The organism is Clostridium nitrophenolicum, assembly GCF_055391695.1.
The window spans coordinates 4,036,843-4,094,513 of record NZ_AP042469.1; the positions used below are offsets into that span (position 1 = coordinate 4,036,843).

The window sequence follows — 57,671 nt, forward strand, 5'->3', positions numbered from 1 at the left end:
TTGGTTATCCTTTAACTTTTTTACCATATCATTTCCTACATTAATTTTAACGTTTCTAAATTCTGAACCTTGATCTAAGTTAACTACTGCTACTGAAAGATTTTTAGTATTTCCATAGGGATCCCATGAAGCTTTGATGTTAAACCATGCGTAAAGTGATGGCAAAATAGTTAGGGCTAATATTATTATCAGCGCTACATAGTTTGTATATATGTTTCTTATGTCTCTTTTATAAATTTTAAAAATATTTTTCATATCTTTTTTTAAATTCTGAAAGACATTTTTCATAAATCTCGCCCCCCGTTTCACTGAACGTTGTAAAATATTTACTAATGTTATTTACTATTTTATCATAATTATACTAAACCATCATAGCGACGCAAGTTTATTTTAAAATTACCTATTAAATAATTATGGAGTAAAAGAGCTTAGAATAGTAATATCCTACTATATCTAAGCTCTTTATATTCTATTCCATAGCTCTCCCTTATGACGTTCCATTATTATATAAAGCTATTCCTGAGTAATCATTAAAGTCATAAGTATTGTAGAAATATACTATTGAAGCTTTTTTCTCTCATAAATAACTTCTCCATTTATGATTGTCGTTACAACCTTTGTATTTATCATATCAAGTGGATCTCCATTTAATATAATTATATCTGCATCATATCCTGCTTCTAATTTTCCAATTCTATCATCACATCCTAATATTTGCGCTGCATTGATTGTTATTGATTTTAATGCATCTAAAGGTTTTAATCCTTCTGAAACCGCAAGCAAAGCCACTGATCTTAGCTGATCTATAGAATTATATGGATGATCTGTTATAAGCGCTATTTTAACACCTGCTTCTACTAAATGAAGTGCAGAACTGTAGTTACGTTTTCTAAGTTCCATCTTTATTCTCGGTGTTAATATTGGTCCAAATGCTATAGGCACATTTTTCTCTAATAAATAATCACTGATAAGATGAGCTTCAGTACCATGTTCAACAACAAGTTTTTTTATATTAAATTCCTCTGCTATTCTTATGACTGAAACTATATCATCAGCACGGTGTGCATGAGCCCTTAAAGTTAATTCTCCCTTTAGCAGTGGAACAACAGCCTCAAGCCTAATGTCCCTTTCTTTAAGCTTATCCTGTTCCTTTTGAAACATATAATCCTGTGCTCTCATAAACAACTCTCGTATTAAAGAGGTTACCCCCATTCTGGTTACAGGGCACTTTCCATTATTGCCATAGCATGACATAGGGTCTTCTCCCAATGCTATTTTAAGCCCATATGGATTTTTAACTACCATTTTATCAATTATTTTTCCATAAGTTTTTAATACTGTATTTAGACCTCCAACTGCATTATTACTCCCTGGTCCACTCATAACACAAGTAACACCAGCTCTCACTGCATCCTTAAATGAAATATCAAGAGGATTTATACCGTCTATTGCTCTTAGGTGCGGAGTTACTGGATTTGAGATTTCATTGTTGTCTATACCTAACTTTCCGGTAGCTTCTTCTATTATACCCATATGTGTGTGACAATCTATGAATCCAGGTAATGTATAATGTTCTTCAACATCAATAACTCTTAATGTATCTGATTCAAAATTTATATTGTCATCTATCTGTTCTATTTTCCCATTTCTCAACAAGATGTCTTTTTTCGATTTGCTGTAGTTATCAAAATTTATTAATACGCAATTTTTTAGCAATATAGGCTGCATGCTTTCACCTCATAATTTGCTGTAATGATTTCTTCGATCATATAGAATTCTAAAGTCTATTATTTACTTAAAATGTTTCATTATACATATAATATACTCGTAACTGAACTCTATTCTGAAAATAGCAAATGAGAGGCTACTTAAGAGATGAAGTCTATTTAAACTAAGATACTTTTACCTTCTTTTTCTCTAAATAATTTAAAAATAGTTTGTCTATACAAATACCCAAAGTTACCAAAACAACACCCAAAAACTTAACACATGAAAACTTCCCACTAATTATTATATCTACTACAAAGCCAGTAGCTAATTGACCGATTAAAATTAAAATTGTTGAGTACGTCACTGGAATCTTTGGTAGCGAAATAATTGTCAACACTAATGCTGCCAATCCAAAAACTCCACCTAAATATACCCATGCCGGAACTGACTTCATAATGCTTAAGCTAAAGATATTATTACTCCTTATTACAAGGACAACTAGTATTGAAATAACTGATGCCACAACATAATTTACTAAAGTTCCATTAAGTAATCCTATCCTTTCTGATAACTTAAAGTTAATCATCTTAGAAATTACTGCTATAAATCCACTTACAAGTGCTAGCACTAATCCAACTATCATGTATCCACCTCTATTCTTATTAAAAGTTCATGTAATCTAATATTTATTTTATTATTAAATATAAACCTATAAAGATAATTATAAAAACCGGCAATCTCTGTACTTTGAATTTAACTTTTTTTACTCCAAAGAATCCAAAGTGATCTACTAATGCTGAAATTACTATTTGTCCTAATAATGATAGTGCTATCGTTAACGTAGCTCCTACTAGTTTAAAACTAAGGCTATTTGCTGAAACTAAAATAACCCCTAATATACCAGCGGAATATAGTAGAAAAGATTCTTTTCCAAATTCTATAGACTGTTTTTTAACTAGTTTTATATATAAAACTAACAAAATTACTCCAATAATATGAACAATAAAGCTAATCTCAAATACATTCAAATAATTACTCAATAATCCATTCAATGTTATCATTATAGATAAAAAAATTCCTGCTGTTATTGCTAAAATCACATTCATTGTAGTAACCTCACCTCCTGATTTTTTAGTTTTTCCAAATTAATAATTATAATTTTCCCATCTTGATATTCTAAAATGTTTTTCCTCATCTTATCCCTCCTGTAATAGATACTACATTATAAGTTAAAACAGTTAAAGGACATTTGTCCTAAGATAGTATTTTTGTATTTCAACGAATTATGCTTTCATATTAATCACAATTCTATAAAATACTCATATTATAATTAATGAATTAACCTTATTTCAATAATTTTTACAAAGCAAATAGTAAAGATTTAAAACTTAACTTTGACATAGTTAAGTATAAAACCTTTACTTCTTTAATAGGAGGTATTTATGTTTTATTGTACCTTAATTTGTGACCTTAAATCTTCTAGAAAATTAAAAAATAGAGAAGAAGTGCAATATAAAATTATTGATATGTTAAAGAAAGCCAATACAGAATTTAAAAATATCATTGTATCTCCATTTTTAATAACTACAGGCGATGAATGGCAAGGACTTTTAAAATATCCTTGTGATTATAAAAAACTGATAGATTTTTTTAAAAGTTTTATCCCAGATATACAATTTTATGCTGGAATAGGCATTGGAGATATATGCATTCATAATTTTGAGTTAACTGTAAATCAATTGGATGGACCTTCTTTCTATAGAGCAAGAGAAGCCTTAAAATATGCTAAAAGAAATAATTTACCCTTAGTTATTTTATTTGATAACTGGAATAACCTGTAGTGTTTTTATTATTATACCTCCTGAAATTGCTAAAATAAAACTTATAAAAGTACCTATAATAAAATATTCAGCAAAGTTACTGTCATCCATTTTTTTAAATCTTGCAATTGACTTTGCAGTAAGTACGAAACCTACCATAGAGGGTTGTCCAATAGCCATTACTAAAATTATAAAAATTCGCTCTAATATTCCTATCGTAAATCCACCATTTGGACTTCCTATATCCGTTTCTTTAACACTTTTAACTATTATAAGTTTTTTATCTATAAGCTTTCTATATACTTTTAAATTTATAGCTTGGATATACTTACGTATGAATATCCCAGTTCCCCAAGTACATGATAAAAAAATGGTACCTACTATAAGCCATCTATCTAACATTCCAATATTGTAAGGATAATTGCTAATAATACTAATTAATAAATTCGAAATATTTTTGATATTTAAATTAGATATAAATATAACTATTATTGAAATATGTATTAACTGATCTGTTATGAATATAAAAATACTATTTTCAAAAGAAGGTTTTAATTTAATCATAAAAGTCTTTATTTCATCAATTATAGAGTGTAAAAAGGCTATACAAAACAAAATTTGAAAATAATATATATAATTAAGTTTTGAAGATTTATATAGACTACTATATATAATTAAAATAAGAAACATTGTACAAAAATGAGTAAGCCCATGTATTGCATTTCCGATTAAGTTATCCTTAAAATTTTTGCTAAATCTCATATTTAAGATATATTGACCTTGAAAAATGAAATCACAAATTAAATGACTTATAATAAGTAATAAAAGAATACTTAAATTCATTTTATATATCCTTTCTCATTTTGCAATAGGAATCTATTAGACATTCTATAATAAAATTATTATTATTAATTACAAAATAATTAGAAGCATTTAACTTTTGACTAATATCCGCTTTAGAAAGATCTGGTATTTGCTTAATTATATTATTATATGAGCCTAATTCTTCATATAATTCTATTATTTCTAATTGTTTATTCGTTATTTTATGTTTTAGAATCTCATTATTTTCAATTAGAGTATTGATAATTTTATTTATAGACAAATCATATCCTTTTTCTTCAATAGTAGTAAGTGCTATCTCACTAAATATAAGGGCTTTCTTTATAAATTCATTTATAAAAGAAACTCCTTCAGCATTAAAATATATATTATTATTTTTACTATTCAATTTTTTGTTATAATATCTATTTTTACTTTTTACTATATTTAATGCTTCTCTTGCCTTAATAAAGCATTCACCGTCCATTGATGCTGTATCTTCATATATATTAGTGCTAATCTCTCCTATACCGACTCCTGCATATATATTTATATTTTTCTTTTTTAAGAACTTTTGAAATATACTTATAACATAATAACTTTTATTGGGATTCTTTAAAACAATTTGCCATTCATCTCCTAAAGTAATTGATATGGGAGCTACCAATATGTCTTTGAATTCAATATTTAACTTTTGTATGTACGACTTTAACTCCTCTTGTATAACTTGCCTATTTTTTAATTTTCTTGACCCAGCTATATCTATGTTTATAACGCTAAGTAAATCCATTTTATCATCACCTTAAAATATTTTTATCTTAATTGATTTTTACAATTAAAATTATATCATAAACTAACTAATTTATATATTTACCATTTTTTATGCTTATTAAACCATTAAATTAAAACCTTATTATCAGCTATCATAACATATATTATGTATTTTAACATTTTAGCTTGACAATAAACCATGTTATAACTATTATGATTACATTAAGAGGTGAGAATAAATGAAAAAATTAAGCAGTCGTTTTTCAATTGCTGTACATATTTTAATTTTATCAGCAATTACAGATAAAAATTGTACATCGGAATTTATTGCTTCAAGTGTAAACACTAATCCTGTTTTAATTCGCAGAATTATAGGATTTTTAAAAAAATCAGAACTTGTCAATGTTCAAGCAGGTACTGGCGGTACATTTCTTCTGAAAGCTGCTTCTGAAATAACACTACTTGATGTATACAATGCCGTTGAAGTTACTGAAGATAACAAGCTTTTTAATTTCCACAAAGGTAACATAAAATGTAAGGTTGGCGCTAATATTGAATCTATATTAGGTTCTGCCTTTAGAAATGCTCAAAATGCAATGGAGAATGAGCTAAAAAAGGTAACTATACAAGATATAATAGATGGAATAAATGAAATCCCGTAAGTTTTGTCATGATAAAACTGTAAAATTAAATAAATAAAAAAGCATAATATAAGATAAGAATATCTAGTATATTTACCTTATATTATGCTTTTCTATTTATATGATAACTTGCTGCCGCTGACAACTTTTATATTAAAATTTACAAAATATTAGAATTTTATTGTTTCAAAAGGTTCAAATCCTTTACTAATCTTAATTTCTCCGCTTTCGATATAAAAAATTTCAAAAACCGGATTAGATGCACTTTTATACATGCCTTGAACTGCAGGTGAAAATTTAGCAAAAGCTTCTTCTTTTTGTTCATGGTCAGTCACAAAAATTGCCTTACCTGAAATTCTAACGTTATATTCATTGCTGGTACACGCAAATGCTACTTGTGGATTAGCTTGCATTTGCTTATAAACATCTTTTGTATTTGCTGTACCAAAATAGAACTTGTTTCCTTTTGCAAACTGAAACTGCCATCCTCTAACCTCAAGCTGTTCTCCATTCATTGTTGCAAAATACCCTGCTGTTCCATCAGCTAAAATTTCTTTAACTTGTTCAATAGTCATATTCTGTACCTCCAAAAGTTTATATTACCAAGAAAGTTTATTGTATATTATTTTCATAAAAAATTTTTTAATTCAATTTCTTTCTTGTTGTAACCATTATAGTTTCAACAAAAATATTTGTCAAGTATTAGTTTTTTATAGATATCTAAAGAGTATTACAAAAAAACTCTTGTACTATAACAAAGATTGACATTATTATTTGGCAGTAGTAATATCTATATGTTGTTTAATAAGTAAAGACAAATTGGAGGATATATATGATTCATACATTAGCTATTACGAAGGATATGCAATTAAAAGAAGATTTGCCTCTTAATGAACTTGACGGAACAAATATAAAATGGTACTGGGTAGATTTCGATTCTTCTGACGAAAGTGAGTCTGCTTTACTAGATACTCATTTTCACTTTCATCATTTAGCAATAGAAGATTGTCTCCATTTTCTCCAAAGACCAAAACTTGATTACTATGATAATTATAATTTTTTTGTTCTTCATGCATTAAATAATAATGGACTAACTCCTAGTGAAGTGGATTTATTCGTAGGAAGTAATTTTATAGTATCCTATCATAAAACTCATCTTGAAGAAATTGAAGAAGTACGATTAAAAATTAATACTACAGAAAACTCCTGGGGTGATGGCAGCATATATGTTTTTTATCAAATACTTGATAAACTAGTTGACCACTACTTCCCAGCTGTATATAGACTTGAAGACCAGATAGATGTAATTGATGATAACGTAAAGGGAGCATCCTTGAGAAAACTTTTAGATAGAACTTTTGAGGTTCGTTCAGACCTTCTAAGATTAAGAAGAATAATAACTCAAATGCGTGATCTAGCATACAGAATTTTAAGTTCTGATCATTTAAAAGATATCAAAGAAAAACATATATATTTTTCTGATGTATATGACCACCTTTTAAGACTTACAGAAATGATTGAATCAAGCTTAGCCTTAACCTCCGAACTTAGAGACAGTTATCTTTCAGTAAATTCTCATAAGATGAATAAAATAATGATGCTGCTGACTGTAGTTACTACAATATTTATTCCTCTTACATTTATAGTAGGTGTTTATGGAATGAACTTTAAATATATGCCTGAGTTAGAATTAAGATATGGCTATTTTATAGTACTAGGCATTATGTTGTTTATTGGGATTTTCATGTTTACATGGTTTAAAAGAAAAGGCTGGTTTGATATTGATTAAGAGGATAATCTAAATGATTTATCCTCTTAACAATAGTATATATCCATATTTAAAATTTTTAATAGAGTTTAAAAAAATTTACTGACAAACTCCTTTTCTACAATATTTTATCTTCTAGCTCATTTAAAATGTTTATACTAGCACTTTTATCATTTTTTAGTTTTTCAAAAAATTTATCGTCATTCATTTGTCTGTATAAGTTTCTTATTATGTTTTTCATTTTAGCTTTATCTTTTTCATTTATACAAAGCATAAATACAAATTTAATGTATTCTTTATGCCACTTTATTGGGTGTTCTAATACTGTTAAAGCAATACAAGATTCCTTAACATTTTCTGCTTCTCCATGAGGAATAGCTATTTCCATTCCAACTTCTGTGGCCATCAAGTTTTCTCTTAATATTACATCATTAACAAACTCTTCATTTATATATTGCTTTTCCGCTAATACTCTGCACATATCATAAATAATTTCTTCTCTATTGTTAAATCTCCTGCTTCTGTAGAAAATTTCCTTCTTTATATACTTTCTTTTTTCTCCTTCTATTTCATTAAAGTTATGCTCAATATATTGTTCTATCTTCTTTATATCCTCCTTTGTCATAAGGGGGCTTACAACTATAATAGGCCTGTTAATATCTAAAGGTACTGTAGATATTAACATATCCGATTTATTCAGTAATTCTTTCTTAATGTCCACAGAAGAAACGATGCCTATTGTTTCTATTTCTTTAAAGGCCCTTTCAAGTCTAGCAGAAACCAACTGTGAAGTACCTATTCCACTGTGACATATTACTAGTGTCTTTATAGTTTTCTTATTTCTTTCAACTGCTGCACCTATATGAAGTGCAATATATCCTATTTCAGACTCTGGAATTTTTAAATCTAAATATTTTTCAAATATAGTACTACACATCCAGGCTACTCCAAATATTTCTGGATAGTTAGCTTTTATATCATCAATCATGGGATTTTTTAAATTCAGACCATATTTTAATCTATTAATAGTTGGCCTTAAATGCAGTATCAATCCATTTAAAAAAGCTTTATCTTGAGTAAAGTCTATATCCAAAGATTTGCTTGCAACACCTATAATATTTTTTGCTATTTCTTCCTCTAATTTTAACTCTTCTACCTGATTTAAAGGAAAGTATGCTAAATCCTTCTCCTGCATCTTACTTCCTAATATGTGAAGAGTTATATATCCGACTTCAGATTCTGGAATTTTTATATTAAAGTGAGATTCTATTTCTTCACTAAGATCTTTTGCGGATCTAAACTCTTTTGTGTTATATATATTGTTTAAAACTTTTTCTGATAAACTAATATCACAACCTTCTTTAATTCTTTTTATGCATATAGCAATATGCATCAATAAGCTTATATATGCTTCCTGTGAAAAGGAAAAATTCATCTTTATCTCTACAATTTTTAATAATTCTTCTAATTTCCCATAGTCTATGTTAATCAACATTTTAAGTTGAGATATTGTTTTACAGTCTAATCGTCCTTTATAATCTGTAAAAAATGATTGCTGTGATTTTTCTATATTTTTAGTTTGAGAAAGCACTTCCGAAATAGCTCTCCTATAATCTTCTTCTTTTCCCTCAATTTCTATACCTTGATTTCTTTTCTTTATTAAAGTTAAACTAAAATTTTCAAGCCACTTTTGGACCTCTTCTAAATCCTTATGAATAGTAGTAATCGATACATATAACTCTTCTGCTATTTCGGTAGTGGTCACTCTTTTTTTACTGGTGAAAAGTCTTTTTAGTATATAAAGTTTCCTGTTAACTGAAGAACAGGGTTCCACATAGCTGCGCTTTTCCTTTATTTTTTGTAATAAATTAATTTTGTTTTCTGTAGAACCATCAACCCCTATTCCCACACCTGTTTTTCTAATTAGAGTTAGTCCATTTTTCTCTATTAGTTCCTGTACTTTTTTCAAATCATTTCTAATAGTTTTATTTGATACATTAATCTTTTCAGCTATTTTATCAATAGTTAAGTTTTCTTCACTTTTAAGTAGTATTTTAATAATTTCTACAATTCTATCCTCCATGAAGTTTTCTCCTTTGCATATATTGATAAAAATGAAATTGGCTTCCCAATATTTTAGATACAATATTGGGAAGCTAAAGTATTTTTACTTATTTTTCTTTAAATGTTCTTCAATCTTATCAAGTAGCGCTGAAGTTTTCTTTATGAGATCTCCTATGCCAACGTTTACTGTAGGTATATTCTTAAATCTCTCTTTATTTTTTATTGCTATATCTTTTGTCAATATAACTACATCTGCACCACTTATATCTTTTTCTGTTATTTCATTTTCTATTCCTATTGACCCTTGCGTTTCCACTTTTACTTCATATCCTCTTGATTTTGCTTCTTTTTCTAAAGCTTCTGCTGCCATATAAGTATGTGCAATTCCTGTTGGACAAGCCGTTACACCCAATATCTTCATCTATATTATCTCCTTTGCTTTTGATTATAACAATACTGTTGAATTATAATTATACATTATTTTTACATCTATATTATATTTTTATTAAAACTCTATATTAAATTCTACATTATCTTCATCTTCTTTTGTTTCTTCTACTACCTCTTTCTTCAACAAGTTTACTAATGTTGCTGCTACAACAACGCCTACTAAAATTGCTATTATAAACATTATCTTGTTATCTACTACTGGCAGTACAATAGGGCCACCATGTGGGGCATGGTCTGCTACTTTACCTATTGCTGCTATAGCTGCTCCAACTGCAGATCCTGCTACTATTGAAGGAATTACCTTTATTGGATCTGATGCTGCAAAGGGTATTGCACCTTCTGTTATACCAATGAGTCCCATAGCTAATGCACCTTTACCGGCTTCTTGTTCTTCTTTAGTATATTTCTTAGGTTTTAATAATGTAGCTACCCCCATAGCAAGAGGTGGTATACATATTGCTACTGCCACTGGGCCCATTACTGTAGATACACCTTCCGCAATCATTGATGATCCAAACATAAATGCAACTTTATTTACTGGTCCTCCCATGTCAAAGGCTATCATTGATCCCATTATTACTGCAAGAAGTACTGAATTTGCTGATCCCATATTCTTTAGTCCAGCTGTCATTGCCTTCATAAGGTTACTTATAGGAGCTCCTATTGTATACATAACTACACCAACCACCAATGCGCTTAAAAGTGGAATTACAAATATAGGCATTATTGCTCTTATCTGCGCTGGAACTTTCCATGACTTTATCCATTTTGCTGTATATCCTGCCACAAAACCAGCTACAATACCGCCTAAAAATCCTGCTCCAATTTCACTTGCTAATGCACCACCTACAAGGCCTGGTGCAAGTCCTGGTCTATCAGCTATACCAAAAGCAATATATCCTGCTAAAACAGGAACCATTAACCCGAAGGCCTTAGCTCCTATATTTAATACGTCCTTCAGAATGGGATTTGTAACATTTGCACCGGTGCCTGCCTTTACCCCACTAAGAGCTATAGATGCAGCTATTAACACCCCACCTATTACTATTATTGGTATCATGTGAGATACTCCTGTCATTAAATAACCCCTTAAATTTTTTAATTCATTTTTCATAATATCCCTCCTTAATATTTCATTACTTATTATCTATAATTCCTTCTAGCAACTCTAGCAATTCTTCCTTGTCCTCTATTTTGAAAATTTTATCTCTAAAATCTTCATTCATAAGCTTTCTTGATAAAGCTGCCAATATTTTTAGATGTTCATCCTGAGCTGCCTTTTCTGGTACTGCAATTAAAAATACCGCTTCAACAGGCTTTTCGTCTAATGATTCCCATTCTAGTTTTTCTAAACATCTGCCAAAACATAGACTTGGTACTTTTACAGCGTCAGTTTTACCATGTGGTATAGCTACTCCAAAACCTATACCAGTAGTAGATAACTCCTCCCTTCTCATAACACAGTTTACATATTCTTCTTTATCATTAAGCCTATCCGCTTTATATAGCTTTTCTGCTAAACTTAATATAGCTTCCTCTTTATTTTTTGCTTTAATATCTAGCTCTACTAAATCAATTTCAATTAGTTTTTTCATGATTTGAACTCCTTCTTCACCTATATTTTTGATATCTGCTTTCCTGTAATGCTATATTATCATATTTCAATTAGACTAATTTAAAATGTTAGTACCACAATGATGTGGTAAAAATTTTTATTCGATAGCTAACCACTTCTAATACTCCCCTTACACAAAATAAGCTTGTTATCTTTACAAAAAAAAACGATTCAAAACTATTTTAATAGCCTTGAATCATTTTTTATTGAATACTATATACTTGACACAATAAAAGATACTTCTCCATTGATTGCAAAATCATTATAACCAAATGGAATTATGAAGTTATCACCTTTTTTAATTTCTTCTCCATCTAAAGTTCCTTTTCCCTCTATCACAGTAACTAGTGAAAATAATGCTTTGTGATTAATGCGAGCTTTATCTTTCACATCGAATTTTACAGTGTTAAAATACTCAGAGTTAACATAACGAGTCCTTACGTACCCATTTTCCTTTTCAATTATTGGTTTTACATTATTCTCTTCTCCAAAAGGTACTTTGATTACATCTATAGCTTTTTCTACATGTAGTTCTCTTTTTTCACCAGTAGTTTCATCTACTCTATCATAATCATACACACGATATGTTAAATCTGAAGATTGTTGTATTTCATATATTAAGGTATTCTTGCATATGGCATGCACTGTTCCTGAAGGTATATAAAAGAAGTCTCCTCTTTTTATAGGCTTAAATGTTAATAATTCCTTCCACTTTCCTTCTTGAATGTAATTAACTAATTCTTCTTTTGTATTTGCATTATGGCCATATTCTAAAACTGTATCTTCATTGCAATCTATAATATACCAAGCCTCTGTTTTTCCCAATTGACCATTTTCCTTTGAATATGCATATTCATCATTTGGATGAACTTGTATTGATAAATCATTAGATGCGTCTATCAACTTAACTAATAAAGGAAACTCTTTATTTTCTATGTTTCCAAAATATTCTCTATGGTTTTCATATAACCATGACAATGTTTTTTCTTTGAAGTCTTCATTTTTTATTATACAATCTCCATTTTTATGTGCGGAAATAGCCCAACATTCCCCTGTTTTATCTGTCGGTATGTCATATCCAAAATATTCTTTTAGGTTTCTTCCTCCCCAGACTCTGTATTTAAAAACAGGTTCCAATCTAATAATTTTCTTCATGTATTACTCCTCCTATAATCTAAAATATATTTAATAATATTGCTATTCTATTTTTCTATTCTTTATTAAACCATGTTTTTAAAGTGTTAGCAAATTGTTAAACAAGTATATAATTAGATTTTTCCGTAGTATAATAGGAAGCTAAACTTTCCAGTCTGCTGACAGTGATATTTAAATTACTCCTAATAATTTAAATATCATTTTAAATATCAATTAAATAAGAATTAAATGAAATTCTTTTTTTGTGATATTTCTATTTAGAAATCCAAAAAAATTACGATAATAAATACATAAATGTAATATACTACTAGTTTATTCTACAATATATTTAATCATGTACAAAATTATTGTAGATATAAAAAACTTAACATCACTATACCAAAGCTTTTCTAAAAGAATTATTAGTTATATATGAGGTGAATTAATATGATATATGAAAAAAAAACATTGCCAATCAGCGAATTACAACCAGGTATGATATCATCTATGGATATATATTCTGAAGGCAAAATATTGCTAGCTAAAGATGTTGCTATATCTGAATCAATTATAAACAAGCTAAAGAATAACTATGTTATCGATAAGGTAGAGATTTACTTAAACAATAATTCTGATAAAGATTTAAAACTTAAAATAAAAACGGTGCAAGAACTTGAAAATACCTTTAATGAATTTTCTTCAAATTTAGAAAGTATATTTAATAACATATCTTCTCTAAAGGTACCTAAACTGGACGAGATAAAAACTTTTTCACAAAAAATTCAAGCGGAATTTAATGCACCCGGAATAGTTATAAAAAATATAATTTTTTATGGCAGTGAAAAGGACTCAATTTATAGACATAGTGTAAATGTGGCAGCTATTAGTTTTATACTAGGCAAATGGCTAGGCCTTGATGAGAATGAGTTATCTTTATTAACTTATGCAGCAATATTGCACGATTTTGGCAAAATGGAAATAAGTAAGGATATATTAGATAAAACAACTAGCCTTACTTCTGATGAATATGAGATTTTTAAAACTCATCCTGTCATAAGTTATCATTTTGTTAAACAGATTCCGAATATAGATCCTTCTATAAGTCGTGCAATACTTATGCACCATGAAAGAATGGACGGGTCTGGTTATCCTCTACATGTTAAAGAGAATAAAATTCCTAAGTTCTCCAAAATAATAGCTATTGCGGATTTATTTGATGAAGTTAGTTCCAACAGATACTCTGAAGAAATTAAGGGACCTTTGGAATCTCTGAAAATTATTCAGGAACAAAGTCTTACAAAACTTGATTGCCACTATTGCACTATGTTTTTAAACCATATAATAAATTACTACATGGGTGAAACCGTGCTACTAAACGATAACCGCTCCTGCAAGATTATTCAAATTCACATGAATGACTTAACAAAGCCACTTTTGCTTAGTGACAGTGAATTTCTTGACTTAAAAAAAGATAAAAATTTATATATTGAAAAATTAGTTATTTAATACTTAGTTAAAAATACAAAATAAACTCAAACATAATTCTTTGAAAACATGTTTGAGTTTATTTTCAATTATTTTTACTCTTCTTTCTTTTTCAACTCAATTTTCATACCTTCAACATGCCTTTTTTTCATAACATGTTTTTTCTTTCTATTCTCTTTGCTTTCAAATATAATATCAAAATCATAATCTTCAGGGTACAATTCCTTTTTATCAATATATAATGAAAGTCTTTTATGGTTTATCTTAAGTTTTTTCTTCATCACCATAACGACCACTTCACCCTTACTATTTTCTAGCTCACACACAATTCCTTTACAATTCATGGTACTTATATATACACAGTCTCCTATCTTAAATTTCGATTCTTTCTTATTTTTTTCTAGACTTGCTCTTTTAGCAGAAGCTGTTTCTCCTTCTCTTATCTTATTTTCATGAATTTCTTTTAACTTCTCTGCATTATCTTTAAATTCTAAGTTTATAGTATCCTTTGAGTTTATATAGTTAGAGTAATCCTTTTGCTCTTTGTAAGTAACCTTATGTGCTTCTTCTATAATTTCTTTTCTCATACCAAGCCTTAAAGCTATTAAAAAAGCATTACTCTCTCCTGCTTTACCTATTTTTAATTTATATAAAGGTTTTAAAGTATTTATATCAAACTCCATACATCCATTTTTAAAACCTTCCTGATTTTCTGCATAATACTTTATTTCGCTATAATGGGTTGTAGCTAATATAGTTGCTCCCTTATCGTATATATCTTGAAGCACTGCTACTGCTATCCCCATACCTTCTCCTGGATCTGTTCCTGCACCAACTTCATCTAATATAACAAGAGTATGAGGATCAGCACATTCTATTATAGATATAATGTTTTTTATATGGGATGAAAAAGTGCTAAGAGATTGTTCAATACTTTGACCATCACCTATATCCACTAAAATATCATAAAATGTAGCAAATTCGCTTCCTTCCTCTACAGGTACATGAAGCCCTGACTGAACCATCATAGTAAGAAGTCCTACTGTTTTTAGAGCTACTGTTTTCCCACCTGTATTGGGACCTGTAATTACAAGGCTTCTATAATCATTTCCAATAGTAAAGTTTAGAGGCACAGCGCTTCTTCCTATAAGAGGATGCTTTCCACCTTTTATATTTATATACTTGTTTTCATTTATCTTTACCGATCTCCCATCTATAGCTTTACTACACTTTGCTTTAGCCATAATAAAATCGTAATGAACCATAGTTTCAATATTTATTGATAGTTCTCTTTCATAGCCTTCTACCATGACAGTTAATGTTGAAAGTATTCTGTATACTTCATTTTCCTCTTGGATTCTTAATAAATTTAATTCGTCCTGTGCTCTCTTAACCTCAGCAGGTTCCAGAAACACTGTAGAGCCACTTCCAGAACTATCTAAAACATTTCCTTGGATTTCTTTTTTATATTCACTTTTTATAGGTATTACATATCTGCCATTCCTCATACTTATAAGGTTATCCTGAAGAAATTTACGGTAATTGGAGTTCTTTAGGATATTCTCAAGTTTAGTTTTAACTCTATCTTCGGCTATGGCTATCTTCTTTCTAATTCTTGATAACTCTGTACTTGCTTTATCAATAACATTATTTCTGTATATACATCTTTCTATTTCTTCTTCTAGCTCTTTAAGTTCATATATTGATTGTGCATAGCTGCTAACAATAGGTGCAACTACAACTTTATCTTCCATGAATCTTTTAAGTCTGACTCCCTCCTTTAAAAGTTCGTATATTGCCGTAAATTCTTCTGGCTGGAGCACTGCCCCTTTACCAAGTTTAGACATAATCTTTTCAATATTAGTCAAGCTGTGAATTGGTACGCTGGAACTTCTGTTTATAATAGCTCTGGATTCTGTTGTTTCTCTCATCCAGTTTTCTATTTCTCTAATATCTGCCGAAGGTTCTAATTTTCTTATAATTGCCTTAGCAGGCTCTGAAATAGCATATTCACAAATTATCTCCTTTATTTTGTTATATTCTAATATTTCAATGGTATTATTATTCAATTTTTATTCCTCCTACTTTTTTACTAGTTTGTTTTATAGCTAACTGCTACTAATATCTTGGGACGCATATAAAGTGAAACTTACTTCAGGTTGAGTTTTAGTTTACAATCCTGGGCGATTCCCCGCCCGTTAAATGCCATTTAGGCATTTAACCCCATCTGAAGTTTAGTTGAACGAATTTGACTTTATTAGAGTAAGATTCCTACACTTAACATAAACATCACTCCTTAATAAAACTGGACGCAAAAAGGCTGCAAATGAACATAGGTTCACCTGCAGCCTAAAAATGTATCAATAAAAAGGTAGGGATATTGTGTAAAAGGGGCATAAAAATACCGTGCTGAAAGCACGGTATACTACTCCCAAGTATATCCCTATTGATTTAACCGCTTCCCTGTTCTTAACTAATCATCTAAAAGAATTACATGGCAAATAAACCTGATTCAATCAGATTTTTTCACAACTTCTAGATGAAACTATTTAATTAGTTAGTTAAGAACAACCTCTATCATAAAACATACTCCTTTTTTGATACATTTAAATATTACAACACATTTCAGCGTCATGATTTGCGTCTTTAATGCTATTTGGATTTAATAACCATATAAGTTATGATTATATTATATTTTAAAGAAACATTTTTTGCAACAATAACTTCATATTCACTAGGTATACTATTTTTAGTTAGCTTTACTTCATTCCCATAATATTAATCCTTTTTACTCTATTGTGAAGATCAGAAGATTTTGCTTCCCTTTGCGGAACTTCCTCTTCTTTTATATTTAAAGCTTTTGCAATTAATGCTCTTACTCTTGGCCCACAGAAAGCTCCTTGGCACATTCCCATCCCAGCTCTTGTACGTCTTTTAATAGCGTCAATAGATTTTATTTTAATACCTCTTTCTAATGCATCTATAATCTCCGCTTCGGTAACTTTTTCGCATCTGCATATTATATGCTTATCTGGTTCTTTAGAATTAACATCCCCATCAAAATCTTCACTTTTTTTAATTATAATAGGTTTTCTGTAAGGTTCAAAATCCTTCCTTTCCTCCAAATTCAATCCTGAATTTTTAAGTATATCTAATACCTTTTTAGCAATAGCAGGTGAAGATGTTAATCCCGGAGAATCACCTGTTACATTTAGGAAACCTTTCACCTTTGTTTCTTCCACAATGAAATCTTTTCTTGTATTAGTAGGTCTGACCCCTGCAAAGGAAGTTAAGGCTTTTTTCATATCAAAACCACTTACAGATTTTTTAGCTGTTTCAACAATAGCTTTAATTGAATCTTCGTCTGTAGATACGTCTTCTCTATGCGCTACCTGCTGGGCGTCTGGACCTATCATAAGGTTACCGTGATAGGTGGTAGTTACTAATATTCCTTTACCTTTTTCTGTCGGCACCTGAAAGATCACTCTTTTCACCAAATAGGATTGATCTTTATTGAATATAACATATTCTCCTTTTCTTGGGATAACATTAAAATCATCTACTCCTATCATTCTTGAAATACTATCACTATGAACACCTGCTGCATTTATAACATACTTAGCTTCAAATATCTCTTTATTTGTTGTAACCTTAAAGCTACTTTCTAGCTTTTCCAAATCGCTAACTTCATAATTTAATTTTAATTTCACACCATTTTCCACAGCATTTTCAACTAAAGCTATAGTAAATTCATAAGGAGAACATATTCCTGAATCTTTGCAGTATAAAGCCCATTTTACTTCTTTGCTTAAGTATGGCTCCATTTTTCTTACTTCAGTACCATCTATTATTTCCAATCCGCCTACACCATTGGCAATGCCATCTCTATAAAGATTCTCTAAATGCTTCTTCTCATCATCAGAAAAAGCAATTACCAGCGAGCCAGTTTCTCTGTATCCAAAATTTAATTCTTTTTCAAGCTGTTCAAACATTCTGTTTCCTTTTACACAAAGTTCAGCTTTTAAAGTACCAGGCTCGTCTGAATATCCACCATGTACTATACCACTATTAGCTTTGGACGAACCGCAGCTCACATCCTCCTCTTTTTCAAGAATACAAATATCAAGATTGTACTTTGAAAGTTCTCTGGCAATGTTAGCACCTATTACTCCGGCACCAATTATTATTACATCATACATCGAAATCCCTCCATTCTTGTAATTAAGTTTTTACAAAATTATAGAGTCACACCTTTTAAATTTATATCACCATTAAATATTATGTATAAATAACGTAATATTGTTAGTTGATAATTTGTATTATTTAATAACATTATACTTATTATAACATATAATCTAAATATTTTGTAAATTATAATTACTAATATAGAGGTAAATAAAATATAGGTGAAATTAGAACTTTTATTTTAATATTTCTTCTCTTTCCTTTTTCTTAAGCCCTTTGAATACTAAATCGTAGGAAATATCAATAAGCATTTTTATAGTTTTATCATCTATTGAACCATTTATTTCAACAGTATTCCAATGTGTCTTATTCATATGATATCCAGGTTTTATTGCATTATATTCTCTTCTTAGGTCTTGAGACATAATAGGATCACATTTTAAATTTACCTTTAAATCTTTTTCATTAATATTGGTAAGTGCAAACATTTTACTGCCAACTTTAAGTACTAATGTTTCATCATCAAAAGGAAAGTCTTCATAAACTCCTTTCTTATTTAAACAATAATTTTTTAACTCCTGTAAATTCATTATCTATGTCACTCCTTTATTCTAATCCTTATTTAAAGAATATTTTACCACATATTTAACTGTTACTAATCCTCAAACTTCTACAATTATTAATAATAAACTAGAATCTTATAATTATTGCGAGCTATGCTAATCTCATGAATTAGTCTAACTAAAAGTAAAACTGACACCGTATAAAAAACGACGTCAGCTTTTACATCTTCAGCAATATTTATTACTTTTGGCTACCTTATTTGTAGATCTTTACTTCTTATTTTTTTAATGTTAACACAAGTGTTACTTAATTTAATTATAATCGTCTCTTCCTTTAAATCTGATAAATCCAGGAAATTCCTCAGAGGTTATTTCTTTAAGTTTATCCTCATCTTCTAGTAATTCACTTAAACCATCTATATCATCAATATATTCTATGTTATCATTCCAAACATCTTCGTCCTGTTTCTCTCCACTAAGCTCGTAATCATCTATGTACTCATCATACAACTCTTCCCTTTGCTCAAACTCCTCCTCAGCTTCTTTCATATCATGCTCAGATGTTGTTGGAGCAACAATTTCCTTATTATTTTCTAACTCAATCTTGGCTTCTTTTGAGTCTAAATCATCCTCAATAATTTCATCAATTTTTATAGCTTTCATATCGTACCCTTCCATCTCTAGGCACTTACCACAGTTATTACACTTTTTACTTGCATTCAAATCGCATTTTTCGCATTCTCCGCAATCAGTGCAGCTCTTTTTATTGCTAAATATACAAATTTCTCTTTTCATGGCTACTTCCTTTCTAAATGAACAATATGTAAAAATAGTCTACATACTATTATACATTATCTAATTAAAAATCCAAGCTTTAGATTTACAAATAATCTTGTATACATAAGTGTATAGGATTACAATTTCTAAGTTCAGTCTCTAAGTTAATTATTTCCAAAATTCACATTTATAATACAGAACATAAGTTTGATATTTAGTATTCTATATGATATAATTCAAGATAACTAAATTAAAGAGGTGCATTTTATGGCGGAACACAAAAGCAATAAACAACTTGAAATTTATGAATATATAAAAAATCAAATCAAAGAAAAAGGATATCCTCCATCAGTCAGAGAAATTGGTGCCGCTGTTGGATTAAAATCTACATCTACAGTTCACGGTCACCTTGAAAGACTTGAAAAGAAAGGTCTTATTAAAAGAGATGCTACTAAGCCAAGAACTATTGAAGTTATAGAAAACTCTGCGAATAGAAAAGAAATAATAAACATTCCCATAATAGGAACTATAACTGCTGGTTCTCCTATTTTAGCTATTGAAAATATAGAAGACATATTTCCACTTCCTATAGATTATGTAAAAAGCAACAAAGAGCTTTTTATGTTAAAGGTAAGTGGTGAAAGTATGATTGAAGCTGGTATACTGGATGGCGACTTGTCTATAATTGAAAAGGCAAACTCTGCGCAAAATGGCGACATAGTTGTTGCTCTAATAGAGAATGAAGCAACACTGAAAAGATTCTTTAAAGAAAAGGATCATATAAGGCTTCAGCCTGAGAACAAAAACATGGAACCTATTATTGTACCAGACTGTCAAGTTATTGGGAAGCTTGTTGGCATATATAGACAATATTAAACTATAAGAAAAATGCCAAGCACTTTTAAGATGACAATTGACATGGGACAGAGGACAATGTAGGTGAGTTTTCTTCCTTACGTCAGAAAACTAATATATTTTTAAGCCGATGTTTCACTAATGCGAAGCATCGGCTTATAATATAATTAAAGATTTTTCGCAGCGCAGCGAAGAGAAATACTCCTTCATTGTCCTCTATCCTCTAAAAAATCTTACTTAGTAAAATTCATATAGAACAAATTTCATACCTATAAGAAACTAATTAATAATTATCCTATAACCTTAGATAAAGCGATAAGTATTCCTATTTTAGCATGGTCGAAGGTAAGTCCACCTTGAAGATATGCTATATAAGGTTCTCTTATCGGAGCATCCGCCGAAAGCTCTATGGAAGAACCTTGTATAAATGCACCTGCAGCCATTATTACTTGGTCTGTATATCCTGGCATATCCCATGGTTCACATTGAACAAAGGAATCAATAGGAGAGCCAAGTTGTATACCCTTACAGAAATTTATAAGCTTTTCCTTATCATTAAATTTGATTGCTTGAATTATGTCACTTCTCTTATCCGTATATTTAGGAAGCACTTCAAAACCAGCAAGCTCCATTATTCTTGCACAGAAAAGAGCTCCTTTTACAGCTTCAATTGCAACCTGGGGTGCAAGAAATAAACCTTGATATAAAAGCCTCATAACTCCAAAAGTAGAACCACATTCTCCTCCAATACCAGGAACAGTCAATCTATATGAAGCTTGAGTAACATATTCCTCTTTTCCTGCTATGTATCCTCCTGTTGGCGCTATTCCTCCACCTATATTTTTGATTAGAGATCCAGCTACTAAGTCTGCTCCTACATCTGTAGGTTCTTGAGTATCTAAAAATTCTCCATAGCAGTTATCCACAAAGCATATTACCTCTGGTCTTATATTTTTAACAAAATCAATGATTTTTTTTATATCTGAGATTAATAAAGCCTTTCTCCAGCCATAACCGGTTGATCTCTGTATATGAACTAGCTTGATGCTTTTATCATTTTCAAGCTCAACCTTAATTTTATCGAAATTAAAACTGCCATCTGATGTTAAATCTACTTGCTTGTAATTTACACCGTACTCTCTTAATGAACCAATATTTTTTTTATCACTGATACCTATTACATTGTGTAGTGTATCATATGGAGTACCACAAATTGATATCATTGTGTCTCCAGGTCTTAGATTCCCAAATAGTGCTGCCCCCAATGCATGGGTTCCATTTACAAAATGAGGTCTTACTAAAGCGCTTTCACAATTAAAAACTCTTGCATAAACTTTATCTAAGGAGTCCCTTCCTATATCACCATACCCATAACCTGATGAATTAGTAAAATGTGAATCGCTTATTCTTTCAGCTTGAAGTGCGCTTAAAACCTTTAATTGGTTATATTCTCTTATTTCATCATAGATTGCAAACTGCTCTTTTATATCATCTATAGCTTGTTCATAAAGTTCAATTGTTCTATCACTTATACCATAAGTTTTGCTAAGTTGTTTTTTCGTTAGATCTATCATTTTAAATAAAAACCTCCTGAATTTTATCCTAACCTGTCATAGCACACGATGCCTTAAGCCTCATCATGTGCGAATAATACATTGTTTATATTAACATATAAAAAAAGAATAGGCAATTATAAGCCTATTCTTAAGTATCACTTTCTGAAACATTGTTATTAAATAAAACTGGCTTTGAAGGTGTAATAGTAGAAATTGCATGTTTATATACCATCATTTGTTTACCATCACAATCTAATATTACTGTAAAGCTATCAAAACCTTTTACATTGCCTTTAATTTGGAATCCATTTGTTAAATGTATTGTAACAAAGGTTCTATTCTTTCTTGCTCCATTTAAAAATATATCTTGTAGGTTGTTCGCTGTTTTACTCATATTCTTCACCCTCCACAACTTTTAATTATATTAATTCTATAAATATTATAAAATTCCTTTTATATTTTACGAATTCTTTGATGAAAGAAATTTCCCTGTTATATATTCCACTATTTCATTCTCATCATTAAATTCATCTTTATCTATCCATATAACTCTGTCATCTTTCCTGAACCATGTAAGCTGTCTTTTAGCATAGTTTCTACTTCCCTTTTTAATAAGATAAATTGCTTCATCAAGAGATATATTACCATCTAAGTAATGCAGTATTTCCTTATAGCCAATTCCCTTCATCGACTGCATATCTGCAGTACATCCCATGGCTTTTAGTTTCTTAACCTCATCTATAAGTCCATTTTCAATCATAATATCCACTCTTCTATTTATTCTGTCGTATAGTTTATCTCTATCCATATTTAGAACAAAGTAATAAACATTATATGGTATATCATAAATGTCATTTTCTAAATTAAACTGACTTATAGTTTTTCCTGTAAGTTTAAATACCTCCAAAGCTCTTATAACCCTCTTTAAGTCATTTGGAAATAATCTATTATAAGACTCTAAATCAACATCTTTTAGTAAATTGTGTACATATTCTTTTCCATTGATTTCAGCCATGCTTTGTAAGTACTCTCTATATTCTTCATCTACAGATGCCTCTGTAAAATCATAATTATAAATTAAAGAATTTATATAGAGGCCGGTTCCTCCAACTAGCATTGGAAGTCTTTCTCTTTCATCTATCTTATCAATTGCTTGCTTTGCCATTTTTTTAAATTCAGAGACGTTAAAACTTTCTTCAGGCTCTACGATATCTATAAGATAATGTGGTATCCCCTGCATTTCTTCTTTGGTAATTTTAGCTGAACCTATATCCATATGTTTATATATCTGCATAGAATCAGCTGATATTATTTCTCCATTAAGCTTCTTAGCTAATTTTATAGAGATATCTGTTTTTCCAACAGCTGTAGGGCCTGCAAGTATAAATAAGTCTTTCATAAAATCCCCCTTTATCACTGTATTCTCTTAAATCTCTTCTCTAATTCATTTAATGTAAATTTCATTATGGTCGGTCTTCCATGGGGGCAAGTAAAAGGATCTTCAATAAACCTTAAATCCTCAATAAGCGTTTTCATTTCTATATTTGACAAACTATCATTAGCTTTTACTGCAGATTTACATGCAAGTTTAGCTATGGAGTTATATTTAATTTCCCAGGTTTGCCCAGAACCCATATTTTTTAAATTATCTAGTATATCCATAAATAAATTTTTAATGTCTGGTTTACCTAATATAAGAGGTACTTCTCTTATACTTATGGTATTTTCTCCAAAGACTTCGATATTAAAACCAGATTTTTTAAATATATCACTATTTTCTAAATAATAATCGCAATCTTCTGGTGTAAGCTCAATAACCGCTGGAGTTATAAGAACCTGTGACATAACTTTATTTTCTTGTATGCTTCTTTTATATTTTTCAAACAGTATCTTTTCATGTGCTGCATGCTGATCTATTAAATATAAGTTGTCTAAAGCTTCTGCAAGAATGTATGTGCTTCGGAACTGCCCAATTATAGTAAGAGCTGGGAACTTTGCAACCTTTTCTTCCTTTGATTCTTCCCCTGTTCCTATATTCTCTTTCAGATTACTTTGCTCACTTAATCCTTCATTACTATTAATATCAAGTGACGTATTTTGCTTTGATACTTCACTTTCCTTTATACTATCAGCTGCATTATAACTTAATTCTTTTAAATCATTTTTTTGATTACTTAAAAAGTTATTTTCTAGATTGCACTCATAGTTTTTATTATTGCCATAATTTTCAACTTTATAATTACTTTCATTAAAAGTATTTAAGTCTATTGGCAATTGAATGGTGCTGATTTCTTTCTTTATATAATTTGATTCCTCATCCTTTTCTCTAATCTCATCGTCAAAAGGTATATCAAAAGAGCTTCTTAAGCTATTTCTTAAAGCTTCATGAACCGCATCAAAAGTTAACTTAAAAATCTCTCTATCATCCCTAAATTTTATTTCTGATTTTGTTGGATGAACATTTACGTCAATAAACTCTGGGAATATATCTAAAAAAACAACAAAAAAGGGGTATTTATTAACAGTCAAAAAGGATTTAAATGCATTTTCTACTGCTGCAGTAATAAGCTTACTCTTAATATATCTCTTGTTTACAAATATACTTTGATTATTTCTGCTTCCTCTACTTATCTCTGCATTACCAATAAATCCATGAATAGAGGATATATCCGAATGTTTCTCAAAAGCTATAACATTATCGCATATTGATTTACCATATACTGCTCTTATAGCATCTGTTAACTTGCCTGTTCCATATGTATTTAAAACCTTTTTCCCATTATTAAAAAGCTTAAAAGAAATATTAGAATTAGCCAATGCAAGCCTATTAAGTATATCTGATATATAAGCAGCTTCTCTGCTGGATGACTTAAGAAACTTCTTTCTTGCAGGAACATTAAAGAATAAATCTTTTATTTCTATATTTGTGCCTACATTACAACCTGCATCTTTAATATAATCTAAAACACCGCCATTTATGGAAATTTCCTTTCCATAATCATACTCTTCAGTTCGACTTTTTAAAACAGTATTTGAAACTGCAGCAATGCTGGCTAAAGCCTCTCCTCTAAAACCCATAGTATTTATAGAGTATATATCGTTGATGGAATTTATTTTGCTTGTTGCATGAGGCATAAAAGCCTTTTCTATGTCTTCTGGATGAATACCATGGCCGTCATCTAAGACCTTAATACTTTTTTGTCCTCCATCTTCTATTTCTACAGTTATATTTTTCGCTCCTGAATCTATACTGTTTTCAATTAATTCTTTTACAACAGAAGAAGGACGTTCCACCACTTCACCAGCCGCTATTTTATTAGAAGTTTCTATATCTAATATATTAATTCTCTTCAAATAATCACCTTCTAACTACGATTTAAGCTTCTATAATGTCTTTGTTCTTTTTATTATATCATAAAGCTTATTGAAACCTTCCATAGGTGTCATGTTTAATATATCAATAGAAGCTATTTCCTTAAGTATATTTTCTCTTTCTATATAAGAAAAATCAATTTGCTCTGAAGCATTCTTATCTAGAGCTACCTCTTTTAGAACTTCTAAATTTTTATTTTCTTTTACTGTCTCATTTTTATTGTTTGCCTTATTAGTCACATCCATCTTATCTTGAATATCACTCTTTGCTGTATCAGTAATTTCTTCTATATTTACATCACTTGATTTATCATTTTCTATTCTACTCAATATTTCCTTAGCTCTATCTATAACATCAATAGGAAGTCCTGCAAGCTTAGCTACTTCTATTCCATAAGATTGGTCTGCTCCCCCTCTTATGATCTTGTGTAAAAATACTATATCACTTCCGACCTCTTTAACAGATACTGAGTAGTTCTTAACGCCCTCTAGAAGCCCTTCAAGTTTAGTAAGTTCATGATAATGTGTAGCAAAAAGAGTTTTACATCTAAGTTTTTTGTTTTTGCAAATATATTCTATTACAGCCCATGCAATACTTAAACCATCATATGTACTAGTTCCTCTACCAACCTCATCAAGCAATATAAGACTTTTATTTGTAGCGTTTCTTAATATATTAGAAACCTCCCACATTTCTACCATAAAAGTACTTTTGCCTGCAGCTAAATCATCTGATGCTCCTATTCTAGTAAATATTTTATCACAAATAGATATCACAGCCTTTTTAGCAGGAACAAAGCTTCCTATCTGCGCCATAATTACCGTTAAAGCAACTTGCCTCATGTAGGTTGATTTTCCAGCCATATTAGGACCAGTTATTAGTAAAAGCTGTTCATCCGCCCTGTTAATATGAATATCATTGGATATGAAACTTCCTGATGATATCATCTTTTCTACAACTGGATGTCTTCCTTCCTCAATATATATCTCTTCGCTGTTGTTTATTTCTGGTTTGCAGAAATTGTTTTCTAATGCTATTATCGCTAAAGAACTTAAGCAGTCAAGTTCAGACACAATTCTTGCTGTTTGCTGCATTCTATCAACTTGAGCCTCTATCTTTTCCCTGATTTCAATAAATATGTCATACTCTAAATTTATGAGTTTTTCTTCCGCGCCTAATATTTTGTCTTCCATTTCTTTTAGTTCTGGAGTTATATACCTTTCAGCATTTGCTAAAGTCTGCTTTCTTATGTATCTACCCTCTGGAATTAAATTGAAATTGCTTTTTGTTATCTCGATATAATACCCAAATACTTTGTTGTATCCAACTTTAAGAGATTTAATTCCTGTTACTTCTCTTTCATTATTTTCTAAAGATGCTATCCATTCTTTTCCGTGTACTTTAGCCCTTCGTAATTCATCAACTTCTTCATTAAAGCCTTCTTTTATTATGTTTCCTTCTTTTACCGAAATAGATGGATTTTCCAGTATTGCTTCATCTAATATTTTATAAACATCCTCTAGCTCATCTAAGTTTTTATACATCTCTAAATGCAGTTTACTTGTGAAATTTGAAAGTATGTTCTTTATACCTGGTATTTTTTCAATAGATGATTTTAACGATATTAACTCCTTTGCATTAACACTCTTAGAAGATATTTTGCCAACTAATCTTTCAATATCGTATATCTCTTTTAATGCATCTTTTAAATCTTCATGTAAAGGCAGATTGTTTAAAAGCTCTTCTACTGCATCCAATCTGTTTTGTACCGCAGTTTTATCTACTAAAGGCTGCTCAATCCATCTTCTTAGTTGCCTTCCGCCCATTGCAGTATTAGTTCTATCCATTATCCAAAGCAGAGAACCTTTTTTGCTCTTTTCTCTTAAATTTTCAGTTAACTCAAGATTTCTTCTTGAATTTGAATCTATACTTAAATAATCTACAATACTGTAATATTGAAAGTTATTAATATGTGATAATGAAGTTTTCTGTGTCTCTATTACATATTTTAAAAGGGAACCGCAGCATCTTACTAAATCACTGCTGTATTCTTTTTCATTAAAGTTAGGAAATTGACCTTTTAATATATCCACTATATTAGATAGAAAAAATTCTTCTGGAAGCTTTGTAAAGGATGCGGTGCATCTTTCTTTAATTTCAGAACATATTTTTTCATCTAATCCTTCTTGTATTAATATTTCTTTAGGCATATATTTTGCTATTTCATCTAAAACAACAGAGATGTCTAGTGATGCATCTGTACAATTAAAATCTCCAGTAGAAATATCTGCAAAACTTAAAGCGAAAGAGTTTTTTTCATTATCTATGTATAAACTCATTATATAGTTATTCTTGTTGTCCTCTAAAAATGAGGAGTCGGTGTACGTCCCTGGAGTAATTACTTTTATAATCCCCCTTTTGACTATTCCTTTAGAAGCGGAAGGGTCCTCAAGCTGCTCACAAATGGCTATTTTATACCCCTTGTTTACTAATCTGCTTATATATGTATTAGCAGCATGAAATGGTATTCCGCACATAGGGGCTCTTTTTTCCAACCCACAATCTCTACCTGTAAGCACAAGTTCTAATTCTTTTGATGCTGTTTCCGCATCTTCAAAAAACATTTCATAAAAATCGCCTAATCTAAAAAATAATATACAATCTTTGCAGCCTTCTTTTACTTGTAAATACTGCTGCATCATTGGAGTTAAACCCACTTTGCTACCTCCCTCTATAATCTTTGATTTTCTTTAATATATTAGCTCCTTAATTAGCTTAATTCTTATAGATATCCAACTTTGATAATTGACTTAACTAAGGTATTCATAGGGGTACATCTGACATGAATACCGCCAATAAATCAAATACTTAGGTTGGATATCTATATTGGATTGCTAACTGACCATCTAGTACCCTTATAAAATAAAAAGCCCTTCATATTTAAGAGCTTTTTATCTATCAGCCGTCGCCTCTGGATAACTTATTCTAAGCTTTAGGTGGAGCAAAACATTCTCCCTAAAGTTTAGAATACTGATTATCTTATAGTACAAGATATTAAATCTGTTCTCCAACTAATGAAAATGAATTGGCTTTTGTTATCTTAACATTAACTAATTTTCCTATGCTGTCTTTTTCACCAGCAAAATTCACTAGTTTTCCTGTTCTTGTTCTTCCCATCAATTTTTCCTCATCATTTTTACTTAAACCTTCAACAAGCACTTCAACTGTTCTACCTTGATATTCCTTGTTCTTATTCGCAGATGATTCATTTATTACTTCAACCAGTCTATTAAATCTATCATGCTTAATATCATCAGGTATTTGGTCTTCCATCTCGTCTGCTGGAGTTCCTTTTCTTTTTGAATATATAAATGTAAAGGCTGAATCATACTGTACTCTTCTTGCAAGATCTAGAGTTTCTTCAAAATCTTCTTCTGTCTCACCAGGGAAACCTACAATAATATCAGTACTTATAGCTACATCCGGTATTGCCTTCTTTACTCTATCTATTAATTCCAAGTATTGTTCCTTTGTATAGCTTCTGTTCATCTTCTTTAATATTCTACTAGAACCTGATTGCACAGGAAGATGTATATATTCACATAGTTTATCACATTCAGCTATAGCATCTATTACATCTTGAGTTAAATCTTTAGGATGAGATGTCATAAACCTAACTCTTTCCAAACCTTCTATATTATTTATTCTTCTTAAAAGTTCAGCAAAAGTAAGTCTTGGTTCTAAATCCTTGCCATATGAATTTACATTTTGTCCTAGCAAAGTAATTTCTTTATATCCTGATGCAACTAATTCACTAATTTCTTTTTCTATATCTTCTGGTTTTCTGCTTCTCTCTCTACCTCTTACATAAGGTACTATACAATAAGTACAGAAATTGTTACATCCATACATTATTGTAACAAAAGCTTTAACATCACTTTCTCTGTCTACTGGAATTCCTTCTACAATTCCTTCCTCTTTATCCTGTATCTCTATTACTGATTTACCCTCTTGTTTCACTCTGTTTAGATATTCTGGAAATTTGTAAGCATTATGTGTTCCAAATATAATATCTACAAAGGGAAACTTCTTCAATATACTTTCTGCCATATCCTTTTGCTGCATCATACAACCACATACAGCTATTACTAGTTCTGGATTATTTTCCTTCAGTTTTTTCAATGCACCAAGATTTCCGTATACCTTAAGCTCTGCATTTTCTCTTACACAGCAGGTGTTAAATATTATTAAATCTGCATTATGCTTATTATTTGTTCTTCCATAACCTATTTTTTTAAGCATACCGGAAAGCTTTTCTGAGTCTTCCTCATTCATCTGGCAGCCCCAAGTTTCAAGATAAAAATGTTTTTTACCTTCTGTGCTTTTATTTATTTTAAAATTAATTCTCTTGTAATTATTCATTATTTTTCACCTCATAGTAACCTTAAATTTATATGCAATATACTATTAATATTGTACTATTTACATTACAATTAATATATTATACTGTATTTTATATAAAATTAAAAGAGAAAGAATTGTTTCTACAATTCATTGCTATATACTTATTCTTTGCAAGTATATATTAATAAATTTAAGAATTTACTCCATTCAAAATTTCAAATTATTATAAATTGCCATTGAAAACTTACAAAAAAAATTGTATCATTGATAGTGGAGAGAAAGTTTTATATTAATTTAATGAAATTTGAAAAGGTTTACAAATGTTCTTAATTTTGAGACAACCTTCTCTTTATGTTGCAATTTATGTATTTTTATACTGTTAAAGAAGGGTTTTTTCAATTTTTGTAGAATAATATACTAAGTAGACCTTAAAAAATTAATTTCGGAGGGATATTTTATGGAAGTACGTTTTTCAGAAAGAGCTATGGGATTAAAGGCATCAGAGATTAGAGAATTACTAAAGTTAGCTGAAATGCCAGAAATTATTTCTTTTGCTGGTGGATTACCTGCACCAGAGTTGTTCCCTGTAAAAGAAATGGAAGAAATTTCACAAAAGGTTTTAGAAAAAGATGGCAGATTGGCGTTACAGTATAGCTCAACTGAAGGTTTTGCACCTTTAAGAGAAATAATTGCAAAAGAAAGAATGGCTCCAGCAGGAGTAAACGTTTCAGCAAACGATATTGCTGTAACATCTGGTTCACAACAAGGACTTGAGTTCTCAGCAAGGATATTCGTTAATGAGGGCGATACTATAATATGCGAAAGCCCAAGTTATCTAGGTGCAATCAATGCATTTAAAGCTTATAGACCAAATTTTGTTGAAATACCAATGGATGACAATGGTATGATAGTTGATGAATTAGAAAAAGCATTAAAAGCTAATCCAAATACTAAAATGATATATACTATACCAGATTTCCAAAATCCAACTGGAAGAACAATGTCAGATGATAGAAGAAAGCGTGTAGCAGAATTAGCTGCTGAATATAAAGTTCCAGTAATTGAGGACAATCCATATGGAGACCTTATTTTTGAAGGTAAAAGACATCCTTCAATAAAAAGCTTTGATAAAGAAGGTTGGGTTGTTTATCTTGGAACATACTCAAAAACTTTCTGCCCTGGATTAAGAATTGGTTGGATATGCGCAGCACCACAAATATTAGAAAAATATATAATAGTAAAACAAGGCGCTGACTTACAATGTAGCTCATTCGATCAAAGACTAACTGCTTCATTCATGAAAGCTCATGATTTAAACGAACACATTGAAAAAATAAAAGTAGTTTATAAGAATCGTAGAGATCTTATGATTGATAGTATAAAGAAATATTTCCCAGAAGGAATAAAATACACATTCCCAACTGGTGGATTATTTACATGGGTAGAATTAAAAGAAGGCCTTGATGCTGCTGACGTATTAAAGGAAGCATTAAAAGAAAATGTTGCTTACGTTCCAGGCGGTTCATTCTTCCCTAACGGAGGACATCCTAACTTCTTTAGAATGAATTATTCATGTATGGATGAAGAGAAAATAGTTGAAGGAATCAAAAGATTAGGAAAAGTCCTTGCAAAATTTTACTAATATTGTATATAATTTAGTTGTATAAAACTCCCCTTTTAGGTAAAACTACTCCTAAAAGGAGGAGTTTATATGTATGATGCTAAAGTTTTAAACAATATTGGTGAATTGAACGACATTAGGGAAACTAATGACTGTATAAGATGTGACTGTATTGGAGACAGAGCATATTTTAGGCAAATTCAATATGAGTCTATGTTTGAATTTAAAACAGTTCATATTCCTATGGAAAATGTAATAAAATAATCACTGTCAGTATATAGAAAAAGGGCAGTAGTACAATATAAAGAGACTCATAAATAGAAATTATAAACACCCCATAATTTAACTATGGGGTGTTTTTTTATAAATTATCTCTTTAATTCCCACGTACACACTTCATTTTTAGTCTTAAATCCTAGCTTTTTATATAAGTTTACTGCAGGAATATTAGCATTCTTTACTTTTATTTTTACATCTTTAAACCCAGTGTCCTTTATTATCTTTAAAAGATAGCTTAAAAAAGCTTTACTGTAACCATTACCTCTGTATTTCTTTAATATACCAAAATTTACTATAACTGGAATAGTATCTTCAATTATTATTTGACCATATCCAATATATTCTCCATCTTTTTTTAAGAATACGGCACCTTTATCAAAATAATAACTTTGTACCTGATCAAAATAGATATCTTCTATACTTAGTGGCACTCTGTTATCATCTCTGAAAACCTCATTCTGAATTTCACATCTTTTTTGCTCATCTTTTTCTCTTTTTAAAATCTCAAATTCCAATTCCTCATTTGAATACAAAGGAATATTTTCTGAAACATTAGAATAGAGAACTAAGGTCCCCTCTTTTTTTCTAAACCCTACATCCTTTAAAATCTCATGATTATAATTGTTACTTTCACATAGATAGGTTATTGAACAATTTCTTTTTATAGTATCTATTAGAGTTTTATATAGTATATTAGTCTTTATATTACCTATTGCCTTTAAAACGCTTATAGCGTTTATACAGCATGAATTTTTATCACTCATATCCGACCATATATAGCCTATATATTTTGAATCATCTTTTAGTAATTTAACTCTTCTTCTTAAAAGAATTTGTTGAGCGAAATTGCATTTATTGTAGATTTCGAAAAAGTCCTCATTTAAGGTGTTAAATTCATATCTAGCTTTATTTAACTCTTCAAAACAAATAAGGTTTCTTTTATTTAAGCCTACACATTCATACATAAAATTTATCCCCATGTCGTATTTTATTATTAATTCTAGTTCAATATTAGTATAAAACTTAATTATATCTAAGTCAAAACCTTTACTGGTAATCTTTAAGGTAATTCAAATAATCTTCTAAAAACTTATCCTGGTTATCGTTGTATCTTACTAATCTGTTTAGCTTATGCATATATTTGGATTCATCCCATCCTTTATGCTTTATATATCGTTTTTTACCAAGCTTCCAAAACTTATGAGGGAATATAATTAAAGCTAACATTACTTCTAACTCACTTTTATCAAACTTGCTAATAGAATTATATTCTTCTATTAATATCTTAGCTTTTTCAAAATCCCATTTATAGCTTCTCTTAAACATCAGACGCCTTATAAGCTTTCCTAGGTCATTTACATGAAGATCTACTATTATGCTATCTAAGTCTATTATATAGTACTCTCCATCCTTCTTAATGATGTTTTGATAGTAAAAGCTATCATGACATATAGTCTTATTCTGACTAGCTTGTCTTGACAGTTTATAATACTCAGAAGTATTTAGAAATTTGAGAGCAACCATCCCTCTATGATATATACTCTCTATATAATTACCAAAAGCAATGTCAAACTCACTTTTAATCTTTTTTCTATTTATAATCATCTCAAATTTTTCCAAGTCCTGAAGGTTATCCTTAAAAATTACAGGCCAATTTTTTAAATTATTTTTAATTTTAAGTCTTTTAATATCTATATTACTTGAAGCTATATGATAATGTGCTAATAATTTTACACAATTTTTTGCTTCTTCTATATTATCTAAATCGCATTCTTCTCCATCAATCCATTCAGTAGCATAAAAAAATGAGTTTCTATATTTTACATACATTCTATCATTTTTTGTTTTATAATATTTTGCTATATTATAGAATTCTTTGTCAACAAGCTCTTGGACCAATATACTTCCATTAAGAGGTTTGTGTTCACCATGTTTCATTCTTTTTAAGCATATATTTCCAAAAGAAGTTTCCAATTTATAGGCACTTCTTACTTTAACAAACTTAATAACATCAAAACTGTAATTTTCTAAAACCCTATTTACCATTCTTATTTCTTTTTCTGAAAGTTTATCAATGGAATTAACGTTCCTGTCTTCCATTTTTCTACCTCCCATAAGCTCTCTAGTAAATTATATTATGGAAAGCAGAAATTATTACATTTATTTATTAAAAAATAAAAGACCATCGGTGTCGATGGTCCTCTATATATTTGACGCCTTAACTGATACTGGCTGTTCGAAAATTCCTCTCTTTACTTCAGTAGCAGTCATGTTCTTTGCTTCGAATTTTTCTGTCATGTAATTACATGCGTCCCATGGATTTATCTTATCACCACAAGTAAATACGTCTACAGCGGCGTAACCAAGCTCTGGCCAAGTGTGAATAGTTAAATGAGATTCTGATATAATAACAACCCCACTTACACCTTGTGGACTAAACTTATGAAAGGCTACTTCTCTAACTTCGGCACCTGCTTTCAAAGCAGAGTCAACCATTATCTTTTCTATAAATTCTTTATTGTTTAAAATCTCAGAATTACATCCATAAATTTCTGCTAAAATATGACGTCCTAATTCATGCATTCTACGTATTTACCCCCTTACATAAAAATATAACAATTAAATTTTATCAAAAATAACAAAAAAGTCAATATATATAGCTATTTTTTTAATAATACATCTATAAAACTCTGATTTTTTAAACTTTTCTCTTTTTTTCTATGGATCTTATTGAAAAATAATAAAAAAATGCGTGCATATAAACATTTTATTACACGCATTTTTAAATAAGTTTTATAGATATTTTTATTCAAAAATATATGAGTTCATTATAAAGATTTTTTAAATTTCATCTACTTCTTTAATGCTTAATCCAATTTTTTTATTTTCTTTATTAACTTCTAGTATTTTTGCTTTAATTTCTTCACCAATATTTAAAACATCTTCTGGTTTGTTTATTCTCTTATGACTGATTTGTGATATATGAACTAATGCATCAACTCCTGGCTCTAATTCTACAAAAGCTCCAAAATTTGCAAAACGAACAACTTTTCCTAAAACTATATTACCTATAGGGTACTTAATATCTACATTAGTCCAAGGATCTTCCATAGCCTTTTTCATAGATAGGGATAATTTTTTATTTTCTTTATCTAAACCTAATATATAAACTTTTACTTTGTCCCCTATGTTAAGTACATCTCCTGGCTTTTCTACTCTACCCCAGGATACTTCAGATACATGAAGTAGTCCATCAACTCCTTGTACATCGACAAAAGCACCAAAGTCTGTAAGTCTTTTTACTTCACCATCTACAATAGTATCTTTTTCAAGTGAGCTCCATGTTTCCTTTTCTTTATTTTCTTTTTCTAATTTTAATGATTCTCTTCTTGAGCCTACTATCCTAGTTCCTTTTCTCTCTTCTTTAAATTCAATTAAGTTAACCTCTAATTCTTTATTTATGTATTGATTAAGGTTATCTACATGAAAAAGTTCTAAGTGTGATGCTGGTATAAATACTCTAATTCCTTTAAAACTTGCTACTAGTCCTCCATTTACCGCATCTTTAACCAATACTTTAATTAATCTATTTTGCTCACTAGCTTCTTTTAGTTCTTTATAAGCCTCTTCTCTCTCAAGTTCTATTCTTGATAGTACTACATATCCGTCCTCATTTTTTCTTCTTATAATTTTTACTTCTAGCTCATCACCTTCATGAATCACATCATTAAGGTTTGTGGAATCATCTTTTACTACTTCATTTTTCGGAAGTATTCCGTCAGCCTTATACCCTATATTTAGGAAAGCTTCCTTTTCACCTACAGAAATTATTTTCCCTTTAATAATTTTTCCTACTATTATTGGCTTGTCATTCTGCTCCATGTAAGCTAGCTGCTCATTCATTTCTAAATTTTTATCATCACCCATTTTTGAAATTGCCTCCTTTATTACCCAATCCGGTGTTGAAGCCCCCGCCGTAACACCTATAGTTTTTATTTTATTAGAATTAATTATATCATCAGGTATTTCTCCTGAATTTTCAACATGAATAGTATTAGAACAATTATCTTTACATATCTCATAGAGCTTAGTGGTATTGGAACTATTGCGTCCTCCCAAAATTATCATCATGTCTACCTTCTTAGAGATTTCCCCTGCTGCCTTTTGTCTTAATTCTGTAGCGCTGCATATAGTGTTAAAGGCAATAAATTCTTTACAACTCTTAACAACTATATTTAAAACCTTTTCCCAATTTGATTGCTTTTCTGTAGTTTGTGAGACAACACATAACCTACCAGGAAGTTTCTCTAGATTTGAGCCATCCTTCGTTATAATTGCATCTTCATTACACCAACCATTAATTCCAATCACCTCAGGATGGGTACTATCACCAACTATAAGTACAGAGTATCCTAAATCATAATATTTTTTCACCTTTTTATGTATATTAGAAACATAAGGGCAAGTTGCGTCCGCTACATTGATTTCTTTACTTTCAAGGAGGTCATAAATTTTTTTAGGCACCCCATGAGAGCGTATGATTACAACATCACCTTTTTCTAATTTATCTATATCCTCTATATCAATAGGATATATATCTCTTTCTTTTAAATAATTTACTACATCAGTATTATGAATTAATGGTCCTAAAGTATATATTTTCTTATCATACTTATTTTGAATATTTATTGCTTCATCTACAGCTCTTTTTACTCCAAAACAAAAACCTGCCTTGTCAGCTAATATAACTTGCATATAAACTCACCTTCAACTATTAATTGTTTTTTTCAATGTATTCTTTTACGTAATCAGAAATAACTTCTACAACTTCACCTATCGAGAGTTTTGAAGAATCTATTTCAATGGCATCTTGCGCTTTACACAAGGGATTGCTTTTTCTGTTAGAGTCTATATAATCCCTCTTTAGTATATCATTAAGTACATTATTATATTCTGTATCTATCCCCTTCTCCTCAAACTCTTTGCACCTTCTTTTAGCTCTCTCCTCAGCACTTGCTGTAAGAAAAAACTTAAGTGGAGCATTCTTAAGAACGACAGTTCCTATATCCCTGCCGTCCATAATAACATTATATTTATGTGCCATATCTTGTTGAAGTTTAACTAATATTTCTCTAACTTCCGGAATAGCCGCATAATTAGACACATTATTACTTACTTCTGGAAGTCTAATTTCCTCAGAAACATCTTCTCCATTAACTATAAGTTTATCATTTTCAAAATACATATCTAGTGAATTTGTAAGTTTACATACGCTTTCTATATCAGAAAAATTAATATTATTTCTCATTGCCATAAGTGTAACTGCTCTGTACATTGAGCCAGTATTTATATACATTAATTTAAATCTTTCAGCTACCATATTTGCAATAGTGCTTTTCCCTGCTCCTGCAGGCCCATCAATTGCTACAGATATATTCAAAGTTTCATTCCGCCTTTCCAAAGGTAACACATCTTAAACTATCTTTATATATTCTATAAAAGTGTTTAAAATCCTTTAATTTTAACTATTATTCGCTAAATAAATCTTTTCTTAAATTTCTGGCATCATTTAAATATACAAACTCTCTATTTTGTTGATTTGTGTCTGCAAGTATTAAAATCCTAATACATAAGGGAATATATGCATCTACACTTCCATCAACATACATCTCGTTAAAATGCATTATAGCTGCATGTTTAATATTGAAATTCTCCCTTATAAATTTACCAGGATAGGATTTTGTAATATCCTTGGTACAAGAAAACTGAATTGTAAGAATCTTATCAAGTTCTAAATTGTTTCTTTTAATTATTTGATCAAATAATTCCACTGAACACTTTTTTATCTCTTCTTCACAATTACATGAAATAGTAGTAGCACCTCTAAGAGCTATCATTGCTTTTCACCAACCTTGATTCCAGCCAAATATCCCGTAGATAAAGCAATTTGAATATTATATCCTCCAGTATAGGCATCTACGTCTATTACTTCGCCTGCAAAGTATAAGTTCTGGATGATCTTAGACTGCATTGTAGAAGGGTCTATTTCTTTAACATTAACTCCTCCTGCGGTAACTATAGCTTCCACTATAGGTCTTAATCCTTTTATTTCTAAAGTAAAGTTTTGCAAAAGGTGTACCAATTTCTTTCTTTCTTCTCTAGTTATTAAATTAACTTTTTTATCAGGATTAATTTCAGAAAACCTAATAATTATATCAATTAATTTTTTAGGAAGTAAGTCATCTAAAGAGTTTTTAAAATCCTTGTTGATATATTTAGCAAAATCCTTTTGTATTCTTTTATCAAGCTCCTCTTGAGATAATGCTGGCTTTAAATTTATAACAGCTTTTAAGCTTTTTCCTTCAGTTACTACTCTACTTCCACTTAATACTATAGGTCCTGAAATCCCAAAATGAGTAAAGAGCATTTCACCGAACTCCTTAAAAAGGGACTTATTTTTACTGTCTAGTATTGTTAACTGTACATTTTTAAGAGAAAGTCCCTGAAGCTCTTTTATCCATGGCTCCTTTACTTCTATAGGAACTAGTGAAGGAGCAATTTTTGTTATACTGTGACCTAAATCTTTAGCATATTTATGCCCTTCTCCACTGGACCCAGTTTGAGGATAGGACATTCCACCTGTGCATAATATAAAATAGTCGCCTTTTATAACTGTATTATCTTCAAGTTGAACAGCTTCTATATTATTATCATTACTTATGATTTTTTTAACTTTACTACTTAATCTAACATCTACTTTTTTTCTATGTAGTTCTTTTTGAAAGGCTCCTATTATATCAGAGGATTTATCAGATTCAGGGAATACTCTTTCTCCTCTTTCTATCTTTAATTTAATACCAGCATTTTCAAAAAACTTCATAGTATCTTCGTTAGTAAATGTATAGAGCGAACTGTATAAAAAATGCGGATTACCAGGTATATAATCAAAAAATTCGCTTATATCTTTTGCGTTAGTGATATTACATCTACCTTTACCTGTTATGAATAATTTTTTACCCAATTTTTCATTTTTCTCTATTAGTATTACAGTATGCTTATCTGCAGCAGCTAAAGCTGCCATCATACCTGCTGGACCTCCTCCAATTACTACGACCTTTGCCATTACATCACCATCCTTTTATTTTATGCATATTCAAGCCGCTGATTCTATAACCTATTAATTTATATAATATTAATTATCTATATTATAGTAATATAATATAATTATTTATTCAATAACAACATTAATATATGAAGTTATTGATATGCTTAGGTTTAAAGCTGTTAACAGTATTAGGAAAATCAATTAAAAATGCTTTTACAAACAATTTTGCAAACATACTAATTGACTTTTACAATGACTTATTATAAAACACTTATGCTTATTATGCAAAGGCACAAATGAGATTAAAATAGTGAAATAAAATAAGCTCCAGAATATCTAGAGCTTACTTGTAACTATTTTTAATTAGTTCCTATTTCCATATTTTCTAGCGGAGTTATTTCATCAGTTTCTGTCTCTAATTTAAATGCTTCTCCGGTTTCAATATTTACAAGAAAATTAAATGGATAAAAAGCATCTAACCACATACCATTTCTCTGACTATATAAGATTATAGTATAATATTTACTTCCATCATAGCTATATAAGCTATCTATAACACCAAGATACAAATTTGAACCAATCTTTATCTTTGATTTTATTGTATCTAGTGCGTTAGCTTTATTTTATTACTTTGGTAGAATAGACGAACATATTTTTATAAAACCTTATATTTATCTTTTATCTGTACACTATAAAGAATGAAGATGTTGCTGATGGATGCTAATAAAAACATTTTTAAAAAATTCTTTCTTATAATATTACTGGAGGTGATACTATGACTGATAAATTAAATGATAGAGATAAAGATTCAATAGCTGACTTCGCTAGTGCATTTGTTTCCGACCCCAAAGTTGTTAAAAACCCAGCTGACTATGTAGATTATGATGGAGTTCATTTAACACCACTTAACGATTTGCTTAATGATAATGATCAAGCCAATCATAAAAAATAGTACTTACTTTTAAGCTATTGCACTGGGGCATATTGCCCCTTTTACTTTTCCAAACTCTACAAGTCTTAAACTTTCATCTAGCACAACATAAGCTGATTTTATATTCCATGGGCCTATTATTAATATAATAGGAAGAGGAGAGACCTTCTTTGTCTCTCCTCCTTTCTTAGACTTCTTGACTACTTTCTTTTTTTACTTTCCAAAAGCTTGTGATAGGAATTAAGAACTTCATCAAGATTTTGACTGGCTTGTACTACTTTTTGATCCATTAAGCCTGTCTGCTGATCAATTAAGTCGCACATAGTTTTTCGCATTTCGTCAATTTTAATTATCAATTCTTCAACTTTATCCATAATATCCCTCCTTTCTACTTTAAGTGTAGCATTAGGAGGAACTTATGTAATAAGATTACAAATTTTACAATTTATTAATATGCAATTTTTACTTCCCTTTAGTTTTAATAATAATTTTCTAAAAAATAAGCACCAGTATTTCACCAATGCCTCTGTCAAATATATATTCAATAAATTATTAAAGTCTACACTCTTAATCAAAAGAATGTAGACTTTCTATTTATTTATTATTTTAAGCCTTGTTCATAAGCTTCTACCATTTTTTTAACCATGTTTCCGCCTACTGATCCAGCCTCTCTTGAAGTAAGATCTCCATTATAACCTTCTTTTAAGTTTACTCCTACTTCTCTTGCTGACTCCATCTTAAATTGATCTAATCCTTTCTTAGCTTGTGGAACTAATACTCTATTATTTCTATTTGCCATAATCTTGTTCCTCCTTTTTTAAATTTGTACTATGCTTTGTATTTACAGTTTGTACAGTTTAAACTTAATTATTCTATAAAGTTTAAAGCAAAAACTCCAAATAATGTAAATTTTGACTACATATTCAATCTAATAAAAGAATTAAACATATAAATTTTTTGGTAGTTAAATGTATAAGCTTTTTTAAAAACTTTCACATTATGTGTTTAACTTATTTCTATATGGTTATAATCTAATACATATCCCCATTATGATACTTCCTTTATAAAATTCTACAGCTGGTATTTATATTACCAGCTTAGATTGTTTATAAACCCCATACTTCTTTTGAAGTATGGGGTTTATCTTTATTTAAAATATCCGCAACGTTTCTTTATTCGAAATGATCTGTCCGCAATGTAATTGCTTAAATCTTTTTTTCCTTTTTTCTTTTCTTGTTGATATTTAAGTGCTAGCAATTTAAATTGCTCTACATTTAAACGAACTTCCAATATTATCACCTCAAATCTAGTGTATCATTTCTATTTTTATTTTGTGTTATGAAATTGTAAATTTTTATTATATTCTAAATTTTTTCATCAATATACTTTCTACCCATATAAATAACAATAGTAAAGTTTATAGCATAAGACTACTGAATCTAAAATATATCTATATAAAACACATTTTTACACAATTAATAAGATTATAATGAAGGGTGGTATTATGAATTTAAAGGAGATTTTAGAATCTATTAATGATGTTAACTTAAGAATAGAAAATGAGTACAATAAGTGGAACGAAACGGATGACCTACATCTTATAGAGGAATGCATATGGTCTATAAAAAGTCTAGAAATTCGACGTAATAATTTATATATCAAAGCTAAAAAATTAGATTTTTCAAATGAAGAAGTAATGTAAAATTTATTTAAATTGCACATAATACTAATACATACACAAAATAAGCACCGACTTTATGTCAGTGCTTATTTTAAATGTATATCATCTTCTGTTAAGTTAAGCTCATGCAAACTCATAAATCTATATTTTTGTTCTGTAGGGTTTTCTTTATCTTTTGGTACTTCTTCTAGAAACATGTTTAACGGTCTGGCAAAGGTTCTTTTGCTTCCATATAAAGGTGCGTATATCGCTAAATATTCACCGGTTTCAGTATGCTCAGCAATATCAATAATCTTATACCAATGATTTTTAAAGTGTCTATAGTATTCTCCTATTTCCAATTTTCTTTTCACTAAAACTCCTCCAATATAAAAAACTATTAATATTGTATTATTATATTAATTCGAATACTTTGCCATTAATATCCTCGCATAAACATTCTACTACAATGCAATATTTATGTAAACAAAGTTTAAAGAGTATGATTACACCTAAGGCCTATATCTTCAGCTTTTCTTGTCTTATCTTTTATAAAATAGTAAAATATAATAATCAATATTGCTGGAGGAACATTATATGAAACCTAAAATCCCATTAAAAACAGAAGTTAGAAAAAGTCTTATAGAAGAGATAAAAAGATTCTTTTGGAGTGAAAAGGAAGAAGAAATTAGTGATTTATTTGCTGATATGCTTATCGATTTTATACTCAATAATATAGGACCACATATTTATAATAAAGCAATAGGTGATGCTTATGCTTTTATATCTGAAAAAGCTGATGATTTATTTGAACTTGAAAAGAGTCTTAGGTAAAAAAAGCCAGCTTTAAGCTGGCTCACCATCTTCACAAGCTTATGGATATAAAACATTAGTCCTCCTTTAACTTATAAACACTTACCATAAATTCTTCATTTGTTTTTATATTTTTAACTCTTACTTCGTTACTCTCCTTACTGATACTCTCTATCCAAACTGGATTTCCATTATAAGTTACATTAATTACACCTCGTGATTCAACAATTTCAACAATCTTTTCTATATCCATGGTTAGTTCTCCTTTTCAAAATAATTCTATTATTTATTTTGTCCTTTAAGATTTAAATTAATGTAGCTCTAACTCTATATGCTGATATGGAATTATTTTAAGTATTCACAATCATATTGGTTAACTTATACAAATAAAAAGAGAGAACCTATTTAAAGATTCTCTCTCATAATTTTTAGTAATTTCCTTGTTGGTGCATTGCTTCTGCAACTTTTACAAATCCTGCAATGTTAGCTCCAGCAACTAGGTTATATCCAAAACCATAGTCTTCTGATGCTTTCTTACAGTTATTGTAGATGTTAACCATTATTTGGTGTAATTTTGCATCTACTTCTTCTGCAGTCCAAGCTAATCTCATGCTGTTTTGTGACATTTCAAGAGCTGAAGTAGCAACTCCACCAGCGTTAGCAGCCTTTGAAGGTCCTACTATTACGCCGTTCTTTTGGAAGTATTCAACAGCTTCGTTTGTACAAGGCATATTAGCTGCTTCACAAACAAATTTAACTCCGTTTTCAACTATTTTCTTAGCTTCATCTATTTTAATGTCGTTTTGAATTGCACATGGTATTACAATATCAACTTTAACTCCAAATGGTTTTTCTCCTGGGAAGAATTGAACACCATACTTATCAGCATAATCTTTAATTCTTGCACCTTTGTTTACTGTTAACATTTCTACCATGTAATCTATCTTTTCTCCTGTTACTCCTTCTGGATCATAGATGTATCCATCTGGTCCTGATAGAGTTACAACTTTACCGCCTAATTGGCTAACTTTTTGACATACTCCCCATGCAACATTACCGAAACCTGATACAGCAACTGTTTTGCCGTTGAAGTCTGTTCCTTCATGCTTAAGCATTTCTTGGCAATAGTAAGATACACCGAATCCAGTAGCTTCTGGTCTTATTAAGCTTCCGCCATAAGTTAAGCCTTTACCAGTAAGAACTCCATTTTCAAAAGCTCCTCTGATTCTTCTATATTGTCCATAAAGATATCCTATTTCTCTTCCGCCAACTCCAATATCTCCAGCTGGAACGTCAACGTCTGGTCCTATATGTCTATAAAGCTCAGTCATAAAGCTTTGGCAGAATCTCATTATTTCAGCGTCTGACTTTCCTCTTGGGTCGAAGTCTGAACCACCTTTACCTCCACCTATTGGAAGGCCAGTTAATGAGTTCTTTAATATTTGCTCAAATCCTAAGAATTTGATTATTCCTATATAAACTGAAGGATGGAATCTAAGTCCTCCCTTGTAAGGTCCTATAGCTCCGTTGAATTGTACTCTGAATCCACGGTTAACTTGTACGTTTCCATTGTCATCTGTCCATGGAACTTTGAACATGATTTGTCTTTCTGGTTCACAGAATCTTTCTAAAAGGTTTTCATCCATGTACTCAGGATGTTTTTCAAGTACTGGTCCTAAAGAGCCTAAAACTTCTTCAACTGTTTGTAAGAATTCTGGTTCACTGCCATTTCTTTTCTTAACGTTTTCAATAACTCCATTGATGTAAGCTGTTACTCTTTCTTTTGTCATTATAAAAACCCTCCCCATGATTTATGTATATTATTCATCACTATTTATCGTGATGTATTCTACAATAATATATATTCTCCAATATTTCTTTTTTTCCTTCTTACTTTTTAAAAAAATTTGATTATTTAAAAAAATTTTTAAATAGAAAATGAAGGAGAAGTTGTAAAACTTCTCCTTTTAAAATTTAGTCACTTTCTTTAAATGAATACACTTGATATTCTTCCCAAATGCTCTCTAAATCCGTAAATGTAGAGGATATCTTTTCTTTTTCCCTTAAACCAACAGCTATTATTAATGCATTTATTACACTTAAAGGTGCAACTAGTGAATCAACAAATGAAGCCATATTGCTTTGAGCTATTAATGTATAATCTGCTCTAGCTGCTAATGGTGATAGTAAACTGTCAGTAATAGCAGCAACTTTTGCACCTCTACTTTGAGCAAAAGCTAATGATTCAATAGTTCTTGCAGCATAACGCGGAAAACCTATACCGATAACTAAGTCATCTTCAGTTACATTAATCATCTGTTCAAATATATCACTTATTCCATATCCAACTACCTTAACGTTGTCTGAAATTAATCCTAAATAAAAACCTAAAAATTCAGCAAGAGCAGTCGAACTTCTAAGTCCAATAATATATATCTTCTTAGCAGTAAATATACTATTTACGACGTCCTCAAAAGTTTTATGATTTATCTTTTCAAGAGTTGCTCTTATATTTTCCATATCCGATTTAAGAACACCTTTTAATGCACTTTCTTCACTAACAAAATCATTAGATAGCTCAATTCTCTGAACAGTCGTAAGTTTGTTTTTTATTAACTCTTGTAGAGCCTTCTGCAATTTAGGATATCCTGTAAATCCTAGTTCATTTGCAAATCTAACTACAGTAGATTCACTTACACCAACACTTACCCCAAGTTTCGCCGCTGTCATAAAAGCTGCTTTATCATAATGCTTTAAAATGTATTCAGCAATTAGCTTTTGTCCCTTACTAAGCCTAGGAAATTTAATTTGTATCGTTCTCATTAGATCCTGTTTATTTCCATCTTCCATGTCTTTCAGTCCTTTCTTTCCAATCCCCTTTTTTTGCAATAATTATGAAATATTTATTTCATTTTAACATCTATTGAACTATTTTTCAATATGTCTTTCAATTGTTAATCACTTTTCTTTATAGATATTTATTATATGCTTATCATCTCTTTCGGTTATTCCAAATACAAGGTCCTGTTCACTAAGATTTTTATTTAAAAAATCAACTACTTTATACATTTCATCATAGTATGTGAATTCTTTTGCTGCTATTAATTCTAATTTATCTTTCATAATTTATTTTTATCAAATTTGTTAATTTGATAAAAATTTTCACCTCCAGTTACTTTTTTTCTATTATTATTAAAATTGGGGGATTATTGTCTCTGTTTGCAAAGGAATGAATCATAACTCCATATTTATTTTTCGGAAGTTTTTCAACATAGTTTATAACTACTTCTTCCTCTTTTTTTCCTTCCTCATGTCCTCTATAAAGAGCTATACTTACAATCGCTCCTTTATCTATCATATTTAAAGCACTCTCTAGGCTTTTTAATGTGGATTCCCACCTGGTTGTTACCTTCTTATCACCTCCAGGTAAAAAGCCCAAATTATACATTATACAATCAACTTTTTCATTTATATATTTAGAAAAATTCTCATGTGAATCATTAATTAGATAAACATTATCTATGTTTTTTTCTGTATACTTATCAACTGCACATTTCTGTATATCAAAAGTATAAACTTTTGCAAAGTTTTTACTTAAGAAATCACTGTCATATCCATTGCCTAGTGTAGCATCTACCGCAACGTTAAACTTAATACAAAAGTTCTTTACTATATAATGAGATAGCTTACTTACGTCTGTAACGTATCTGTACATAAATTACGCTCCTTATGGGTATTTCTATATTATTTTATTATGTTATAATTGTTAAATCAATAACTTTCTTTTCATTGTTTACATATTATTACTTATGTAATTTTTTACCAACGAATCGTTTTATAGCTTCCATAAATAATTTAATTCGTTATCATTTAGGAATCTCCATTCACCTTTAGGCAAATCCCCTAACTTAATATCTCCTATCTGTACTCTCTTTAGTTTTAATACAGGATGTTTTATTGCTTCACACATCTTTCTGATTTGTCTATTTTTACCTTCATGTATCATTATTTTTACTTCTGAGCAATCACTGTTACTTTTTAGAACTTTAAATGAAGCTTTTGCTGTAATGTATCCGTCTATATTTATTCCATTTTCGAATCTTTCTATCTCTTCCTTTGATGGTATTCCCTTAATAATTGCTATATAAATCTTATTTTTTTCCTCTCTCGGATGTATTATTTTATTATAAATATCTCCATCATTTGTTAAAAGTATTAATCCAGATGTATCATAATCTAATCTTCCTATAGGGTACACTCTTTCTTTAATTTTTATTAAATCAATTATAGTCTTTCTTCCTTTTTCATCCTTAACTGTAGAAACATATCCTTCAGGCTTGTTTAATGCTATATAAACCTTTTTCTCTTCAGGCTTTATTAATTTATTATCAACAGTAACCTTGTCATTATCTGCATCAATTTTATATCCTAATTCGTTAACAACCTTGTTATTTACCTTAACTTTTCCTAGTAAAATAATTTCTTCACATTTTCTTCTCGATGCTACTCCGCATCTAGCCATATATTTCTGCAATCTTTCTTCCATGGTTATCACCTTTCCTAGTTGCATGTATAATTTTACTACTATATTAATTTATAATTAAATTAATATACATGCAAGTAAAAAATTTACAATTTATTCAATCTAAAACTAAGAAAGCATAAGCTTACTTATATATTATCAAGTTGCCTATGCTTTCTTACTATAAATATCTTGTTATTTTACAGCTTTACTATCAATCTGACTTTTAATTTCTTCTGCTGTTAATCCATCTGCTATTATTTGAGGAGTCTTAGTCATAGTGTCTTCATATCCCATAACATTTACACTTCCACCAGTTATAACAACTGCATCAAATTGATCATAATAACTTGAGTTTTCTACACTGTTCATCTCAAATTCCTTTACACTATATCCTTCATCTGATAAGTATTGTTCAAGATCCTTTAACCCTTTTTCAACTGCAACTTTTTTCATATTCAACACCTCCATCATTATTTTTCACAAAAATAATAAAACTAATTCATTATTTTCAACAAAAGATGTTGATTAAGTCTGTTATAGATTTCTATTAATTTCACTAAAACCGTTGATAAACCAATGTTGGATTGATTTATAAATTGATTTATATTTCGACTCATCTTTAGAATAGATTTTCAGTTTTTTATATCTAGTTATATTCATTGAAAGATGATTAATAGAATAGGCAACAATATTATCTATAGATATATTAGGTCTAACTATGCTCTCACCCTCTATACAATCAGTATTCTTTGAAAAGCTTATTAGCTTTCTGCAATTAAAAGGTCTTACTTCATATATTAGACAACTGTTATCTTCTGATAAAAAAATGCATGGTAAATGTTTAGCACCATATTTATTAATTAAATCATTTTTATTACTAGCTTCAAGTATATCCTCATATTCTGGTATTTGATCTATAGTTTCTTTTATTTTATTATTTAAACACATAATTTGCTTTTCATTAAAGTTTTCTAATATATATTCTCTTATCAATTCTGCTTCAATAGCGGTGCAGTCCATGTATATATGACAGCAGCCACTACACCCTTTTTTACATGATGTATATTTAGCAAAGTTACCTGTACCATTTTCAGCATTCTTATACAAGTGTTTCAAATATTCTTTTCCCTTACTAACACTTAATTCTTTGTCTAAAATATCTTCTAATAGAAAATTAGAAATATACTCATAAAGCTTATTGATTTCAGTGGAATTAAAAACTATATCCCTATCTTCATAATTTCTGCCTAAAGTTTTGTAATCAAATTTTTTATCTAAACAGCATTCTTTATATTTTAAGTCGCTGCCGCAAATACATTGGTCATTAGGTTGAAGCTTTATTTTTTTCTCTATACTATATAATTTTTCTTTCATATGTCACCTCATCTGTCAAATACTTTTATCAAATAGTATTAACATTTTTAGATTTTCATTATATATTATATCAATCATATTAAACAATTTAAATGAATAATTTACTTATAAAACTAATAAAAAATAATAGACAAATCTTCATCTTTATGTATGAAAATTCATCTATTATGTATAATTTATTCTTCTCCATCTAGCTCTTTTCTCGTTTCAGCAATTTTCTCCTCTGTTAAATTGGTCTTTTTCATTACTTCTCCCATGCACATACCTTTTGCAAAAAGTTCCTCAGCATATTCTTTGGTATGTTCATATTTATGTTTTTTATCAATACTATTCATACCATATACACTCCTCTCAAATATATTTTTCCAAATATTAAACTCAATATTCTTTTTTCTAAAATATATATAATAAATTTCAATTTTAATACAAATTTTACTTTATCTATCTTTAAATTTTTATTATTCGAGTGTATAATTACAGATTGTGTAATCATATAAAATGTGAGGTGATAAATTTGTCCTTATTAGAATTTGTTAATGTTTATTTTTCAAATGATGATGACTTCATTATAAAAAATTTATCTTTTAAAATTGAAGCTGGAGATTTTATTTCTATAGTTGGTCCCTCTGGAAGTGGGAAAAGCTCACTTTTAAAGTTATGCAGTCATTTACATAAGCAAAGCAGCGGTAAAATACTTTATAAAAGTATAGATATGTTAGACTATAATCCAATTGAAATTAGAAAAAAAATATGCTATTGTTTTCAAACTCCATATCTCTTTGGAAAAAACGTATTAGAAAACTTAGTTTTCCCTTATAAAATTAGAAATAAAATAGCAGATATGAATAGAGTAAAGTATCTTTTAAATCTTTTCAATATGTCTACAGATTATTTAGAAAAAGACATAACAAACTTATCTGGCGGTGAAAAGCAAAGGATATCTTTGATAAGATCTTTGATATTTAAACCTGAAGTTTTACTTTTAGACGAGGTAACTTCTGCTCTGGATGTAGATAATACAAAAATAGTAGAAAATATTATAAATAATTTAAATAAGGAGGGTGTAACTATTCTATGGATTACTCACAATCCTGAACAAAGTAGAAAGTATGCAAATAAGATTTTAACGATAGAAAATGGCTCTCTGAAGTCCCTGGAGGTGCTAAGATAATTATGAGTAACACAATGAATATATCCTCTCTCCTTATATCATCATCCTTAATTATTATATCACTTGTTTTTTCAAGATATCAAAAACTAAATCTAGAGAAGGAAACTATTATAGGTGTGGTTAGAGCTATAGTTCAGCTCTCTATTATAGGTTACATTCTAAACTTCATTTTTGGGCTTAAAAATCCTATATTTACAAGCTTATTGCTGCTATTTATGATACTAAGCGCATCACATAATGCATCTAATCGAGCCAAAGGAATAAAGCATGGAATTCTAGTGTCCTTTTGTGCAATATCCAGCGGTACCATAGCTACTATGCTGGTTCTAATAGCATCTAAAGCAATCAAATATGAGCCTTATGAAATAATACCCGTAGGTGGAATGGTTATTAGTAACGCAATGGTAGCCATTGGCCTCTGTTACAGACAACTAAGTTCAAATTTCAAAAATAGAAGAGCTGAAATTGAGACAAAGCTAGCTTTGGGAGCAGATATATTACCTTCTTCCATTGATATAATACGAGATTCTATAAAAACAGGAATGCTTCCTACTATCGATTCAATGAAAACTTTAGGAATTGTTTCTTTACCTGGAACAATGACAGGTTTAATTTTAGCTGGTACCTCACCACTACAGGCTATAAGATTTCAGATAATGGTTACCTTTATGCTGCTGTCAACCACCTCAATAGCAGCCTTTGTTGCCTGCTATTTATCTTATAGATGCTTTTTCAATGAAAGAAAACAATTAATATAAAATACAAGCCTGAAATAACTTAATTTGTTATTTCAGGCTTGTATATATGTTAAACGATTATGTTTATTATTCAACTTCTTGGATACTTATCTGTCTAACATGCTTTGTATGACTCCATTCTTTATTGTCTTTATCCATTATTCCCTGTATTGTTATTGGAATCCATGTTAATGTGTATATACCATATAAAAGATATCTGAAGAACATTAAGAAATTATGTTTTCCTAAAATTAAATAAGTAATCAATAAAAATGCTATAGTGTATGTTATATGCACAAGTGATATAATCATAAAATCTTGAGTATCTAAAAACTTTATCAAATGAGGATATATAAAAACATTTAATGAATATATTGACAATATCCAAAACAATGCCTTTGATAGTTTTTTATCTTTCATCATTATAAATGGAGTAAGTAAAAATTGGAATATACAAAATACTTTCCAAACACCATCATTCATAACTTGGTTTATAGTAAATATTTTTAACCCAGTTGTAGTATTTTGTGCAACAGTCAATATTGTAGCTGCAGCTAATAACAATACTACAAATGGTTGAACAACATATAGTGCACAATCAAGAGCTACAAAATCTTTTTCCTTTACAGCCTTTTTAACTAACTTAGAGAAAAATCTTGATGCAACATCAGCAAATCCCTGCATCCATCTTTTTCTTTGATTCCATGATTGTTTTAAAGTAAGTGGTTTTTCATCGTATATTATAGCATCGTGTGCCCACCCAACCTTATGTCCATTTAAAATCAGCTTACAGCTAAACTCTAAATCCTCCGTAAGACAAGTAGCTCCCCATCCTAATTTCTTTAAGGTTTCTGTATCCATACAAAATCCTGTTCCACCTATTTGATTTGATAATCCTATATTAGCTCTAGCTAATTGGAATAATCTATTAGCACTCCAAAATGCTATAGAATATGATTCAGTAATCCAAGAATCATGTGGATTCTTACTATCTATATAGCCTTGTACAACCTTATATCCTTGAAGCAGCTTATAATTCATTTCTTTTAAAAAGTTTTTTGAAACAAGGTTATCTGCATCAAAAATAGCTATGGCATCATATTTTTTATCCATTTTAAATATTTTATCAAACATCCACTCTAAAGCATATCCTTTACCTCTTTTATCAGTAACATTTCTTTCACAAACATTAACATTATGTTCTCTAGCTATGCTAGCAGTGTTATCATTGCAATTATCTGCTATAACAAAAATATCGTACATTTCCTTAGGGTAGTCAATCTCCAATAAGCTCTCTACAATCTTACCAATAACCATTTCTTCATTATGAGCTGCCACTAAAAGCGCAAATCTTTTTTGCGGTTTACAACTTTCTGCACCTTTATCTTCTTTTTTATAGAGCCCAAATAATGAAAGTAGCAAATAATACATTGTAATTACAAAGGTAGCTATCTGAAAAATAACTATCGAATTATAAATAAAGTCCTTCATTACAAAAATCCTTTCTATATTTATTATGCCTTTTCATCAAGTCCTAAATATAAAATACCGTATACCATAATACCACAAAATTCTCTCCTTAACTTATATGTCGGAATTTTCTGATTATTAATTTTTACTTAATTTATTTTAAAATATATAATATTTTATTATAGTTAACCTTATTACTATTATTAAAAACTATAGTTGTAAATATACCATTATGATATAATCTATCTAAGAATTACATGATTACTTTTAGTTAATTTCTTATATATTAATTTAACCAAATATTCATAATATATAATTATGTTGTTATTTTTATTTCAGGAGGATGATGGCAATATGAAAAACATAATTGATTGCAAAGGCTTAAAATGTCCACAACCAGTTATTAACACAAAAAAATACTTTGATGCTATAGAAGAAGGTGAAGCTACTGTAATAGTAGATAATGAAGTATCCAAAAATAACGTAGTTAAATTTGCTGAAAGTAATGGTTTTAGCAGCAGTGTTGAAGAAAAAGATAACTTATATTATATTGTTGTCACAAAAGGGGCCTGCTCATGCAAACCTATGAGTTTTGATACTAAAAAGCTCACAATTGTTATTTCTACTGATAAGATGGGACTTGGAGATGACAAGCTTGGTGCAACCTTAATGAAAAGCTATCTATACGCTCTTTCCGAGAGTGATAATTTACCTTCAGACTTGCTATTTTTAAATGCTGGTGTAAAGCTTACTGTTGAAGGATCAGATTCTTTAGACAGTATAAAGAAACTTGCTGAAAAAGGCGTTAACATATTGAACTGCGGAACATGTTTAGATTTTTATGATTTAAAAGAAAAACTAGCTGTTGGTGAAATCACTAATATGTATACAATAGTAGAGAAAATGAACTCATCTGATAACACCATAAAGTTATAATGTATTATTAATGTATTATTAATGTATACATAAGTAATAAAAACCTAAGAAATCTTATACTTTAACAAGATTTCTTAGGCTTTTATTGAGTTAAAATAAGGAATGTCAATTTACATTAAAAATTAAAAATTTTTGCTATTATAGGTGCTATTATAACAGTTATAATTCCAGCGATACCTATAGATAAACTGCTCATGGCACCTTCTATCTCTCCCATTTCAATGGCTTTTGTAGTACCAACAGCATGAGAAGCTGTCCCTATTGCTACACCTATTGCCACTTTGTCCTTTATTTTAAAGAAATTACATACATATGGTCCTATTATCGCTCCAATTATTCCTGTTAATATTATTACTGCTACAGTTATAGAAGGTATTCCACCTAACTGTTTTGATACCTCAATTCCTATAGGGACTGTTATAGATTTCGGTATTAGGGACACATCTATAGGTTTTGGTAAACCAAATAATTGACATAATGATATTATAGTAATAATACTAACTATGCTCCCTACTGTTATTCCGGAAATTATTGGTACTGCATGGGATTTTAATAACTCTATCTTTTTATATAAAGGTACAGCTAATACTACTGTAGCAGGAGACAGAAAGAAAGAAATAAACTGTCCACCTTTATCATAATCAGAAATATTTATATTAAAAATATTTAAAAAAGCTATTACTAATACTATACTTATAAATAATGGATTAAATATGGGAAATCTTGTTTTTTTATTTATAATACACCCTATTTCAAAAGCTATTAAAGATATCATTATACCAAATAATGGTGTTGAAATTAATTCTTTCAAGATACTCAACTCCTCTTAAATAATTGTACTGTTATTCCTGTTGTTACCATAACAACTATAGTTGATATAAGCGTTATTAATAAAATATACAGCCAGTAATTTTTTAAAGCTCCTACTGAAGTTATTAATCCTACTCCTGCCGGTAGAAAGAAAAATGCTAAATGATCTAAGAAGAATTTACTTATATCCTCTATAGCCTCTATCTTTATAATTCTAGTGGATAGACAGATAAATAAAACTAGCATTCCAATTACATTACCGGGTAAAGCTAAGTTAAAAACTCTTCTAAGCAGTTCACCTAAAAAACAAATTATAAGGATAACTGCGAGTTGCCTAATCATCTTCATGTTAAAACCTCTCTTCTTAATTTTAATATATGAATTAATGCACACTATAATAATATACACCCTTTTAGTGGTCATACCTCTTTTTTCGAAAAAGATAAAATATAAATAATTTTCTATTATTTAAAATTGTATACAACAACTAATAAATCCTAGGTTCTTAAACTTGAGCATAAGAACCTAGGATTAAATAATTCTGTTTATCCGATGACTTACCCGCTCTAATACTCCTATCGCACTCGGTGAAAGCGATTCGTACCAAATCAAAGATTTGGGCTCTCTGCTTTTCTTCAAGTGGGAGTAAAGAGCGGCTATGTCCCTGGATAACGACTTCTAAGCTTCAGATGGAGGTTAAATGCCTAAATGGAATTTAACGGGCAGAATTGCCTAGTGGTAGCAGACAAACTCCACCTGAAGCCAAGAATTCTGTTTATAGTAAACTTACTTTATACACGTCTTTCCTTCTATGTTTGAGAAGAGGAAGTGATTCTCTAACTTCATTTATATAATCAAAATCTATATCCTCTATGAGTATTCCTTCTTTTTCATCTAGCCTACTTACTACATCCCCCCAAGGACTAACTACTATTGAATTTCCATAAGCTACATAGGAATAATTTATATCTCTAGCGGTGGAGATTCCTGCCACATATATTTGATTGTCTAAAGCTCTGCTTTTAAATAATAATTCCCAGTGTGCTGGTCCTGTCGTCATATTAAATGCTGCCGGAATAAAAACTATTTTAGCTCCCTTTAAAGCCATAATTCTAATGAGTTCAGGGAATCTTATGTCATAACATATTGCCACTCCAATTTTTCCATACTCTGTATTAACAACAGTTACATCTTTTCCCCCTGCAAGAACTTCTGATTCCTTGAATCTGACGCGATCTTTTATATCGATATCGAACAGATGCATTTTTCTATGTTTTCCAATTAAGTTTCCATTGTTATCAAAGATAAAAGAAGTATTGTACACCTTATTTTCATCATCTAATTCAGGAATTGATCCCCCAATTAAGTAGATGTTTCTTTCCTTTGCAGCACTTGATAACATTTTTATAGTTTCACCCTGTGAAAAAGTTTCAGCATATTCCCTAAAGCGTTTATTATCATATGGACAATTAAACATTTCTGGAAGTGAAACAATTTTAGCGCCTTTGTCCGCCGCATCGTATATCATTTTTTCAGCCTTATCTATATTCTCTTTTTTATCTGCCACAACCATCATCTGACACAAAGCTATTCTCACTTTCTCCATCACAAATCCCCCCATAAAACTAAGCATAAATATATATTTCTTCTTATAATATATTATATCATTTTTAATAAAGTTAATATTAATTTTATTATAGTTCATATTGACATTTACGTATATTACTATATACTATATGACGTAAAACACTATCAATTTACTTTTTTATAAACAAAATTCTAAGCATTAATCTATACTCTTATATGTATTATTAATTTTGTATTTAAGTATAGACTATATATTTTTATCAATATGAACAGAGGAGATAAATTATGAAACAGCATTCACTTTCAAGAACAGAACTTTTAGTAGGCAAAGAAGCTCTAGAAAAGCTTTCAAATAGCAAAGTTGTAGTTTTCGGTTTAGGTGGTGTAGGAAGCTTTACATTAGAAGCCTTGGTTAGAGCTGGGGTTGGACATCTAATACTAGTTGATGACGATACTGTTTGTCTAACTAATATAAACAGACAAATACATGCTAACTTTGATACAATCAGCAAACCAAAGGTTGAGGTTTTAAGGGATAGAGTTCTAAGGATAAATCCTAAATGTACTGTTGAAATACATCAAACTTTTGTAAAGGAAGATAACATTGCTGAAATAATTCCTTTAGATGCTGATTACGTTGTTGATGCAATTGATACCGTTTCATCTAAGCTATCTTTGATAGTTTGGTGTAAGGAACATAATATAGATATAATAAGCTGTATGGGTACTGGAAATAAACTTGACCCTACTAGATTTAAAATTGTAGATATATATGATACTAAGATATGTCCTCTAGCAAAAGTTATGCGCTATGAACTTAGGAAAAGAGAAATTAAGAATTTAAAGGTATTATTTTCTGATGAAATGCCTATGAAACCAAAATTAGAAGAAGTGATTACCTGCAAGGAGGGCTGTGTTTGCACTGGCGGAACAAAAAAATGTAGTGCTAAAAGACAGATACCTGGAAGTATATCCTTTGTTCCTCCTGTAGCTGGTATGATAATAGGCGGAGAGGTAGTTAAAGATATTATTAAGGAATACATATAGGGTTCCAATTTGGAACCCTATACCCATAACACTAATTAAATGCTGCCAGTATATTTTTGAAACAATTCATTTATAGCTTCTTTTTCTGAAGCTAAAACTATCCAATCTTTAGTTTGTATCTTTTCATTCTTTCTAATCTTAAATATAAGTAAATTCTCCTTATGCTCAGACCAATTCCATTCAACAATACTGCTCCAATCAGTAAAATTATAATAAGAATTACTATAAAAACTTTTTTGTCCGATACCGGTACTTGTTATTATTTTCAGTTTGCTGAAATCGTAAATGCTTAATAAAAAATAAACCACTATAAATATCCCAAGCACTGTAAAATATCCTGTTATTATTACGTAGATAAAATAGACTATTAAACCTATAAATAATAATGCTAAAAATCTTCTCTTGGCATATCCTAAGTTAAGTATAAATAATTTATCTCCATATTCTTTATTTATACTTCTTCCTTTTATGAAGGAGAGAAAAAACTGAAGGACTGACGCAACAATTAATGCTATTTTTAATAATTCTTCAAATCCCAAATACTTTCACACCTAACTTCTTATATTTTAATATTATCTATAAATAGAACTTACCACTCCCTTCCTATAGTTAAATTATAATATACTTAGTAATTTTTTTCACTAAATTATAAATTTACATAAAATAATAATTTTTTTGTTTAAAATATTTATTAAAAAAATTATAAATCATCTTTTATGAATTAATTATTTTTAAAACTAATTAGAATAATAATTTGAATTGAATAATAAAAACAATATCATTATTGTCAAACTATTTATGCAATTTATAATTCACCAACACTTCTCCTTAACCTAGTTACAATAGAAAACCTGTATAATACAACATGAAAATTAATCTTTTTCCATTTCTTTATTGCAATTTTCTTTCTTTTCTAAAAAATCACTTGTTAAAAATATAGAAAACTTTATCTGTTATTTTTCAATCAATCTTTGTCGAAATTTGTATTTTATTTAACAAAATAATATGTGCTTTTTTTCGTTTTATAATGATTATTTCTTTTTTATTTATTATTTTATTAATTTTTTTCAAAAAACACTTATATTTTCAAAAAAAGTTTGATATAATTTAATTGCAAAGAAAAAACATATACATTCAAAGGGGGTATACCTTAGTGTGTTCAAATAATCTAAAAGATCAATATTTTAAAGAACTTGGTGAATTCATTGACAATCTTTCTGACAAAAAAGGAGCCTTAATAGCTGTACTTCATAAGGCCCAACATATTTTTGGCTATTTGCCTCAAGAGGTGCAGAAATTTGTAGCCAAAAAATTAGACCTACCTGTATCAAAGGTTAACGGTGTTGTTACTTTCTATTCTTACTTTACAGAAATACCAACAGGTAAATACGTTATAAACGTATGTATGGGAACTGCTTGCTTCGTTAAAGGTGCAGGAGAAGTTCTCGAAGAATTCGAAAGAAAATTAGGTATAAAAGTCGGACAAACTACATCTGATGGAAAATTTACTGTTCAAGTTTTAAGATGCGTAGGTGCATGTGGACTTGCTCCTGTAGTTACTGTAAATGATAAGGTTTACGGTCACTTCACAAAACAAATGGTTGATAAAATT

62 protein-coding genes (2 of these 62 only partly in view) are annotated in these 57,671 nt (G+C 29.6%); 15 read left to right on the forward strand and 47 right to left on the reverse strand.

The window, feature by feature from the left end:
• From ACZ5N4_RS19055 to ACZ5N4_RS19070, 4 genes are all read right to left on the reverse strand, one after another.
• A protein-coding gene (locus ACZ5N4_RS19055) for a YhgE/Pip domain-containing protein (protein ID WP_464204095.1) crosses the window boundary here: on the reverse strand, positions 1–288 show its beginning. It extends 1,908 nt beyond the left edge of the window; the window shows 288 of its 2,196 coding nt (coding positions 1–288); it begins with the start codon at positions 286–288; the stop codon falls past the left edge of the window.
• Between the two features lie 270 nt (positions 289–558).
• On the reverse strand, positions 559–1,728 hold the full coding sequence (locus ACZ5N4_RS19060) for an amidohydrolase (protein WP_464204096.1): 1,170 nt from the start codon (positions 1,726–1,728) through the stop codon (positions 559–561).
• A gap of 163 nt (positions 1,729–1,891) precedes the next feature.
• A complete protein-coding gene (locus ACZ5N4_RS19065) occupies positions 1,892–2,353 on the reverse strand; it encodes a DMT family transporter (protein WP_464204097.1) in 462 nt (153 codons plus the stop codon).
• A gap of 43 nt (positions 2,354–2,396) precedes the next feature.
• Positions 2,397–2,816, reverse strand: coding sequence for a DMT family transporter (locus tag ACZ5N4_RS19070; protein ID WP_178909685.1), 420 nt, complete (start codon positions 2,814–2,816; stop codon positions 2,397–2,399).
• 336 nt (positions 2,817–3,152) lie between these two features.
• On the opposite strand from ACZ5N4_RS19070, the gene ACZ5N4_RS19075 reads away from it, so the two are divergent.
• Positions 3,153–3,551 (forward strand): SatD family protein, encoded by a 399-nt coding sequence (locus ACZ5N4_RS19075; protein WP_464204098.1) that lies wholly within the window; start codon positions 3,153–3,155, stop codon positions 3,549–3,551.
• On the opposite strand, the gene ACZ5N4_RS19080 is transcribed toward ACZ5N4_RS19075, so the two are convergent.
• Positions 3,525–4,373 carry a DUF3307 domain-containing protein gene (locus ACZ5N4_RS19080; protein ID WP_464204099.1) on the reverse strand — a complete coding sequence of 283 codons (849 nt, stop codon included), beginning with the start codon at positions 4,371–4,373 and terminating at the stop codon, positions 3,525–3,527. The genes ACZ5N4_RS19075 and ACZ5N4_RS19080 overlap by 27 nt on opposite strands.
• A 1-nt stretch (position 4,374) precedes the next feature.
• Positions 4,375–5,142, reverse strand: coding sequence for a SatD family protein (locus ACZ5N4_RS19085; protein WP_464204100.1), 768 nt, complete (start codon positions 5,140–5,142; stop codon positions 4,375–4,377).
• 220 nt (positions 5,143–5,362) lie between these two features.
• On the opposite strand from ACZ5N4_RS19085, the gene ACZ5N4_RS19090 reads away from it, so the two are divergent.
• Positions 5,363–5,785 carry an Rrf2 family transcriptional regulator gene (locus tag ACZ5N4_RS19090; RefSeq protein WP_464204101.1) on the forward strand — a complete coding sequence of 141 codons (423 nt, stop codon included), beginning with the start codon at positions 5,363–5,365 and terminating at the stop codon, positions 5,783–5,785.
• 149 nt (positions 5,786–5,934) lie between these two features.
• On the opposite strand, the gene ACZ5N4_RS19095 is transcribed toward ACZ5N4_RS19090, so the two are convergent.
• Positions 5,935–6,339, reverse strand: coding sequence for a pyridoxamine 5'-phosphate oxidase family protein (locus tag ACZ5N4_RS19095; RefSeq protein ID WP_464204102.1), 405 nt, complete (start codon positions 6,337–6,339; stop codon positions 5,935–5,937).
• A gap of 257 nt (positions 6,340–6,596) precedes the next feature.
• Between ACZ5N4_RS19095 and corA the strand changes: the two genes are divergently transcribed.
• Positions 6,597–7,553, forward strand: a complete 957-nt coding sequence (gene corA, locus ACZ5N4_RS19100) for a magnesium/cobalt transporter CorA (RefSeq protein ID WP_464204103.1) — start codon at positions 6,597–6,599, stop codon at positions 7,551–7,553.
• A 97-nt stretch (positions 7,554–7,650) separates the two neighbouring features.
• On the opposite strand, the gene ACZ5N4_RS19105 is transcribed toward corA, so the two are convergent.
• The 5 genes from ACZ5N4_RS19105 to manA form a co-directional block, all read right to left on the reverse strand.
• Positions 7,651–9,615 carry a BglG family transcription antiterminator gene (locus ACZ5N4_RS19105; RefSeq protein ID WP_464204104.1) on the reverse strand — a complete coding sequence of 655 codons (1,965 nt, stop codon included), beginning with the start codon at positions 9,613–9,615 and terminating at the stop codon, positions 7,651–7,653.
• An 84-nt stretch (positions 9,616–9,699) separates the two neighbouring features.
• The gene (locus tag ACZ5N4_RS19110) at positions 9,700–10,017 is read right to left on the reverse strand and encodes a PTS fructose-like transporter subunit IIB (protein ID WP_464204105.1); all 318 of its coding nucleotides are present in this window, start codon (positions 10,015–10,017) and stop codon (positions 9,700–9,702) included.
• 84 nt (positions 10,018–10,101) lie between these two features.
• Positions 10,102–11,160 (reverse strand): PTS fructose transporter subunit IIC, encoded by a 1,059-nt coding sequence (locus ACZ5N4_RS19115; protein WP_464204106.1) that lies wholly within the window; start codon positions 11,158–11,160, stop codon positions 10,102–10,104.
• 22 nt (positions 11,161–11,182) lie between these two features.
• A complete protein-coding gene (locus tag ACZ5N4_RS19120; RefSeq protein WP_464204107.1) occupies positions 11,183–11,641 on the reverse strand; it encodes a PTS sugar transporter subunit IIA in 459 nt (152 codons plus the stop codon).
• A 233-nt stretch (positions 11,642–11,874) separates the two neighbouring features.
• Positions 11,875–12,816, reverse strand: coding sequence for a mannose-6-phosphate isomerase, class I (manA, locus tag ACZ5N4_RS19125; protein ID WP_464204108.1), 942 nt, complete (start codon positions 12,814–12,816; stop codon positions 11,875–11,877).
• A 426-nt stretch (positions 12,817–13,242) separates the two neighbouring features.
• Here manA and ACZ5N4_RS19130 point away from each other — a divergent pair, with 426 nt between their 5' ends.
• Entirely contained in the window at positions 13,243–14,301 is a 1,059-nt protein-coding gene (locus tag ACZ5N4_RS19130) for an HD-GYP domain-containing protein (protein WP_464204109.1), read from the forward strand.
• A gap of 74 nt (positions 14,302–14,375) precedes the next feature.
• Here ACZ5N4_RS19130 and ACZ5N4_RS19135 read toward each other — a convergent pair whose 3' ends face one another.
• From ACZ5N4_RS19135 to ACZ5N4_RS19150, 4 genes are all read right to left on the reverse strand, one after another.
• On the reverse strand, positions 14,376–16,349 hold the full coding sequence (locus ACZ5N4_RS19135; protein ID WP_464204110.1) for an endonuclease MutS2: 1,974 nt from the start codon (positions 16,347–16,349) through the stop codon (positions 14,376–14,378).
• 690 nt (positions 16,350–17,039) lie between these two features.
• Positions 17,040–18,479, reverse strand: a complete 1,440-nt coding sequence (locus ACZ5N4_RS19140) for an FAD-dependent oxidoreductase (protein ID WP_464204111.1) — start codon at positions 18,477–18,479, stop codon at positions 17,040–17,042.
• Between the two features lie 222 nt (positions 18,480–18,701).
• Entirely contained in the window at positions 18,702–19,055 is a 354-nt protein-coding gene (locus ACZ5N4_RS19145) for an MmcQ/YjbR family DNA-binding protein (protein WP_464204112.1), read from the reverse strand.
• Between the two features lie 285 nt (positions 19,056–19,340).
• Positions 19,341–19,823 (reverse strand): hypothetical protein, encoded by a 483-nt coding sequence (locus tag ACZ5N4_RS19150; RefSeq protein ID WP_464204113.1) that lies wholly within the window; start codon positions 19,821–19,823, stop codon positions 19,341–19,343.
• A gap of 249 nt (positions 19,824–20,072) precedes the next feature.
• Here ACZ5N4_RS19150 and lexA point away from each other — a divergent pair, with 249 nt between their 5' ends.
• Complete coding sequence (gene lexA / locus ACZ5N4_RS19155) at positions 20,073–20,681, forward strand: transcriptional repressor LexA (RefSeq protein ID WP_464204114.1); 609 nt, start codon at positions 20,073–20,075, stop codon at positions 20,679–20,681.
• Positions 20,682–20,950: 269 nt separating this feature from the next.
• On the opposite strand, the gene ACZ5N4_RS19160 is transcribed toward lexA, so the two are convergent.
• From ACZ5N4_RS19160 to miaB, 6 genes are all read right to left on the reverse strand, one after another.
• Positions 20,951–22,234 (reverse strand): methionine gamma-lyase family protein, encoded by a 1,284-nt coding sequence (locus ACZ5N4_RS19160; protein ID WP_464204115.1) that lies wholly within the window; start codon positions 22,232–22,234, stop codon positions 20,951–20,953.
• Between the two features lie 130 nt (positions 22,235–22,364).
• Complete coding sequence (gene hfq / locus ACZ5N4_RS19165) at positions 22,365–22,610, reverse strand: RNA chaperone Hfq (protein WP_308039209.1); 246 nt, start codon at positions 22,608–22,610, stop codon at positions 22,365–22,367.
• A gap of 66 nt (positions 22,611–22,676) precedes the next feature.
• Positions 22,677–23,615 carry a tRNA (adenosine(37)-N6)-dimethylallyltransferase MiaA gene (miaA, locus tag ACZ5N4_RS19170; protein ID WP_464204116.1) on the reverse strand — a complete coding sequence of 313 codons (939 nt, stop codon included), beginning with the start codon at positions 23,613–23,615 and terminating at the stop codon, positions 22,677–22,679.
• A 14-nt stretch (positions 23,616–23,629) separates the two neighbouring features.
• Entirely contained in the window at positions 23,630–25,570 is a 1,941-nt protein-coding gene (gene mutL, locus ACZ5N4_RS19175; protein WP_464204117.1) for a DNA mismatch repair endonuclease MutL, read from the reverse strand.
• Positions 25,571–25,600: 30 nt separating this feature from the next.
• Complete coding sequence (mutS, locus tag ACZ5N4_RS19180; RefSeq protein WP_464204118.1) at positions 25,601–28,306, reverse strand: DNA mismatch repair protein MutS; 2,706 nt, start codon at positions 28,304–28,306, stop codon at positions 25,601–25,603.
• A 337-nt stretch (positions 28,307–28,643) separates the two neighbouring features.
• Positions 28,644–30,011 (reverse strand): tRNA (N6-isopentenyl adenosine(37)-C2)-methylthiotransferase MiaB, encoded by a 1,368-nt coding sequence (gene miaB / locus ACZ5N4_RS19185; RefSeq protein ID WP_464204119.1) that lies wholly within the window; start codon positions 30,009–30,011, stop codon positions 28,644–28,646.
• A gap of 439 nt (positions 30,012–30,450) precedes the next feature.
• On the opposite strand from miaB, the gene ACZ5N4_RS19190 reads away from it, so the two are divergent.
• Both ACZ5N4_RS19190 and ACZ5N4_RS19195 read left to right on the forward strand, forming a co-directional pair.
• On the forward strand, positions 30,451–31,635 hold the full coding sequence (locus ACZ5N4_RS19190; RefSeq protein WP_464204120.1) for an aminotransferase-like domain-containing protein: 1,185 nt from the start codon (positions 30,451–30,453) through the stop codon (positions 31,633–31,635).
• Positions 31,636–31,704: 69 nt separating this feature from the next.
• Complete coding sequence (locus ACZ5N4_RS19195) at positions 31,705–31,878, forward strand: hypothetical protein (protein ID WP_464204121.1); 174 nt, start codon at positions 31,705–31,707, stop codon at positions 31,876–31,878.
• Positions 31,879–31,982: 104 nt separating this feature from the next.
• Here ACZ5N4_RS19195 and ACZ5N4_RS19200 read toward each other — a convergent pair whose 3' ends face one another.
• From ACZ5N4_RS19200 to ACZ5N4_RS19235, 8 genes are all read right to left on the reverse strand, one after another.
• Positions 31,983–32,858 (reverse strand): GNAT family N-acetyltransferase, encoded by an 876-nt coding sequence (locus tag ACZ5N4_RS19200; protein WP_464204122.1) that lies wholly within the window; start codon positions 32,856–32,858, stop codon positions 31,983–31,985.
• A gap of 82 nt (positions 32,859–32,940) precedes the next feature.
• Positions 32,941–33,993: a CotS family spore coat protein gene (locus tag ACZ5N4_RS19205; protein ID WP_464204123.1), complete on the reverse strand. Its 1,053-nt coding sequence runs from the start codon at positions 33,991–33,993 to the stop codon at positions 32,941–32,943.
• Positions 33,994–34,095: 102 nt separating this feature from the next.
• The gene (gene speD, locus ACZ5N4_RS19210; protein ID WP_178909716.1) at positions 34,096–34,476 is read right to left on the reverse strand and encodes an adenosylmethionine decarboxylase; all 381 of its coding nucleotides are present in this window, start codon (positions 34,474–34,476) and stop codon (positions 34,096–34,098) included.
• Between the two features lie 258 nt (positions 34,477–34,734).
• Positions 34,735–36,648, reverse strand: coding sequence for a bifunctional 4-hydroxy-3-methylbut-2-enyl diphosphate reductase/30S ribosomal protein S1 (locus tag ACZ5N4_RS19215; RefSeq protein WP_464204124.1), 1,914 nt, complete (start codon positions 36,646–36,648; stop codon positions 34,735–34,737).
• A gap of 19 nt (positions 36,649–36,667) precedes the next feature.
• Positions 36,668–37,333, reverse strand: coding sequence for a (d)CMP kinase (cmk, locus tag ACZ5N4_RS19220; protein WP_464204125.1), 666 nt, complete (start codon positions 37,331–37,333; stop codon positions 36,668–36,670).
• An 88-nt stretch (positions 37,334–37,421) separates the two neighbouring features.
• On the reverse strand, positions 37,422–37,790 hold the full coding sequence (gene aroH, locus ACZ5N4_RS19225) for a chorismate mutase (protein ID WP_464204126.1): 369 nt from the start codon (positions 37,788–37,790) through the stop codon (positions 37,422–37,424).
• Complete coding sequence (locus ACZ5N4_RS19230; RefSeq protein ID WP_464204127.1) at positions 37,787–39,016, reverse strand: BaiN/RdsA family NAD(P)/FAD-dependent oxidoreductase; 1,230 nt, start codon at positions 39,014–39,016, stop codon at positions 37,787–37,789. Before ACZ5N4_RS19230 ends, aroH begins: the two co-directional genes overlap by 4 nt.
• A 341-nt stretch (positions 39,017–39,357) precedes the next feature.
• Positions 39,358–39,567: a hypothetical protein gene (locus ACZ5N4_RS19235; RefSeq protein ID WP_464204128.1), complete on the reverse strand. Its 210-nt coding sequence runs from the start codon at positions 39,565–39,567 to the stop codon at positions 39,358–39,360.
• 206 nt (positions 39,568–39,773) lie between these two features.
• On the opposite strand from ACZ5N4_RS19235, the gene ACZ5N4_RS19240 reads away from it, so the two are divergent.
• Positions 39,774–39,950, forward strand: a complete 177-nt coding sequence (locus ACZ5N4_RS19240) for a hypothetical protein (protein ID WP_464204129.1) — start codon at positions 39,774–39,776, stop codon at positions 39,948–39,950.
• Positions 39,951–40,129: 179 nt separating this feature from the next.
• Here the strand turns inward: ACZ5N4_RS19240 and ACZ5N4_RS19245 are convergent, their stop codons facing one another.
• A complete protein-coding gene (locus ACZ5N4_RS19245) occupies positions 40,130–40,303 on the reverse strand; it encodes an aspartyl-phosphate phosphatase Spo0E family protein (RefSeq protein WP_211141989.1) in 174 nt (57 codons plus the stop codon).
• A gap of 227 nt (positions 40,304–40,530) precedes the next feature.
• On the reverse strand, positions 40,531–40,728 hold the full coding sequence (locus tag ACZ5N4_RS19250; RefSeq protein ID WP_464204131.1) for an alpha/beta-type small acid-soluble spore protein: 198 nt from the start codon (positions 40,726–40,728) through the stop codon (positions 40,531–40,533).
• A 705-nt stretch (positions 40,729–41,433) separates the two neighbouring features.
• Here ACZ5N4_RS19250 and ACZ5N4_RS19255 point away from each other — a divergent pair.
• Complete coding sequence (locus ACZ5N4_RS19255) at positions 41,434–41,631, forward strand: hypothetical protein (RefSeq protein ID WP_464204132.1); 198 nt, start codon at positions 41,434–41,436, stop codon at positions 41,629–41,631.
• Between the two features lie 65 nt (positions 41,632–41,696).
• On the opposite strand, the gene ACZ5N4_RS19260 is transcribed toward ACZ5N4_RS19255, so the two are convergent.
• Positions 41,697–41,963 (reverse strand): DUF1653 domain-containing protein, encoded by a 267-nt coding sequence (locus ACZ5N4_RS19260; protein WP_464204133.1) that lies wholly within the window; start codon positions 41,961–41,963, stop codon positions 41,697–41,699.
• A 223-nt stretch (positions 41,964–42,186) separates the two neighbouring features.
• On the opposite strand from ACZ5N4_RS19260, the gene ACZ5N4_RS19265 reads away from it, so the two are divergent.
• The gene (locus ACZ5N4_RS19265; RefSeq protein ID WP_464204134.1) at positions 42,187–42,423 is read left to right on the forward strand and encodes a DUF2164 domain-containing protein; all 237 of its coding nucleotides are present in this window, start codon (positions 42,187–42,189) and stop codon (positions 42,421–42,423) included.
• 55 nt (positions 42,424–42,478) lie between these two features.
• Here the strand turns inward: ACZ5N4_RS19265 and ACZ5N4_RS19270 are convergent, their stop codons facing one another.
• The 9 genes from ACZ5N4_RS19270 to ACZ5N4_RS19310 all read right to left on the reverse strand — a co-directional run bounded on the left by ACZ5N4_RS19270 (position 42,479) and on the right by ACZ5N4_RS19310 (position 48,636).
• A complete protein-coding gene (locus tag ACZ5N4_RS19270; RefSeq protein WP_464204135.1) occupies positions 42,479–42,655 on the reverse strand; it encodes an H-type small acid-soluble spore protein in 177 nt (58 codons plus the stop codon).
• A gap of 175 nt (positions 42,656–42,830) precedes the next feature.
• A complete protein-coding gene (gene gdhA, locus ACZ5N4_RS19275) occupies positions 42,831–44,192 on the reverse strand; it encodes an NADP-specific glutamate dehydrogenase (protein WP_464204136.1) in 1,362 nt (453 codons plus the stop codon).
• A 184-nt stretch (positions 44,193–44,376) separates the two neighbouring features.
• Positions 44,377–45,252, reverse strand: coding sequence for a MurR/RpiR family transcriptional regulator (locus ACZ5N4_RS19280; protein ID WP_464211014.1), 876 nt, complete (start codon positions 45,250–45,252; stop codon positions 44,377–44,379).
• A gap of 108 nt (positions 45,253–45,360) precedes the next feature.
• Entirely contained in the window at positions 45,361–45,525 is a 165-nt protein-coding gene (locus tag ACZ5N4_RS19285; RefSeq protein WP_308039236.1) for a YpmA family protein, read from the reverse strand.
• A gap of 49 nt (positions 45,526–45,574) precedes the next feature.
• Entirely contained in the window at positions 45,575–46,117 is a 543-nt protein-coding gene (gene mnmM / locus ACZ5N4_RS19290; RefSeq protein WP_464204137.1) for a tRNA 5-(aminomethyl)-2-thiouridylate-methyltransferase MnmM, read from the reverse strand.
• Positions 46,118–46,237: 120 nt separating this feature from the next.
• Positions 46,238–46,948, reverse strand: a complete 711-nt coding sequence (locus tag ACZ5N4_RS19295; protein WP_464204139.1) for a pseudouridine synthase — start codon at positions 46,946–46,948, stop codon at positions 46,238–46,240.
• 171 nt (positions 46,949–47,119) lie between these two features.
• A complete protein-coding gene (locus tag ACZ5N4_RS19300; RefSeq protein ID WP_464204140.1) occupies positions 47,120–47,380 on the reverse strand; it encodes a YkuS family protein in 261 nt (86 codons plus the stop codon).
• 81 nt (positions 47,381–47,461) lie between these two features.
• A complete protein-coding gene (locus tag ACZ5N4_RS19305; RefSeq protein ID WP_464204141.1) occupies positions 47,462–48,301 on the reverse strand; it encodes an SEC-C metal-binding domain-containing protein in 840 nt (279 codons plus the stop codon).
• A gap of 176 nt (positions 48,302–48,477) precedes the next feature.
• Positions 48,478–48,636 carry a hypothetical protein gene (locus ACZ5N4_RS19310; RefSeq protein WP_178909209.1) on the reverse strand — a complete coding sequence of 53 codons (159 nt, stop codon included), beginning with the start codon at positions 48,634–48,636 and terminating at the stop codon, positions 48,478–48,480.
• Positions 48,637–48,815: 179 nt separating this feature from the next.
• On the opposite strand from ACZ5N4_RS19310, the gene ACZ5N4_RS19315 reads away from it, so the two are divergent.
• Together ACZ5N4_RS19315 and ACZ5N4_RS19320 are read left to right on the forward strand one after the other, a co-directional pair.
• Complete coding sequence (locus ACZ5N4_RS19315) at positions 48,816–49,472, forward strand: ABC transporter ATP-binding protein (protein ID WP_464204142.1); 657 nt, start codon at positions 48,816–48,818, stop codon at positions 49,470–49,472.
• 2 nt (positions 49,473–49,474) lie between these two features.
• The gene (locus ACZ5N4_RS19320) at positions 49,475–50,230 is read left to right on the forward strand and encodes an ABC transporter permease (protein ID WP_464204143.1); all 756 of its coding nucleotides are present in this window, start codon (positions 49,475–49,477) and stop codon (positions 50,228–50,230) included.
• A gap of 66 nt (positions 50,231–50,296) precedes the next feature.
• On the opposite strand, the gene ACZ5N4_RS19325 is transcribed toward ACZ5N4_RS19320, so the two are convergent.
• Positions 50,297–51,700 carry a glycosyltransferase family 2 protein gene (locus ACZ5N4_RS19325; protein WP_464204144.1) on the reverse strand — a complete coding sequence of 468 codons (1,404 nt, stop codon included), beginning with the start codon at positions 51,698–51,700 and terminating at the stop codon, positions 50,297–50,299.
• 333 nt (positions 51,701–52,033) lie between these two features.
• On the opposite strand from ACZ5N4_RS19325, the gene yedF reads away from it, so the two are divergent.
• A complete protein-coding gene (gene yedF, locus ACZ5N4_RS19330; protein WP_464204145.1) occupies positions 52,034–52,615 on the forward strand; it encodes a sulfurtransferase-like selenium metabolism protein YedF in 582 nt (193 codons plus the stop codon).
• Between the two features lie 115 nt (positions 52,616–52,730).
• Here yedF and ACZ5N4_RS19335 read toward each other — a convergent pair whose 3' ends face one another.
• The 3 genes from ACZ5N4_RS19335 to ACZ5N4_RS19345 form a co-directional block, all read right to left on the reverse strand.
• The gene (locus tag ACZ5N4_RS19335; RefSeq protein WP_464204146.1) at positions 52,731–53,426 is read right to left on the reverse strand and encodes an LrgB family protein; all 696 of its coding nucleotides are present in this window, start codon (positions 53,424–53,426) and stop codon (positions 52,731–52,733) included.
• A 5-nt stretch (positions 53,427–53,431) separates the two neighbouring features.
• Positions 53,432–53,773, reverse strand: a complete 342-nt coding sequence (locus tag ACZ5N4_RS19340; protein WP_464204147.1) for a CidA/LrgA family protein — start codon at positions 53,771–53,773, stop codon at positions 53,432–53,434.
• Positions 53,774–54,200: 427 nt separating this feature from the next.
• Entirely contained in the window at positions 54,201–55,031 is an 831-nt protein-coding gene (locus tag ACZ5N4_RS19345; RefSeq protein WP_464204149.1) for a carbon-nitrogen hydrolase family protein, read from the reverse strand.
• Between the two features lie 266 nt (positions 55,032–55,297).
• Here ACZ5N4_RS19345 and ACZ5N4_RS19350 point away from each other — a divergent pair, with 266 nt between their 5' ends.
• Positions 55,298–56,059 carry a tRNA threonylcarbamoyladenosine dehydratase gene (locus ACZ5N4_RS19350; RefSeq protein WP_464204151.1) on the forward strand — a complete coding sequence of 254 codons (762 nt, stop codon included), beginning with the start codon at positions 55,298–55,300 and terminating at the stop codon, positions 56,057–56,059.
• Positions 56,060–56,094: 35 nt separating this feature from the next.
• Here ACZ5N4_RS19350 and ACZ5N4_RS19355 read toward each other — a convergent pair whose 3' ends face one another.
• On the reverse strand, positions 56,095–56,598 hold the full coding sequence (locus ACZ5N4_RS19355) for a DUF5673 domain-containing protein (protein ID WP_464204152.1): 504 nt from the start codon (positions 56,596–56,598) through the stop codon (positions 56,095–56,097).
• 614 nt (positions 56,599–57,212) lie between these two features.
• On the opposite strand from ACZ5N4_RS19355, the gene nuoE reads away from it, so the two are divergent.
• Positions 57,213–57,671: the 5' portion of an NADH-quinone oxidoreductase subunit NuoE gene (gene nuoE, locus ACZ5N4_RS19360; RefSeq protein ID WP_464204153.1), read on the forward strand. 21 nt of this gene lie beyond the right edge of the window; 459 of the gene's 480 nt are visible here — the first part of the coding sequence; the start codon lies at positions 57,213–57,215; the stop codon falls past the right edge of the window.

What these genes read in the sequence shown, in the direction of transcription:
- ACZ5N4_RS19060 (WP_464204096.1), bottom strand. Translation starts at nt 1,728, where the DNA reads ATGCAGCCTATATTGCTAAAAAATTGCGTATTAATAAATTTTGATAAC.
- ACZ5N4_RS19065 (WP_464204097.1), bottom strand. Translation starts at nt 2,353, where the DNA reads ATGATAGTTGGATTAGTGCTAGCACTTGTAAGTGGATTTATAGCAGTA.
- ACZ5N4_RS19070 (WP_178909685.1), bottom strand. Translation starts at nt 2,816, where the DNA reads ATGAATGTGATTTTAGCAATAACAGCAGGAATTTTTTTATCTATAATG.
- ACZ5N4_RS19075 (WP_464204098.1), top strand. Translation starts at nt 3,153, where the DNA reads ATGTTTTATTGTACCTTAATTTGTGACCTTAAATCTTCTAGAAAATTA.
- ACZ5N4_RS19080 (WP_464204099.1), bottom strand. Translation starts at nt 4,373, where the DNA reads ATGAATTTAAGTATTCTTTTATTACTTATTATAAGTCATTTAATTTGT.
- ACZ5N4_RS19085 (WP_464204100.1), bottom strand. Translation starts at nt 5,142, where the DNA reads ATGGATTTACTTAGCGTTATAAACATAGATATAGCTGGGTCAAGAAAA.
- ACZ5N4_RS19090 (WP_464204101.1), top strand. Translation starts at nt 5,363, where the DNA reads ATGAAAAAATTAAGCAGTCGTTTTTCAATTGCTGTACATATTTTAATT.
- ACZ5N4_RS19095 (WP_464204102.1), bottom strand. Translation starts at nt 6,339, where the DNA reads ATGACTATTGAACAAGTTAAAGAAATTTTAGCTGATGGAACAGCAGGG.
- corA (WP_464204103.1), top strand. Translation starts at nt 6,597, where the DNA reads ATGATTCATACATTAGCTATTACGAAGGATATGCAATTAAAAGAAGAT.
- ACZ5N4_RS19105 (WP_464204104.1), bottom strand. Translation starts at nt 9,615, where the DNA reads ATGGAGGATAGAATTGTAGAAATTATTAAAATACTACTTAAAAGTGAA.
- ACZ5N4_RS19110 (WP_464204105.1), bottom strand. Translation starts at nt 10,017, where the DNA reads ATGAAGATATTGGGTGTAACGGCTTGTCCAACAGGAATTGCACATACT.
- ACZ5N4_RS19115 (WP_464204106.1), bottom strand. Translation starts at nt 11,160, where the DNA reads ATGAAAAATGAATTAAAAAATTTAAGGGGTTATTTAATGACAGGAGTA.
- ACZ5N4_RS19120 (WP_464204107.1), bottom strand. Translation starts at nt 11,641, where the DNA reads ATGAAAAAACTAATTGAAATTGATTTAGTAGAGCTAGATATTAAAGCA.
- manA (WP_464204108.1), bottom strand. Translation starts at nt 12,816, where the DNA reads ATGAAGAAAATTATTAGATTGGAACCTGTTTTTAAATACAGAGTCTGG.
- ACZ5N4_RS19130 (WP_464204109.1), top strand. Translation starts at nt 13,243, where the DNA reads ATGATATATGAAAAAAAAACATTGCCAATCAGCGAATTACAACCAGGT.
- ACZ5N4_RS19140 (WP_464204111.1), bottom strand. Translation starts at nt 18,479, where the DNA reads ATGTATGATGTAATAATAATTGGTGCCGGAGTAATAGGTGCTAACATT.
- ACZ5N4_RS19145 (WP_464204112.1), bottom strand. Translation starts at nt 19,055, where the DNA reads ATGAATTTACAGGAGTTAAAAAATTATTGTTTAAATAAGAAAGGAGTT.
- ACZ5N4_RS19150 (WP_464204113.1), bottom strand. Translation starts at nt 19,823, where the DNA reads ATGAAAAGAGAAATTTGTATATTTAGCAATAAAAAGAGCTGCACTGAT.
- lexA (WP_464204114.1), top strand. Translation starts at nt 20,073, where the DNA reads ATGGCGGAACACAAAAGCAATAAACAACTTGAAATTTATGAATATATA.
- ACZ5N4_RS19160 (WP_464204115.1), bottom strand. Translation starts at nt 22,234, where the DNA reads ATGATAGATCTAACGAAAAAACAACTTAGCAAAACTTATGGTATAAGT.
- hfq (WP_308039209.1), bottom strand. Translation starts at nt 22,610, where the DNA reads ATGAGTAAAACAGCGAACAACCTACAAGATATATTTTTAAATGGAGCA.
- miaA (WP_464204116.1), bottom strand. Translation starts at nt 23,615, where the DNA reads ATGAAAGACTTATTTATACTTGCAGGCCCTACAGCTGTTGGAAAAACA.
- miaB (WP_464204119.1), bottom strand. Translation starts at nt 30,011, where the DNA reads ATGAATAATTACAAGAGAATTAATTTTAAAATAAATAAAAGCACAGAA.
- ACZ5N4_RS19190 (WP_464204120.1), top strand. Translation starts at nt 30,451, where the DNA reads ATGGAAGTACGTTTTTCAGAAAGAGCTATGGGATTAAAGGCATCAGAG.
- ACZ5N4_RS19195 (WP_464204121.1), top strand. Translation starts at nt 31,705, where the DNA reads ATGTATGATGCTAAAGTTTTAAACAATATTGGTGAATTGAACGACATT.
- ACZ5N4_RS19200 (WP_464204122.1), bottom strand. Translation starts at nt 32,858, where the DNA reads ATGTATGAATGTGTAGGCTTAAATAAAAGAAACCTTATTTGTTTTGAA.
- ACZ5N4_RS19205 (WP_464204123.1), bottom strand. Translation starts at nt 33,993, where the DNA reads ATGGAAGACAGGAACGTTAATTCCATTGATAAACTTTCAGAAAAAGAA.
- speD (WP_178909716.1), bottom strand. Translation starts at nt 34,476, where the DNA reads ATGCATGAATTAGGACGTCATATTTTAGCAGAAATTTATGGATGTAAT.
- ACZ5N4_RS19215 (WP_464204124.1), bottom strand. Translation starts at nt 36,648, where the DNA reads ATGCAAGTTATATTAGCTGACAAGGCAGGTTTTTGTTTTGGAGTAAAA.
- aroH (WP_464204126.1), bottom strand. Translation starts at nt 37,790, where the DNA reads ATGATAGCTCTTAGAGGTGCTACTACTATTTCATGTAATTGTGAAGAA.
- ACZ5N4_RS19230 (WP_464204127.1), bottom strand. Translation starts at nt 39,016, where the DNA reads ATGGCAAAGGTCGTAGTAATTGGAGGAGGTCCAGCAGGTATGATGGCA.
- ACZ5N4_RS19240 (WP_464204129.1), top strand. Translation starts at nt 39,774, where the DNA reads ATGACTGATAAATTAAATGATAGAGATAAAGATTCAATAGCTGACTTC.
- ACZ5N4_RS19245 (WP_211141989.1), bottom strand. Translation starts at nt 40,303, where the DNA reads ATGGATAAAGTTGAAGAATTGATAATTAAAATTGACGAAATGCGAAAA.
- ACZ5N4_RS19250 (WP_464204131.1), bottom strand. Translation starts at nt 40,728, where the DNA reads ATGGCAAATAGAAATAATAGAGTATTAGTTCCACAAGCTAAGAAAGGA.
- ACZ5N4_RS19255 (WP_464204132.1), top strand. Translation starts at nt 41,434, where the DNA reads ATGAATTTAAAGGAGATTTTAGAATCTATTAATGATGTTAACTTAAGA.
- ACZ5N4_RS19265 (WP_464204134.1), top strand. Translation starts at nt 42,187, where the DNA reads ATGAAACCTAAAATCCCATTAAAAACAGAAGTTAGAAAAAGTCTTATA.
- ACZ5N4_RS19270 (WP_464204135.1), bottom strand. Translation starts at nt 42,655, where the DNA reads ATGGATATAGAAAAGATTGTTGAAATTGTTGAATCACGAGGTGTAATT.
- gdhA (WP_464204136.1), bottom strand. Translation starts at nt 44,192, where the DNA reads ATGACAAAAGAAAGAGTAACAGCTTACATCAATGGAGTTATTGAAAAC.
- ACZ5N4_RS19280 (WP_464211014.1), bottom strand. Translation starts at nt 45,252, where the DNA reads ATGGAAGATGGAAATAAACAGGATCTAATGAGAACGATACAAATTAAA.
- ACZ5N4_RS19285 (WP_308039236.1), bottom strand. Translation starts at nt 45,525, where the DNA reads ATGAAAGATAAATTAGAATTAATAGCAGCAAAAGAATTCACATACTAT.
- mnmM (WP_464204137.1), bottom strand. Translation starts at nt 46,117, where the DNA reads ATGTACAGATACGTTACAGACGTAAGTAAGCTATCTCATTATATAGTA.
- ACZ5N4_RS19295 (WP_464204139.1), bottom strand. Translation starts at nt 46,948, where the DNA reads ATGGAAGAAAGATTGCAGAAATATATGGCTAGATGCGGAGTAGCATCG.
- ACZ5N4_RS19300 (WP_464204140.1), bottom strand. Translation starts at nt 47,380, where the DNA reads ATGAAAAAAGTTGCAGTTGAAAAAGGGTTAAAGGATCTTGAACAATAC.
- ACZ5N4_RS19305 (WP_464204141.1), bottom strand. Translation starts at nt 48,301, where the DNA reads ATGAAAGAAAAATTATATAGTATAGAGAAAAAAATAAAGCTTCAACCT.
- ACZ5N4_RS19310 (WP_178909209.1), bottom strand. Translation starts at nt 48,636, where the DNA reads ATGAATAGTATTGATAAAAAACATAAATATGAACATACCAAAGAATAT.
- ACZ5N4_RS19320 (WP_464204143.1), top strand. Translation starts at nt 49,475, where the DNA reads ATGAGTAACACAATGAATATATCCTCTCTCCTTATATCATCATCCTTA.
- ACZ5N4_RS19325 (WP_464204144.1), bottom strand. Translation starts at nt 51,700, where the DNA reads ATGAAGGACTTTATTTATAATTCGATAGTTATTTTTCAGATAGCTACC.
- yedF (WP_464204145.1), top strand. Translation starts at nt 52,034, where the DNA reads ATGAAAAACATAATTGATTGCAAAGGCTTAAAATGTCCACAACCAGTT.
- ACZ5N4_RS19340 (WP_464204147.1), bottom strand. Translation starts at nt 53,773, where the DNA reads ATGAAGATGATTAGGCAACTCGCAGTTATCCTTATAATTTGTTTTTTA.
- ACZ5N4_RS19345 (WP_464204149.1), bottom strand. Translation starts at nt 55,031, where the DNA reads ATGGAGAAAGTGAGAATAGCTTTGTGTCAGATGATGGTTGTGGCAGAT.
- ACZ5N4_RS19350 (WP_464204151.1), top strand. Translation starts at nt 55,298, where the DNA reads ATGAAACAGCATTCACTTTCAAGAACAGAACTTTTAGTAGGCAAAGAA.